Source organism: Streptomyces sp. P6-2-1 (assembly GCF_050613165.1).
In the GTDB taxonomy this organism is placed as follows: domain Bacteria; phylum Actinomycetota; class Actinomycetes; order Streptomycetales; family Streptomycetaceae; genus Streptomyces.
This window is the reverse complement of sequence record NZ_CP192513.1, coordinates 4,816,667-4,872,380: the sequence shown is the minus strand read 5'-3', so window position 1 is coordinate 4,872,380 and position 55,714 is coordinate 4,816,667. Positions and strand designations below refer to the sequence as shown.

Below are 55,714 nucleotides of genomic sequence, written 5' to 3'. Positions count from 1 at the left end.
GCTCACGGAGTCGGCCTTGTATGTCTGGGACATGTCCGACCCGGACCGCCCGCGGCAGGTCGCCCGCGAGGCCGCGGACATGGGCGGCTTCCGCTACTGGGGCTGGAGTCCGGACGGCCGCGCCCTGGCAGTGCCGACCACGCGGGGCCGGGTGCTGCTGTGGGATCTCCGGAAGCCCGCAGAGCCGGCGGTCACCACGCTTCGCGTCGCCGACGAGCGACGGACCGTGTACGCCTCCGTTTTCCAGCCGCACACGTCCGTCCTGGCCGTCTTCACCGACGACGGTGTGCTGCGGCTGTGGGACCTGGCGGAACGCGAGCGGCCACGGCCTCGCGGGACACTGGCCGTGGGAGGGGTGTACGCGGCGGCGTTCCACCCGGCCGGCCGTGCCCTGACCGTCAGCGGCACCGGCAGCAGCTCCGCGAAAGGGAGTCTGTTCACGGTGGACGTATCCGACCCCGATCATCCGACGGCACGGTTCGAACGTGACCCCGACCGCCCCGTGTACACGGATATCGCGTATGCCCCGGACGGGGAGTACCTCGCCACCTCCGCCACCGACGGACGTGCTCGCGTCGTCAGCGTCCCCGGCAGTTCGGGGCCCATGAGCCCACTGGTGACAGGAACGGCGCTGGCTCGCACCCCCGAACTCAGCAGGATCACCTACGGTCCCGACGGGCGCGGCATCGCGAGCGGTGATTTCGGCGGCGGAATCCATGTGTGGGCACCACCCGCTCGCACGGTCAACGGAGGGCTGGCAGGCAGTGGTTCGGCGTCGGGCGGCGCCTTCGAGGGGGACCAGCGCTACGTGGCGACCTACGGCAGTGACCGTGGGCCGGCCACGGTCTGGGAACTGGGTGACCGCCTCGTTCCCCGGGAATCGGCCGCTTTCCCCGCGGCATGGACCTTGCCCCGTTTCCTGCGGGGCCGCGATGTGCTCCTCACACGCCACAAGGAGCGCAACGCGGAGAAGCTGTGGTCCCTGGAGGACGGACGGCTCCGCCCGGGATACGAGTTCCGCTCCGTCACGAAGGAGCCCGCCACGAGCTCCGACGGCAACCTCATGGCGCTCCAGAAGGGCGACCGGGGCCCGCTGACGCTGTGGGACATCCACGACGTACGAAAACCGAAGCGGCTGGGAGACGTACCCGTCGCCAAGGGCGCGAAAGTGACGCCCGCCTTCGTGCGCACCGGCGTCCTGGCGGTCATGCGCGACGACGGTACCGAACTCTGGGACGTCAAGGACCCGCGACAGCCACGGCGCGGACAGTGGGTGGCGGGGAGGCCGGGCGCCCTGAGCCAGGCGCCCGAGGCGCTGCCCGTCCTGCTCGCCTCGCCGGACAAGGAGAACAACGATCCCCTGACACCGGAACGCCTCGTCGTATGGGCCGTGTCCGCGAACGCCACAGCCCACGAACTCGACAACCGCGTCACGGGCCGGCGCCATCAGAGCGGGATGCTCTCCGACCGATTCCTCGCCAATCTGTCCGACTCGGGTCAGCCGACCCTGTGGGACATGGAGAGCCCAGGACGCGCCCTCGCGCTCCCGGGACCCCGCAGCCGGCTGGACGCCCTGCGATCGCACCCGGAGACCGGCCGGCTGGCGGCGTGGCAGACCTCCGCCACCAGCGCCCCCGTCCTCGCGGTATGGCGCCTCGACGGTTCCGATGGCGAGACCGAACTCGTGTATCAGGCGCAGGGACTCCCTGACGGGATTTCCGGCCTCGCGGTGGACGCGTTCAGCCCGCGCGGGGACGTCCTCGCCCTGTCCTCCTCCGCGGACCTCGTCCGAGGGCTGGGGGCCCGCACGCTGCTCCTGGACATGGACCCGGCACGGCTCGCCGACACCCTTTGCGCGGTCCGCACGAAACCCGTTTCCGGCAAGGTGTGGCGCAAGGCCTTCCCCGACCTGGACTACCACGACCCCTGTGCCTGACCTGCCGCTTCCCGGTCCTCGCAGGTCCCTCCCGCGCCCGGCGGAAGCCGCGTCGACGGGCGGCTTCCGCACGCCGGGTGGTCGATGTCGCGGGCGTTCGCGCAAGGCGCGTCCACGGCAGCCGACCTGGCGTCCACGTCGGTCGGCCGGCCGGGCGGGCCGGCGCGTCGTGCCCCGGCGTCCCTCTCTCGGAAGTACGGGGCCAGGTCGGCCACCGGGGTCCCGTCCACCGCGTCGAGATCCGTGACCGTGGGGTCGCGGCCGTCCACCCCGAGCAACCTCGGGCAGCTGACGGCCGGTTGCGTGGGCCGCAGGTGGTCGCGGTGCACGAACGTGCCGGTCGCGCGCGACGCGGGTGCCCGCGGTATCCGGTGGGCGGCTACCGCGCCACCTCGCGTGGTGGGGACGCCTCCGGGGACGGTCGCTCGCGCGGGCGCGGCGGGAGGACGGGGCCGAGGCGGCGGGGTGGTCGCACGGGAGGCGTGCCGGCTCGCCGACCGGCTCGATCCCGAGCCCGGGGCCCGGTGGGCCCGCGCGGGCGCCGTTCACCCGGCGACCGGGCCCGGACCCGATGCTCCGGCCGCCCTGCGGACCTGGGCCGTGGACGCGGAACGGCAGTCGCTCGTACGGGCGTTGCCGCGCCTCCGACAGCCCTTCGCCCTGCGCTTCCCCGACCCCGGGGGTGCCTGGTACGAGCTGGGCGCGGGCCCCGTTCCGGCGTACGCGTCGCGCACGGGGGCCGCCCCGTTGCGAGGTGGCCGGGCACGTCACGCCGTACGCGGCCGGCATGGCGCTGAACGGGACCCGCCCCGTACGCTCGTGCGCTGCGCGCTCGCCCCGCATCTCACGTACGAACACGAGGGGATCGTGCGGGAGCCGCGCGGACCGGGCGGGCACGTAGGGGGCTCGTTCGGGATCGGGGTCCCCGTGTGGCGCCTGCGCGTCGCGGGACCTTGTTCCCGGCAGGCGGGACGCGAGCCCTGCGGTCTTCACGCGGACCACCCGGGCGCTTGCGTCCCCGCCCTCTGAACCACCGGGGAAACGGGGCTTCCTCAGACCCCCGCCTCCTTCGTCACCAGTGCCACCGCCTCGTCCACGTCGTCCGTCAGGTGGAAGAGGTCCAGGTCATCGGGGTTGGCCTTGCCCTCGGCGATGAGGGTGTCGCGGAGCCAGTCCACGAGACCGCCCCAGTAGGCCGTGCCGAAGAGGACGATCGGGAAGCGGGTGACCTTCTTCGTCTGGACGAGGGTCAGGGCCTCGAAGAGTTCGTCCAGGGTGCCGAAACCGCCGGGCAGGACGACGAAGCCGCGCGCGTACTTCACGAACATGATCTTGCGCACGAAGAAGTAGCGGAAGTTCACCGCGATGTCGACGTACTTGTTGAGGCCCTGCTCGAAGGGCAGCTCGATACCGAGGCCGACCGAGGTGCCCTGTGCCTCCCAGGCGCCCTTGTTCGCCGCTTCCATCGCGCCGGGGCCGCCTCCGGTGATCACCGCGTACCCGGCCTCCGTGAGGGCGCGGCCCAGGCGGACCCCGAGCGCGTACTCGGGTGAGTCGGGGTCCGTCCGGGCGGAGCCGAAGACGCTGATGGCCGGGGGGAGTTCGGCGAGCGCGCCGAAGCCGTCGACGAGTTCGGACTGCATCCGCATGACCCGCCAGGGGTCCGTGTGCACCCAGTCCGTGTCACCGCGCGAGTCCAGCAACCGCTGGTCCGTCGTCCCGGGCTGCACCTGGTCGCGCCTGCGTACCACGGGTCCCAGGCGCTGCTCCTCCACCGGGCCGTTCGATTCGAGACTGGCCATCGCGCTCCCCTCTCATTCGTGCGTCCGGACAGCCTAGGACGTCCGGGATGGCCGGGGACGCAAGCGGAGGTGAGCGGGAGGTGGTGGCGGGACCAAGGGCGGGGGAGCACTCAGTTCGTCAGCCAGGCGCGCAGGCGTTCCTCGGCCGCCAGGACGTGGCTGATCTCGACGTTCTCCTCGCGCTTGTGGGCGAGCAGCGGATTTCCCGGACCGTAGTTGACGGCCGGGATGCCGAGGGCGCTGAAGCGGGCCACGTCCGTCCAGCCGAACTTGGGGCGCGCCGTGCCGCCCACCGCTTCGAGGAACGCGGCCGCCGCCGGGTGGGTCAGGCCCGGGAGCGCGGCCGGGCTGTGGTCGTCCACGACGACGTCCGTGACGCCGCAGCCGGCGAAGACCTCCTCGACGTGCGCGAGCGCCTCCGCGTCCGAGAGGTCCGGCGCGTACCGGTAGTTGACGGTGACGACGCACGCGTCCGGGATGACGTTCCCCGCGACGCCGCCCTCGATCCGTACGGCGTTGAGGCCCTCGCGGTACTCCAATCCGTCCACGAGCGGGCGGCGCGGCTCGTACGCGGCGAGCCTGGCCAGGATCGGCGCGGCGGCGTGGATCGCGTTGGCGCCCATCCACGAGCGCGCCGAGTGGGCGCGTTCGCCGCGCGTGTGGAGGTGGACGCGCAGCGTGCCCTGGCAGCCGCCCTCGACCTCGCCGTCCGAGGGTTCGAGCAGGACCGCGAAATCCCCGGCGAGCCAGTCGGGGTGGGCGCTCGCGAGGTGGCCGAGACCGTTGCGGTCGGCGGCGACCTCCTCGTTGTCGTAGAAGACGAAGGTCAGGTCGCGGTTGGGGGCGGGGACGGTCGCGGCGAGGCGCAGCTGCACGGCGACGCCGGCCTTCATGTCGCTCGTGCCGCAGCCCCACAGCAGGCCGTTCTCGTCGAGCCGCGAGGGCACGTTGTCCGCGATCGGGACGGTGTCGATGTGCCCGGCGAGCACGACGCGTTCGGGGCGGCCGAGGTGCGTGCGGGCCACGATGTTGTTGCCGTGGCGGTCCACGGTGAGGTGCGCCAGCGGGCGCAGGGCCGCCTCGATCGCGTCGGCGAGCGCCCCCTCCTCGCCGCTGACGGAGGGCACGTCGACGAGGGCGGCCGTGAGGGCACCGGCGTCGAGCCCGAGGTCGAGCGCGGGCGCGGCGAGCGCGGGCACGGCGGGGCTGGGGGCGGTGGTGTCACGCATGCGGCGAGCCTAACGCGGCGCCCCACGGGGGCACGGGGGCCCTTGCCCGTACAGGCAGCGCGCAGCTCCCGTACAGGCAGCGCGCAGGTCCCCTACAGGCAGCGCGCGGGTCCCGTACGGGCCGCGCACAGGTCCGGGCTCCTCCCCCGGCCCGCCGGTGCGAGACCTCTCTCACAGGCTTCCCGCCGCCCCCGGCGAGGAGGGTGGCCCGGGGCCGCCGAGCCGTTACCTTATGGGCGTGCCCGAGCCTTCGCCCTCCCGTCCCTTGCGCCGTCGCAGGCTGTTCCGTTACGGAGCCGCGCTGACCGTCTCCTGCGCGCTCGCCGGTTACCTCGTGGTGCGCTTCGGGCCCGACGCGCACCACGCGCGGCCCGGTTGCGAGGTCGTCTCGGCCGACGACGACGGGGCCACGTACTTCTTCGGCGCCGATCAGGCGGTGAACGCGGCGACGATCGCCGCCGTCGGCACTTCGCACGGGATGCCCGAAAGGGCCGTGACGATCGCCCTCGCGACCGCGCTCCAGGAGTCGGGGCTGCGCAATCTCGACCACGGCGACCGCGATTCCGTGGGCCTCTTCCAGCAGCGGCCCTCGCAGGGCTGGGGCACGGTCGCGCAGATCATGGACCCCGTCTACAGCGCGGGGAAGTTCTACGAGCGGCTCGGCAAGGTCGACGGCTACGCGAGCCTCCCGCTCACCGTCGCCGCGCAGAAGGTGCAGCGCTCCGCGTTCCCCGACGCCTACGCGAAGCACGAACCGGACGCCGCCCTGCTCGCCGCCGCGCTCACCGGGCGGGCCGAGGCCTCGCTCACGTGCGAGTCCACCGTGCCGGAGGGCCCGGGCGACCCCTCGGCGGTACGGGCCGCGCTCATCAGGGATTTCGGTGCGCGCGTGCTCCCCGGCGCCCCCGAGGCGAAGACCGCGGGGAAGAAGCGGCGGGCCACGAGCGTCGCGGGCTCCGCCTCACCCTCGCCGGTCGCCGGCACGCTCGCCGGGGGCAGGGCCGCCGCGCCCGCGCGGGCCCGCACGGTCGTCGTACCGGTCGCCGAGCCCCGTACCGCCAAGGAGCCGAAGGCCCGGCAGCGCGGCTGGGAACTCGCCCAGTGGGCCGTCGCCCACGCCTCGGTCCTGCGCATCTCCGAGGTCGGCTACGCGGGCCGCGAGTGGCGTGCCTCGGGCACGGGGCACACGTGGCGCGAAGTCGGCGCGGAGCGGGGCGGGTCCGCCGGTGCCAAGAAGGAGGACGGGCCCGAGGGCGTACGGATCGTCACGGCGCCCTGAGCGGAGCCGCGCGGGCTCAGCCGTGCGACACCTCGCCCGCGCGGGGGATCGCGAGGCCCCGTCAGGAGGCGTGTCCTGGGCGCTGAGGCGCAGGTCGGGGGCGGTACGGGCGCTCGCTCCCGCGTCGTACGACGAGGGGCCGACAATACGACGCATTGCCAACTCTTTGCCCTGGCCTCCCGCAACCTTCGCCTCGCTCACGCGGTAGTCACGGCGTCCGGGGCCCCGGTGGGTCCCGAACGCACTCACTGATCCCCCGCGAAGGAGCACCATGTCCAAGCCCCTCACCCGCCGTCTCGCCGGTGCCGCGCTGCTGCTCGCCGCCGGTGCCGCGCCCGTGATCGGCGCGGCCGGCGCCGCGAACGCCGCCGAGCTGCCCTCGACGCAGGGCCTCGGGGTCTCCTCGCTCGACGGCGACGCCCTGGGCTCGACGGTCGACGGTGCCGCCAAGGGTGCCGCGCAGACCCTCGGCGAGACCGGTGGCAAGGCGGTCGGCACGGCGGCGCCCGAGGCCGGGAAGCTCGTCGGCCACGCCGGGCACACCCTCGCCCCCGTCACCGAGCGCGCGGGCGACGGCGACCTGCTCGGCACGGCGGGCAAGACCCTCGGCGGCGCCACCAAGGGCGGCCTCACGAACGGCCTGACGGGCGCCCTGCCCACCAAGGGCCTCCCGCTCGGCTGAGCCGGGACACGCACGCGGCACGAGGGCCGGGGCCCGGGGAGCACGAACTCCCCGGGCCCCGGCCCGTTCCGTACCCGTGGGCGCCCGTGCGTGCCGCCGGGCACCGTCCCGGCCTCAGGCGGAGAGCCGCGCCACCGCAGCGGCGACGCGCTCGTCGCTCGCCGTCAGGCCGACGCGGACGAAGCGCTCGCCCGCGTCCCCGTAGAAGTCGCCGGGCGCCACGAGGATGCCGAGCGAGGCGAGGTGGGCGACCGTGTCCCAGCAGGACTCGCCGCGCGTCGCCCACAGGTAGAGGCTCGCCTCGCTGTGCTCGATGCGGAAGCCGTGGTCGAGCAGGGCGGTGCGCAGCGCGGTGCGGCGGGCCGCGTAGCGCTCGCGCTGCTCGTCGACGTGCTTGTCGTCACCGAGCGCCGCCGCCGTCGCGGCCTGCACGGGCGCGGCCGTCATCATGCCGCCGTGCTTGCGGACCTGGAGGAGCGGGCCGAGCACGTCGGGGTCGCCCACGACGAAGGCGGCGCGGTATCCGGCGAGGTTGGAGCGCTTCGAGAGCGAGTGGACGGCGACGATGCCCTCGTACGAGCCGCCGCACACGTCCGGGTGCAGGACGGAGACCGGGTCGGCCTCCCAGCCGAGTTCGAGGTAGCACTCGTCGCTCAGGACGAGGACGCCGTGCGCGCGCGCCCACGCGACGATCCGGGCCAGCTCGTCCGTGCCGAGCACCCGGCCGGTGGGGTTGGAGGGCGAGTTGAGCCACAGGACGCGCAGGCCCTCGGGGTCGAGCGTCGTCGGGTCGTCGTAGGCCACGTGCTCCGCGCGGGCGAGGCGCGCGCCGACCTCGTACGTGGGGTAGGCGAGGCGCGGGTAGGCGACGCGGTCGCCCGGGCCGATGCCGAGCTGGAGCGGGGCCCAGGCGACGAACTCCTTGGAGCCGACGACGGGCAGGACGTGGTGGTGGCCCAGGCCGCGCGCGCCCAGGCGCCGCTCCGCCCACTCCACGATCGCGTCGCGCAGCGCGGGCGTGCCCCACACGGTCGGGTAGCCGGGCGAGTCGGCGGCCCCGGCGAGCGCCTCCTGAACGAAGGCGGGCACAGGGTCGACGGGGGTGCCGACGGACAGGTCGACGATCCCGTCGGGGTGCGCGGCCGCGGTCTTCTTGTAGGGCTCCAGCTTGTCCCAGGGGAAGCCGGGGAGCAGGTCGTTCAGTGGCCGGGGCAGTGCGGGCACGGGAGGCTCTTTTCAGGGGGGACGGGCGGCGGGTGGCGGCGGGTCATCCGTACGGGAGGAGCGCTCCCGTAGCGGAAAAGCGCAGGTCCCGCCGGTGCGGGTGCACGGGCGGGACCTGAAGTGCGCGGGCGCACCGGGGAAGCGGGGGCGGGCCACAGGGGCCCGCGGCTCACCCGTTCTGCGGCGGAAGGGCGGCGACGAAGGGGTGGTCGCGCTCGATCAGGCCGAGCTTGCTGGCACCGCCGGGCGAGCCCAGCTCGTCGAAGAACTCGACGTTCGCCTTGTAGTAGTCCTTCCACTCCTCCGGGGTGTCGTCCTCGTAGAAGATCGCCTCGACCGGGCAGACCGGCTCGCAGGCACCACAGTCGACGCACTCATCCGGGTGGATGTAGAGGGAACGCTTCCCCTCGTAGATGCAGTCGACCGGGCACTCCTCGATGCAAGCCTTGTCCTTGACGTCGACACAAGGCTGCGCGATGACGTAGGTCACGCTGTCGTTCCTCCTCGATAGGGCGCTGGCGGGCCCGTCCTCTGGGGGTCCCGCCGCCTGGCGCGCGCGGGAGCGGCGTCGTCGATGCCCGGCACCTAGTATCTCCGCTCGGGGTCATGATCCGAACAGGAGGGGCGGTCCACAGCATGGAATTCGCCGCGGGTGCACGCCTTGAAGTCCGTATCAACGCGTCTGACGTGGGCAAACGGGTCACCGTGCGGAGTGTCGCCGAAGCCGCGGCCCCCGGTGCGGTTTTCACGGACACGGTGGGCATTCTCACATCCTGGGATGACGGCGTGCTCCTCGTGACCCGGCGGGACGGGACGCGGGTGCGGCTCGCCGAGGACGCGGTGGTCGCGGCGAAGACGGTTCCCGCGGCCCCGGCGCGCAGGCGCGGCCCCGCAGCGGACTTCGCCGAGCTGGCGGGGGTTCAGGAGCGGGGCTGGCAGGCGGTGGAGCGCGAGTCGCTCGGCGGCTGGCTGCTGCGGGCCTCGCTCGTGGACGGGGCGCGGGGCGGGGGCGGGACGCAGGGAGTGGACGGGACGCGGGGCGGGGGCGGGGCGGCTGCCGGTTTCACGCGGCGCGCCAACTCCGTACTGCCGCTCGGGGACCCGGGAATGCCGCTCGCTCAGGCCCTTGACCAGGTACGGGAGTGGTACGGGGCGCGCGGGCTGCCCGCGTACGCGCAGCTCGCGACGGGTGCGGGGGACACGCAGGAGGTGCTGGCCGCCCAGCTGGAGGAGCACGGGTGGCGGCGCGAGGTCTCGGCGCTCGTGATGGTGGGCGCCCTGGCGCCGCTCGCCGAGCTGGGGCCCGAGCCGACGGGCTCGCTCGCGGTCGCCGCGCCGGTCGCCGAGGGGCCTGAGGCGGTCCATGCGGGGGTGCGGCTCGGCAGGACGCCGGACGAGGCGTGGCTGCGGCGGTACAACCGGGCGGCGGGTGCGCGGCCGGGCGGGGTGCCGCCGGGGGTCCTGGCCGTGCTCGCGAGCGGGCCTTCGCCGTGGTTCGCGCGGATCGACGGGACGGGCGGCGACGCGCGGGGTGGCGACGCGGCGGGCGGGGACGCGGGTGGGGGCGACGCGGGCGGCGACGGGGACTCCGGTCGTAGGGATTTCGTACATACGGACAAGGGGGAGTCCGGGAACGCGGGGGTGCCGGACGCGATCGGGCGGTGTGTCGTCGACGGCCGGTGGGCCGGGTTCGCCGCGGTCGAGGTGGCGCCCGAGCGGCGGCGACGGGGGCTCGCGCAGCGGGTCATGGGGGCGCTCGCGCGGACGGCGCTCGCGGAGGGGGCCTCGGCGGCGTGGCTCCAGGTCGAGCGGGACAACGAGGCGGCGGTCGCGCTGTACACGCGGCTCGGCTTCACGGTCCACCACCACTACCACCACTACCGGGCCCCGGAGGCGGCGTGAACCGCGAGGAGCGCAGGGCCCGGTTCGCCGCCGAGGCGCGCGAGGAGCGGCCCTCGCTCTCGCGCCTGTGCCTGCTGCTCGCCGCCGAGGGCGACGCGACGCTGACCCCCGCGGGCATGGACGCCGCCGAGGCCGAACTCGACCGGCTCGCCGGCGCGCTGCCCTTCCGCCCCGGCGGCCCCGCGGACTGGGCGCGGGCGCTGCGCGAGGTGCTCGGGGCGCGCGAGGGCTTCCACGGGGAGCCGCGGGACTACGCGCGCCTGGAGTCCTCGCTCCTGCACGAGGTGCTGCGGCGCAGGCGGGGGCTGCCGATCCTGCTCTCGGTCGTGTGGATCGAGGTGGCGCGGCGCGCGGGCGCGCCCGTCCACGGGGTCGCGCTGCCCGGGCACTTCGTGGTGGGCCTCGGCGCGCCGGGTGACGTCCTCGTGGACCCCTTCGGCGCGGGCCGCCCCCTGGACCGTACGGAGGCGGCGGACCTCGTGGAGCGCACGACGGGCGGCCCGCTGACGCCGGACCGCCTCGCCCCCTCGGGTCCCCTGGAGATCGTCCGGCGCGTCCTCGGCAACATCGCCGCGTGGGCCGCGGCCCGCCCCGAGCGCACGGACGTCGCCCTCTGGGCCGCCGAACTGGGCCTCCTCCTGCCCTCGCACCCGGCGGAACTGCGCCGCGACCGGGCGCGGCTCCTCGTGAGCCGGGGCGACTACCTGGAGGCGGCCGCCGAGTTCGAGCGGTACGCGGAGGTCGTGGAGGCGGTGTCGGGCGAACTGGCCGACGCGGTACGGGCCGAGGGGCGGGCGGCGCGGGCGCGGCTCAACTGAGGGCGGGGGACGCGCACCACCGGGGTGCCGTCACGGGCCCGGCCTCACAGCCACCCCTTCTCCCGCGCGACGCGCACCGCGTCCGCGCGGTTGCGGGCCGCCAGTTTCTGGATCGCCGTGGAGAGGTAGTTGCGGACGGTGCCCTGCGAGAGGTGGAGCACGGTGGCGAGTTCGGCGTTGCCCGCGCCGCCCGCCGCCGCGCGCAGGACCTCGGCCTCGCGGGCCGTGAGCGGGTTGGCGCCCCCGGCGAGCGCGTCGGCCGCGAGGGCGGGGTCGATGACGCGCTCCCCGGCGAGCACCTTCCGTACGGCGGCGGCGAGCTGGGCCGCGGGGGCGTCCTTGACGAGGAAGGCGCTCGCGCCCGCCTCCATCGCGCGGCGGAGGTAGCCGGGCCTGCCGAAGGTCGTGAGGATGACGACGCGGACGCCGGGGAGCGCGTCGCGCAGCGCCGCGGCCGCGTCGAGCCCCGTCATGCCCGGCATCTCGATGTCGAGCAGCGCGACATCCACGGCGTGCTCCCGCGCGGCGGGCAGCACCTCGTCCCCGCGCGCGACCTGCGCGACCACGGTCATGTCGCCCTCCAGGCCGAGCAGCGCGGCGAGTGCCTCGCGCACCATCGCCTGGTCCTCGGCGAGCAGGAGGCGTACGGGGGGCTGCGTCGTCATGCGGGCAGCTTAGGCGGGTCGCCCGGCCGGGTCGTCGGCCCCCGTGCCGTCCAGCGGTACGTGGGCGCTGAGCGTGAACCCGCCGCGGCGCCCCGCGCGGGCCGGGCCCGTCGTCAGGGTGCCGTCGACGGCGGCGAGGCGTTCCCTCAGGCCCGTGAGCCCGTGCCCGGGTGACGTGCCCGCAGCGCCCTCGCCGTCGTCCTCGACGCGCAGGTCGAGGTAGGGGCCCTGGAGGCTCTGACGGGTCGTGAGGCTCACGCGGCAGGTGCGCGCCCCGCTGTGGCGTACGACGTTGGTGACGGCCTCGCGCAGCACCCAGGCGAGCGCGGCGGCGGGCTCGGGCGGCAGCGCGGGCGCCTCCTCGGGGAGCCGGGCCTCGATACCGGCCGTGGCGAGGGCGATGCGGGCACCGGCGAGTTCGCCGTCGAGCGTCGGCTGCCGGTAGCCGCCGACGGCGGCACGGACGTCGGTGAGGGCCTGGCGGCTGACCTGTTCGATCTCGGTGACCTGACGCGCCGCCTCGGCCGGGCTCGCGGGCAGCATGCGGCCGGCGAGTTCGCTCTTGAGCGTGATGAGCGAGAGCGAGTGGCCGAGCAGGTCGTGCAGGTCGCGGGCGAGGCGCAGCCGCTCCTCGTTCGCGGCGAGTTGCGCCACGGTCGCGCGGGCACGGCGCAACTCGACGGTCGTGCGCACCAGTTCCCGTACCCCCGTCATCGCGAATCCGCCGAGCAGCACGGGGATCACGGTGCCCCACTCCGGCTCGTGGCCGCGCAGCGGTGGCAGGACGAGGAGCAGCGCGGACGAGGCGACGACCGCGTACCGCGCGTACGGCAGCGGGAGCGCGGCGGCGCAGGAGACCGCGAAGTAGACGAGCAGGACGTACCAGGAGTCCCCGAGCCCGAGCGGCAGCGCGACGGCGAGGGCGAGCATGAGGCCGAGCAGGGCGAGGGAGCGGACCGGCGTGTGCGGGCGGGTGACGTCCCGCATGACGAGCGTGAGGTAGCAGGCGACGAACAGGAGCAGCCCCGCCCACCCGGCCACGCGCGCGGGCACCGTGTGCGGGCCGCCGAGAAGGTCGTCGAGCGGGTCGACCAGGAAGACGAGCCAGACCCCGATCCACAGGATCTTCCCGCGCACCTCGTACAGGCTGCGCGGCGGGCTGCCGACGAGCGCGGGGCGGGCGAGCGCGGCGAGGGCGCGGGGGAAGCGGGACGGGGGTTCGCTCGTCGTCATGGGTGTCGTCACGCCTTCAGAGTGTCCCTGCGGTACAGCCGGGCGGCGACCGCGGTGAAGACGAGAAGGTAGCCGAGGACGACGAGTACGTCCTTCGCGTGCGGCGCGCCGCCCGCCTCGACGGCCTGGCCGAGCGCGGCGTAGGCGTGCGTCGGGGTCCAGGAGGCGATGTTCTGGAGCCACTGCGGGAAGTTCGTGCTGGGCAGCCACAGCCCGCCGAGCATCGAGAGACCGAAGTAGATGAGCATCGTGAGCGGGCGGACCGCGTCGCCCGTCGCGAGGTAGCCGAGCGCGACGCCGAGCGCGGCGAAGACGAGGCTGCCCGCCCAGATGAGGCCGAGGAGCGCGAGCCACTGCCAGGCGTCGAGCCGTACGCCCTTGACGGTCGCGCCCACGACGAAGACGACGACGATCGAGGGGAGGCTCACGACGGCGGCCGAGCCGATCTTGCTGAGCACGTAGCCGTGCCCGGGCAGCGGTGTGAGCCGCAACTGCCGCACCCAGCCCTTCTCGCGCTCCTTCGCGATGCGCTCGCTGTTGCCGACGAGTACGGCGGTGAGCGCGCCGAAGGACGCCATCGAGACCATGAAGTACGCGGAGAGCGTCAGGTCGCCGACCGTGGAGTTCCCGTCCTGGCCCGCCGTGATGATGAGGAAGAGACCGGCCGGGTAGAGCACGGAGAAGAAGAGGAACTTGCCGTTGCGCGTGGTCCGCGCGACCTCCAGGCGCAGGAGGGCGAGGGTGCGGGTGAGCGAGGTGCGACGGAGGGGGGCGGCGGGCGTCACGGGGACGGCGGCGGCGCGGAGTTCGTTGCTCATGCGGTCGTGGCCTCCTCGGCCGTCGTGAGGGCGATGAATGCCTGTTCGAGCCCGAGGCCCGTGACTTCGAGGTTGCGCGGGTAGAGGTCGCCGAGGCCGTAGAGGGCGTGCACGGTCGCGTCGGCGTCGCGCGAGGCGAGGCGTACGGAGTGGCCCGAGACGTCGACCTCGGTGAGCCCGGGGAGCGGGCGCAGGCGCTCGGCGAGCCCGGTGGCGGCGGCGGGTTCGAGGTCGAAGGAGATCCGGCGGACGCCCGCGCGTGCCTTGACCTCGGCGGCCGTGCCGTCGGCGAGGAGGCGGCCCTTGTTGAGGACGAGGACGCGGTCGGCGATCGCGTCGGCCTCCTCCAGGTAGTGGGTCGCGAAGAGGACCGTACGGCCGGAAGCGGCCTGTTCGCGCATCGTGGCCCAGAAGGCGTGGCGCGCGGTGACGTCCATGCCGGTGGTCGGCTCGTCGAGCACGATGAGGTCGCAGTCCCCGATGGTGGCGAGCGCGAACCGTACGCGCTGTTCCTGGCCGCCGGAGAGCTTGTTGACCTGTCGCGAGGCGATCCCGGTGAGCCCGGCGACGGCGAGCGTGTCGGCGACCGGGTACGGGCGCGGGTGGAGCCGCGCGGCGAACGTGAGGAGTTCCCGTACCGTCACGTCCTCCATGAGCCCGCCGCTCTGGAGCATCGCCCCGACCCGCCCGGCGGCGATCGCGCGCTCGGGGCTGCCGCCGAAGAGCCGGACGCTTCCGCTGTCGGGGCGGCGCAGGCCGAGGAGGAGGTCGAGCGTGGACGATTTCCCCGCCCCGTTGGGACCGAGCAGCGCGACCGTCTCCCCCGGGCGCAGCACGAGCGACAGCCCGCCCACGGCCCGCACCTCGCCGTAGCTCTTGGTCACGTCGTCGAAGGCGACAACGGGAGACGCCCCCGTCTTTCCGCGTGTATCCGTCATGGGGACGAGGATGTCGCGAGCGGGGGCGAGCGCGGCAGTGCCACGCGTCGTGGACGGGGGATGACAGATGTCATGGTTCCGCGGGAACGCGGCCCCAGCGGCGAGGGAGGAGCGGGGCCGGGGCGGGGCCCAGGAGGCGCGCCGCGCGGAGAGGCCGGACGCATGCGAGGGGGCGGGCCCGCAGAAGCCCGCCCCCCACCGCCGCCGCCTCCGTCAGGAGGGATTCGTCTTGATCTCCACGGTCCGCTCGGCCGGCGTCTTGCCGCGCAGCGCCTCGCGCAAGGCGCCCACGACGTCCTGCGGCGTCACGGCCGTCTTCTCGCCCGTGCCCCGCGTGATGAGGACGCCGTCGAAGGTCGAGCCGTACAGCTCCTCCAGCGCCTTGAGGTCGTACGTGTCGACGAGCTTCCCGCCGACGGCCTTCACGCCGAGGATCTGCGGCAGCGACCGGTCCGGGCCGAACTGGATCGAGGCGGCACCGGCCTTGATCGTCACGAGTCCGGACATGGCCGGTGTGGCGAAGTCCTTCATCATGCGGTCGACCTCGGCGTCGGAGATCGCCGGCTTGTGCTCGGTGAGCGGCAGCGAGACGGGCGTGGTCTTCCCCGCCTGGACCTGGTCGCGGTACGCCTGCGCCACGACGTCCATCGACGTGTCGACGTCGAGCGTGCGGCCCGGCTTGCCGTACACGGGGGTCGCCTTGCCGGGGGAGAACGTGATCGTGCCCTCCTTGAGGCTGCCCGAGGTACCCGCGACGCGGCTCAGCGCGTCGGCGAGCTTCTCCTTGTCGACGGGCATGACCGGGCTGACGACGCGCTCCTTGCCGATGAGCGAGCCGAAGACGGAGACCGGGTTGTAGTCGCTCGTCGCGGCACCCCGCACGGTCGCCTGACTGTCGAGCGAGAGCCCCGACTTGTCCGGCTTGAGGCTCGCCGCCTTGCCGTCCACGGTGAGCGGGAGCGCGGCGAGCGCGCGCTTGCCGAGGGCCGAGTCCAGCTTGTTGACGGCCTCGTCGCGCGTTCCGCCGCCGATGTCCACACCGAGCACGGTGGTGCCCTTGGGCACGTCGGAACGGTTCATCAGGAGACCGGCGCCGTAACCGCCCGCGGCGATGACGACGACCACGCCGACGAGGAGGCCGAGCTTGCTGCGGCCCTTCTTCTTCGGCTTCGCGGCCTTCGCCGCCGGCTTCTCCGGCTCGGCGGGCGGGGGTGTGACCGGCTCGGGGAAGCGCGCGGCGGCCCCGGGCACGGGGAAGGACGGCGAACCCGCGCCGGGGCCCAGCGGGTCCTGGCGCATGGTCACGCGGTCGGCGCCCGCCCCGTTGTTCTCCCACTGCGGCGGGACGACGGGCAGGCCGCCCGTCAGCGTGTCGCCGGAGACCTGCGCCCCGGAGCCGCCGCCGGGACCTGCGCCATCGGCGGGGCCGCGCGGGGTGCGGGGCTGCTGCGGGGTGAGGATCGCGGTGTCGTCGACGGAGGGCCACGGCGAGCGGGAGCCGCCGGGCGCGGGGTGCTGCGCGGTGGTCTCGGACTCGGCGGCACCCGCGGCGGGCCGGGGACCGGCCTGCGGGCCTCGGGCCTGCGGATCACCGGCCTGCGGGCCACCTGGCTGCCGGCCACCGGACGGCGGACCGCCCTGCGGTCCCCCGGGTCCTCCTGCCGGACGCGACCCCTGCGGCGGCGCGTCGGCGAAGGCCTGCGTGACGTCGTAGGCCCCCGTGCTCCGGCCGCCCTGCTGGGCCTGCCGCCCCCCGGCGTTCCCGCCGAGCGGCGTACCGGCGGCGGGCGTCGGCGCACCGTACCCACCGGCACCGGACGCCCCCGCGCCGGGCGCACCCGCACCGGAGACACCCGCGCCGGCCGCGCCCGCACCGCCGCCGGACGCACCGGCCGCACCGCCCGGCGCGCCCCCGGGAGGCGTTCCGCCGCCCGGCAGCCCCGCGCCCTCGGTCCCGCCGCCCTGCGCCGGCGCCGCCGGACTCGGCGTGTTGCCGCCACGGGTCGCGTTCTTGCGCGGCGCGAACCAGTCGCTCGCCGGCTTCTCCTCACGCGGCGCCGTACCGCCCTGCGGCTGCCCGCCGGGACCGGCGGGCCCGGACTGACCGGAGGGACCCGGCTGCTCGCCGGGCCGTGTCCCCTGGCCGCCGTCCTGCGGGCGGGCCGGGGGCGGCACGGGCGCGGGGCGCGCGCGCTCGCGGGCCTGCGGAGCGCCCTGGGTGCCCTGCGGGCCCCCGGCGTCCTCGCCGCGCGCGGCGCGCTCCTCCTTCTCCTTCTCGCTCATCGGCGTGCGCAGCACGACGGGCGGGATGGGCCGCGACCCGGGGATGTTGATCTTGATCCGGGTCGTCATGGTCGTCTCGGTCCTGCGCTCCTCGGAGCGACCCGCGCCGGAGGCCGCGGCGTCCTGGGGGGCGGCTGTGCCGTCCTCGCCCTGCGCCGGGGTGCCGTACGGGGGCGTGCCCGAGGGGTAGGCGGCACCGCCGCCGCTCCCCCGGGGGCCGGAGGACGAACTCTCAGTATCACGACTCAAGGCAGGCTCTCCTGGTTGGCTCCACCGCCCGTCACGACCTCCCGCGAGGGGGCTCCCCTGCCGAAGGTGGGGGGTGGCTCGGCGGCGCGCACCACCATACTGGCCGCCGGACGCGCTCCGTCCGGGCAGCGGGCCGAAGTCGGGGCTTCCGGGGCTTTCGCGTGAATGGTCACGTGCGCGGCCGCACCGTCCCCGTGTCCGGGGGACGCGTAAGGCGACAGGTACCCCGTCAGACGCCCGTACGCACCGCTCCCGGCCCGGCCCAGCCGCCCGGCCGCCCGCCGGTGGCACAGATCACAGCGACGGCCATGCCGCCGAGCAGGAAGCCGTACGAGCCGAGACCGGCGCCGAAGACGTAGTCGCCCTCGGGGCGTGTCGTGGTGAGCAGGACGACGGCGACGAGCCAGCCGAGTGCGGGGATCAGGCCGCCCGCGAGGGTGCGGGCGAGCTGGGCGCCGCCGTAGCAGAGCCCGGCGAGCGCGGCGAGCGCGAGGGCGAGCCCGCCGGGCGGCAGCGCGGCCTGCACGAGCGAGCCCGCGAGGCCCGTGACGAGGCCGAGCACGGCGCCGCCCGTGTACGCGGCGATGCGTGCGGGCTTGGGGGGTGTGGTGAGGAAGTGGCCCTCGGGAGCGGTGCGCTGGGCGGGGACCTTGGGCTTGTTGCTCATGACTGCGGCTCCCTGGAGGAGGAAGAGGGGTGCGGTACGAGCCCGGCGAAGAGCCCCGCTTCGAGGCCGTCCGCGCCCGGCGGGCCCGCCTCGCCCCGTACCAACTCGTAGTACTCGACGCCGAAGACGGGCTGGGCGAGGTCGTTGGAGAGGGCGAAGAGCGGCTCGGCGACGGTGATCTGGGTGGCGTGGGCGCGCATCGCGGCGAGCTTCGCCGCGATGTGGGCGCGGGCGTCGACGGCGGTCGTGACGCGCTCCGCCGCGACGACTCCGGGGAGGTCCTCGACGGCGGCGAGGCGCGCGAAGGGGCTGCCGGGCAGGGCGCGGCGGGCCTCGGCGAAGGCGGCTTCGGCGACGGGGCGCGGGAGGCGGTTCCAGTAGGTCTTGGCGATCGTGTGCGCGGGCCCGGCGGCGGGCAGGTGGCCGGGGTCGGCGGCGAGTTCGGCGGCGCGCGTCGCGACGCGGTGGGCCTGGATGTGGTCGGGGTGGCCGTAGCCCCCGTCGGGGTCGTACGTGACGAGGACGTCGGGCCGTACCTCGCGGATGATCGCGACGAGGTGCCCGGCGGCCTCGTCGAGCGGCGCGGACCAGAAGGAGCCGGGGCGGTCGTTCTGCGGGGCGCCCATCATGCCGGAGTCGCGGTAGCGCCCCGGGCCGCCGAGGAAGCGGTGGTCGCGGACGCCGATGGCCGCCATCGCGGTGGCGAGTTCGCCGATGCGGTACGTGCCGAGCCGGTCGGCGCGGTCGGCGGCGAGGACGGCGAGCGCGGGCGGGATGATCTCGCCCTCCTCGCCGAGGGTGCAGGTCACCAGGGTGACCTCGGCGCCGCTCGCGACAGCGGCGGCCATCGTGGCACCGTTGTTGATCGACTCGTCGTCCGGGTGCGCGTGGACGAGGAGCAGTCGCGGGCGGGCGTTCTCGGTCATGGGCCCAGCCTACGAGCCCCGGCGGGCACGGCGGAGCCGGCGGGCCCCCGTACCCGCCGCGCGCCGCTCGCGTCCGCCCGTACCCGCGCGGCCTCAGAACTTGATGTCGCCCAGCATCCCCGCCACGTTGTTCGTCAGTTCCCTGATCGTGGGGGCGATCGAGGAGCCGGCCAGGAAGAAGCCGAGCAGCACGCAGACGACCGCGTGCCCCGCTTTCAGCCCCGACTTCCTGACGAGCAGGACGACGATGATCAACATCAGGACCACCGCCGAAATCGAGAGCGCCACGGCGGCTCACCTCCCATGCTCGCGAACTGCGGAGAAACTCCCGGCGGTCGGCGCCGGGAGTGCGGCCGCACGGGAACAGCGCTGTCCCCACGCACCCGCTCGCTCGGCGGACCTGCACCCACCTTGCGCTACGGATCATAACTATGAGTGGCTGCGCATGAGTCGTCGCACCGGAGCATGAGGGGCGCACCGTCCGCCAACCGGCCTTCTAGGCTGGGCCCATGACAACGGAGTCCCTGAGTTTCCCCCGCCAGTACGCGCGCAGTCAGCGTTTCACCCTCGGAGCGCCGCGCTCCCTCACCGTCGCCCCGGACGGCTCGCGGATCGTTTTTCTTCGTTCCAGGTCAGGGACTGATCGTTCGCAGATGCTCTGGGTCCTTGATGTGACCGAGGACGGCAAGAGCGCCGAGCGGCTGCTCGCCGATCCGGCGGCGCTGCTCGGCACGGGCGGCGAACGGCTCTCCGCCCGGGAGCGCGCCCGGCGTGAGCGGGCCAGGGAGAGCGCGGCCGGCATCGTCGGGTACGCGAGCGACGCGGCGGTCACGACGGCGGCGTACGCCCTGTCCGGGCGCCTGTGGACGACGGATCTGCGCACCGGGGCGAGCCGTGCGCTCGCCGTGCCCGGGCCCGTCATCGACCCGCGCCTGTCCCCCGACGGGTCGAGGATCGCCTACGTGTCCGAGGGCGCCCTGCGGCTCGTGGAGGCGGACGGGAGCGGGGACCAGGCCCTCGCGGCGCCCGAGGAGGCTCAGGTCACCTACGGCCTCGCCGAGTTCGTCGCCGCCGAGGAGATGGACCGCACGCGCGGCTTCTGGTGGGCGCCCGACAGCGCGCGGCTCCTCGTCGCGCGTGTCGACGAGTCCCCCGTACAGCGCTGGTGGATCGCGGACCCCGCGCACCCGGACCGCGAGCCGGTCTCGGTCGCCTACCCGCAGACCGGCACGGCCAACGCGGACGTGCGGCTCTTCCTGTACGACGTCGAGGGCGGCCGCACCGAGGTCGTGTGGGACCGCGCGCGCTACCCCTACCTCGCGCGCGTGCACTGGACGGCCGCGGGGGCGCCGCTGCTGCTCGTGCAGTCGCGCGACCAGCGCGCCGTGCTCTACCTGGGCGTCGACGAGGAGAGCGGCGCGACCCGGATGGTGCACGCGGACGAGGACCCGGACTGGGTCGAGCTGCGCGAGGGCTCCCCCGCCTGGACCCCGGACGGCAAGCTCGTACGGATCACGGACGAGGGCGGCGCGCGGGTGCTCGCCGTCGGCGACAGGCTCCTGACCGGCGGCACGCTCCAGGTCCGCTCGGTGCTGGACGTGGGCGCCGACGACGTGCTGATCTCGGCCTCGGCGGGCGCGGACGCGGCGGACCGCGAGGTCGGCGAGATCCACGTGCACCGCGTGAGCGCGCTCGGCGTCGAGCGGGTCAGCGAGGGCCGGGGAGTCCACTCGGCCGTGCGCGGCGGCCCGTTGACGGTCCTCACGACCGCGGCCCTGGACGCCTACGGGACGGCGTACCGCGTGCTGCGCGACGGCGAGGAGATCGCCCGCCTCGCCTCGTACGCCGAGACCCCCGGCCTCACGCCGCGCCCGGTGCTCACGACGGGGGGCGCACGGGAGATTCCGTGCGCGGTGCTGCTGCCGTCCTGGTACCGCGAGGAGGAGGGCCCGCTGCCCGTCCTCATGGACCCGTACGGGGGACCGCACGGGCAGCGCGTCGTGGCCGCCCGCAATCCGCACCTGACCTCGCAGTGGTTCGCCGAGCAGGGCTTCGCCGTCGTCGTCGCCGACGGGCGCGGCACGCCCGGGCCCTCGCCCGCGTGGGAGAAGGCGGTCAGCCGCCGCCTGACGCTGAGCCTGGACGACCAGGTGGACGCGCTCCACGGCCTCGCCGACCGCTTCCCGCTCGACCTGACGCGCGTCGCGATCCGCGGCTGGTCCTTCGGCGGCTACCTCGCCGCGCTCGCCGTGCTGCGCCGCCCCGACGTCTTCCACGCGGGCGTCGTCGGCGCCCCCGTGACGGACCTGCGCCTCTACGACACGCACTACCAGGAGCGCTACCTCGGCACCCCGGCCGACGAGCCCGAGGTGTACGCGCACAACTCGCTCGTCACCGACGAAGGGCTCTCCGAGGCGCGCGAGCCGCACCGCCCGCTCATGCTCATCCACGGCCTCGTGGACGACAACGTCCTGGTCGCGCACAGCCTGCGCCTGTCCTCGGCGCTCCTCGCCGCCGGCCGCCCGCACGAGTTCCTGCCGCTGAGTGGCGTGACGCACATGACGCCGCAGGAGGAGGTCGCGGAGAACCTGCTGCTCTTCCAGGTCGACTTCCTGCGCCGCTCGCTGGGGCTCAGCGCGCGCGAGGACTGAGCGGGGCGGGGCCCGTCGCCGGCTCGCGCGCCGGGGTACGCAGGAGCGCGAGCGCGGCGAGCCCCGCGAGGACGTAGGCGAGGGTGCTGGCGAGCGAGAGTTGCAGGCGCGGCGTGCCGCCCAGCGCCCCGTCGAAGCGCTCCTGGCGCAGCGCCACGGAGAGCCTGACGAGCCCCCAGGCGAGGAGCATCGCCCCCGCCGCCGTGCCGAGCGCGCGCCCCGCCCGCGCCCGGGCCGCGCAGGCGATCCCCGCGGCGAGGCCGAGCAGCACGAGCGCGGCGGCCCACCAGGGCTGCGGGGTCGCGAGGAGCGTGAGGGTCGTGCTGCGGTTGCCGAGGAGTGCGCCCCGGTAGGCGGCGGCCCCGTAGTCCTGGACGCGCACGGCCTCCCAGACGGCGAGGAGCCCGGCGGACAGGAGCAGCAGCGCGGCGGCGGTACGGGCCGTGGGGACGGGGGCCGCCACGCGCGGGCGCCGCGTGACGAGGGCGCAGCCGAGCAGGAGCACCCCGAGCAGGAGTCCGGCGAGAGCCGTGAGCCGCGCGAGCGTCCGCAACGGCTCCCCCGCCCACGCCCCGGTCCACGGCTGCGCGAGCAGCCATGAGGACGGCAGGCGCAGGACGAGCGCGCAGGCCCCGACGACGGCCGGGGCGGCGGACCCCGGCGCCCTGAGCACCCGTACGGTCCCCCACACGCCGAGCACGACGAGCAGCCCGTCCGCCAAGGAGGTCCCCTGCACGGAATTCCCGCCCCACGCGGAGGGTGCCCCGGCCCACAGCCACCACACGCGGGTGACGTGCCCCTGGGCGGCGCGGAGATCCCGTACGCACCAGAGCAGGCTGAGCAGCGCGAGTGCCGCGCAGGCGAAGGCGGCGATCCCTCGCGCACGTCCGTTGTCCGTCCTCATGGGGAAAGTGAAGCAGGCGGGGGAATCGGGCCGCCGCGGCGATCGATGAGCGCGGTACGGGCGGAGCCGGGGAAACGACGACCGGCCGGGACGGCTTTCGCCGTTCCGGCCGGTCACACGGCACCCGCACGGCCGTACAAGAAAGAGCTTCCCCCGTCCGTATATCGGAACGACGTCCGCCGAGTTGCCGCCGTGTTAAGCCCTTTCCCGTGCCACTCAGTCCGTCGGGACGATCTGCTTCTCCTCGGCGAAGTGGCAGGCGGAGGGGTGTTCCGCCGGGATGCCGCGCCCCTTGAACCACTCGGGGATCGCGAGCACGGGGTCCTCGACCGCGCACTTCTCCTGCGCCTTGAAGCAGCGCGTCCTGAAGTGGCAGCCGCTCGGCGGATTGGCGGGCGAGGGCACGTCGCCCGTGAGGATGATGCGTTCGCGGTGCTCGCGCTGCGCGGGGTCGGGGACGGGGACGGCGGACAGGAGCGCCTGCGTGTAGGGGTGCGTGGGGTGCTCGTAGATCTGCTCGTCGGTGCCCGTCTCGACGACGCGCCCGAGGTACATGACGGCGACGCGGTCGGAGATGTGCCGGACGATCGAGAGGTCGTGCGCGATGAAGACGTAGGAGAGGTCGAACTCCTGCTGAAGCCGCTCCATCAGGTTGATGACCTGTGCCTGCACCGAGACGTCGAGGGCCGAGACGGGCTCGTCGGCGACGATGATCTCGGGGCGCAGCGCGAGGCCGCGCGCGATGCCGATGCGCTGGCGCTGGCCGCCGGAGAACTGGTGCGGATAGCGGTTGATGTACTCGGGGTTGAGCCCGACGACGTCGAGGAGATCCTGCACGCGCTTGCGGCGGTCCCCCTTCGGCGCGACCTCGGGGTGGATGTCGTAGGGCTCGCCGATGATGTCGCCGACGGTCATCCGGGGGTTGAGCGAGGTGTACGGGTCCTGGAAGACCATCTGGATGTTGCGCCGTACGGCCTTCAGGGCGCGGCCGGAGAGCCGCGCGATGTCCTCGCCCTTGTAGCGGATCGTGCCGCCCGTGGGCTCCTCCAGGTGGACGAGCATCTTGGCGACGGTCGACTTGCCGCAGCCGGACTCGCCGACGATGCCGAGGGTCTCGCCGCGCCGCAGGTCGAAGTCGACGCCGTCGACGGCCTTCACGGCGCCGATCTGGCGCTTGAAGACGATGCCCTGCGTGAGCGGGAAGTGCTTGGCGAGACCGCGCACCTCCAGGATCGGCTCACCCGCCGCGAAGGCGTTCTCCTGGTGGGCCTTGGACATGAGCCGCTGGGCCTCGCGCCCCTCGCGCCTGGCCTCCCTGCGGCTGCCGTGCTCATCGCGATGCATCGAGGGTCTCCTTCCAGTAGTGGCAGGCGCTGGCCCTGGTCGGCGAGACCTCGTAGAGCGGCGGGTCGTCGTGCAGGCAGCGCTCGCGGGCGCGCGGGCAGCGGGGGTTGAACGAGCAGCCGTCGGGGATGTGCAGGAGGTTGGGCGGCAGTCCCCTGATCGCGTACAGCTCGCGGCCCTTCTGGTCCAGGCGCGGGATCGACTGGAGCAGGCCCTCGGTGTACGGGTGGGCCGGGCGCTTGTAGATCTCGTGCACGGGCGCGGTCTCGACGATGCGGCCCGCGTACATGACGGCGATCTTGTCGGCCACGTCCGCGACGACGCCGAGGTCGTGCGTGATGAGGATGAGGCCCATGTGGTACTCGCGCTGGAGTTCCGCGAGCAGGTCCATGACCTGGGCCTGCACGGTGACGTCGAGGGCCGTGGTGGGCTCGTCGGCGATGATCAGTTTCGGTTCGAGCGCGAGCGCCATCGCGATCATGATGCGCTGGCGCATTCCGCCGGAGAACTGGTGCGGGTACTGGCGCACGCGCTCCTTGGCGGCGGGGATGCGGACCCGGTCCATGAGGTCGACGGCCTTGGCGCGGGCGTCCTTGCGGGACATGCCCTGGTGGACGGTGAACATCTCGCCGAGCTGTTCGCCGACGGTGAGGACGGGGTTGAGCGAGGAGAGCGCGTCCTGGAAGATCATCGCGATCTGGGCGCCGCGCACCTTGCGCCGCTTGTCCTCCTTCATGGTGAGGAGGTCCTGGCCGTCGAAGAGGATCTCGCCGGAGGGGATACGTCCTGGCGGCATGTCGAGGATGCCCATGATCGCCTGGGCGGTGACGGACTTCCCCGAGCCCGATTCGCCGAGCACGGCGAGGGTCTCGCCCGCGTCGACGTCGTAGCTGACGCCGTTGACGGCCTTGACGACGCCGTCCCTGGTCGCGAACTCGACGTGCAGGTCTCGCACTTCCAGCAGCATGGCGGGCTCCTCAGCGCAGCTTGGGGTCGAGGGCGTCGCGCACCGCGTCGCCGAGCATGATGAAGGCGAGCACGGTGATCGCCAGGGCCCCGGAGGGCCACAGGAGCATGTGCGGGGCGTTGCGCACGTTCCCCGAGGCGTCCGAGATGTCGATGCCCCAGGAGACCGTCGGGGGCCGGAGCCCGACGCCGAGGAAGGACAGGGTGGCTTCGAGTGCCACGTACGTGCCGAGCGCGATCGTCGCGACGACGATGACGGGCGCGACGGCGTTCGGCGCGATGTGGCGGAGCAGCATCCGGGTGTTGGAGGCGCCGAGGGCGCGCGCGGCCTCCACGTAGTCGTTCTGTTTCGTCGTGATGACGGAGCCGCGGGCGATACGGGCGATCTGCGGCCAGCCGAGGAGCACGATGAAGCCGACGACGGGCCAGACCGTGTTGGAGGTGACGACGGAGAGCAGGACGAGGCCGCCGAGCACGACGGGGATCGCGAAGAAGATGTCGGTGAGCCGGGACAGGATCGAGTCCCAGAAGCCGCCGAAGAACCCGGCGAGCCCGCCGAGCACCGAGCCGAGGATCGCGACGCCGAGGGTCGCGCAGACGCCGACGGTCACCGAGGCGCGGGCGCCGTGCACGGTGCGCGTGTAGACGTCGCAGCCCTGGTTGGTGAAGCCGAAGGGGTGCCCGGAGCGGGCGCCCTTCTGCGCGTCGGAGAGGTCGCACTTGAGCGGGTTGCCCGAGGCGATCAGGGAGGGCCAGATCGAGATCACGATCAGAAAGAGAATGATCAACGCGGAGATGATGAAGACCGGGTTGCGGCGCAGGTCGCGCCAGGCGTCGGACCACAGGCTGCGGGGCTTCTCGCGCGGGTCGCCGCCCTCCGGCTCCTCGCCGACCAGGCTGCCGCCCTCACCGGTCGCGAGGGCCGTCGCGCCGCCCTGGCCGACGGAACCGACCGCCTCGTCGGCGGGCGGGAGGTGGTTCTCCGGCTCCGGCTCGGACTCCGGAGTGGGCTCGGGCTCACGCATAGCGAATCCTCGGGTCGAGAACGGCGTAGAGAAGGTCGACGAGGAGGTTGGCGATCAGGAAGACCAGGACGAGTACGGTCACGAAGCCGACCACCGTCTGCGTGTTCTGCCGCAGGATGCCCTGGTAGAGCTGGTAGCCGACGCCGTGGATGTTGAAGATGCGTTCGGTGACGATCGCGCCGCCCATGAGGGCGCCGATGTCGGTGCCGATGAAGGTGACGACGGGGATGAGCGAGTTGCGCAGCAGGTGCCGCATGATCACGCGGTGGCGCGGCAGTCCCTTGGCGATGGCGGTGCGCACGTAGTCGGCGCGGCGGTTCTCGGCGATCGAGGTCCGGGTGAGCCGGGTGACGTACGCGAGCGAGACCGAGGCGAGGACCAGGCCGGGCAGGATCAGCTCGTCGAAGGGGGCCTCGGCGGACACGGCCGGTTTGATCCAGCCCCACTTCACGCCGAAGAGCAGCTGGAGCAGCAGCCCGGTGACGAAGGTCGGCACCGAGATGACCACGAGCGTGAGGACGAGGACGCCGGTGTCGTCGGGCTTGCCGCGCCGCAGACCGGTGAGGACGCCGAGGCTGATGCCGATGACGATCTCGAAGATGATCGCGATGATCGTGAGCCGGATCGTGACGGGGAAGGCGTCGCCCATCAGGTCGAGGACGGACTCGCCGTTGAAGGCGGTGCCGAAATCCCCGGTGAAGAGGTTGCCCATGTAGGTGAGGTATTGCTGCCACACGGGCTTGTCGAGGCCGAGGTCGTGGCGGAGCTGAGTGGCGGTGGCCGGGTCGCACTGGCGGTCGCCGCACAGGCCCGCGATGGGATCGCCCATCACGTTCACCATCAGGAAGATCAGCAGCGTGGCGCCGATGAAGACCGGGATCATCTGGAGCAGACGCCGGATCACATAACGTCCCATAGGGGCAGCTCCGGGGTTGGGGGCACGGGCCCTGGCGGTGGGGGCGGCGGCAGCGGGGGGCAGGGGCCGTGCGGGCCGTACGGGCACAAGCCGACGCCCGGCGCACGGGGGGTGCGCCGGGCCGACGGGAAACCCTTCAACGGCCGGGGCCCTCCCGCCGTCAGCTGACCTTGATCTCGTTGTAGACCGGGACGCTGAAGGGGTTCAGGGCCACGTTCGAGAGGCGCTCGGAGTAGCCGGCGCTGCCGTTCTGGTACCAGAGCGGGATCGCGCCCATGTCGTCGCGCAGGACCTTCTCGGCGTCCTGGAAGGTCGTGATGGCCTTCTTCGTGTCGGTCTCGCCGTTGGCCTCGTTGATGAGGTTGTCGAATTTCTTGGAGCTGTACTGGCCGTCGTTGGACGAGGCGTCCGTGAAGTACAGCGGCTCCAGGAAGTTCTGGATCAGCGGGTAGTCCATCTGCCAGCCGGCGCGGAAGGGCCCGGGCATCTTGTGCTGGCCGATCTTGTTGCGGAAGTCGGCGAAGGTGCCCGTCGGGTCGCCGACGCACGCCTTGTCGTTGCCCAGGGCGTTGTTGATGCTGTTGCAGACCGCGTCGACCCAGTCCTTGTGCGAGCCCGTGTCGGCGTTGTAGCCGATCTTGACCTGCCCGTTCGGGAGGCCGCCCGCCCCCTCGATGAGCTTCTTGGCCTCCGCGGGCTTGTAGTCGCAGGCCTCGCCGCACAGGCCCGGCTTGTACCCGCCGTCCTCGCCGAGCACGGGCGAGGTCCAGTCGGTGGCGGGGGTGCGGGTCTTCTGGAAGATCGTCTCGGTGATCTGCTTGCGGTTGATCGCCATCGACAGGCCCTTGCGCAGGTCCGCGTGGTCCGCGCCGCCCCAGGCGTCGTCGTAGAAGGGGAAGGCGAGGGTCTGGATGATCCCGGCGGGCTGGTTGATGTAGCGGTCGCCGAGGTCGCTCTTGACGTTCCGCAGCTGCGAGGCCGGGATGTCGTCGGCGAGGTCGAGGTTGCCCGCGGTCAGGTCGGTGTAGGCGGTGTTGGCGTCGGTGTAGACCTTGAGGTCCACGCCGCCGTTCTGCGCCTTGTCGTCCCCGGGGTAGTCGTCCCACTTGCGGAGCTGCATCTGCGAGCCGCGCGAGTACGAGTTGATGGTGTACGGGCCGTTGCCGATGGGCTTCTTGAGCCACTGCGCGTGGTTGTCGAAGAAGGCCCGGGGCAGCGGCGCGAAGGCCGCGTAGCCGAGGGTCTCGGGCCAGGTGGAGAACTTCTGGCTGAGCTTGACCGAGAAGGTGCGGTCGCCGGTGACCTTGAGCCCGGAGAGCGTCTGGGCGGTCTGCTGCCCCTCGGAGGGGTGCACCTTGTCGTAGCCGTCGATGTACCCGAAGAAGTAGGCGTTCTTCTGGTTGTTCTTCAGGCTCGCGCCGTAGTTCCAGGCGTCGACGAAGGACTTCGCGGTGACCTTCTCGCCGTTCGAGAACGTCCAGCCGCTCTTGACGGTGACGTCGAAGTTCTGCGAGTCCTTCGTGTCGATCTTCTCGGCGAGCATGTCCTCGGCCTTGCCCGTCTTCGGGTTGTACCGCTTGAGCCCGCGGAAGATCAGGTCGAGCACCTTGCCGCCCTGCACCTCGTTCGTGTTCGAGGGCTCCAGGGGGTTCTGCGGGTCCCCCCAGGAAGAGCGCACGACGCCGCCACCGTTGCCGCCACCGCCACCGCCACCGCCCCCGCCTCCGTCGTCATCGCCGCCGCAGCCCGTCGCTGCCAGGGCGACGACGACCGCACCCGCGACCCATTTCGCGTGCGTGGCTCCTCGCATCGGTGCCTCCTCGTGAGCGTCACATCGCACTTAGCGCCCATACCATCCCATAGGGCACAAGTCCGCACGGCGAGCTGAGCCGCACGAGTCACCCGAAGAGGGCGGGCCTCCCGAGAACCGGGTACGGCGAAGGCCCCGTCACCACTGGGGTGACGGGGCCTTTCGGGGGCCTTGCGGGGCCTGTCGGCGCCTTGCGGGGCCGGGAGGAACGCCTCAGGCGGCGTTGACGATGTCCTTCTCCTCGGCGAAGTGGCACGCCGACTCGTGCGCGGCCGGGATGTCCTTCGTACGGAAGACCTCCGGCACCGCGAGGAGGGGGGTCTCCTGCGCGCACTTGTCCTGGGCCTTCCAGCAGCGGGTGCGGAAGGAGCAGCCCGACGGCGGGTTGGCCGGCGAGGGCACATCACCCGAGAGGATGATCCGCTCGCGGTGGTCGCGCGCGTCGGGGTCGGGGACCGGGACGGCGGAGAGCAGCGCCTGCGTGTAGGGGTGCGTGGGGTGCTCGTAGATCTGCTCGTCGGTGCCGATCTCCGCCATCTTGCCGAGGTACATGACCCCGACCCGGTCCGAGATGTGGCGGACGATCGACAGGTCGTGCGCGATGAAGATGTAGGACAGGTTGAACTCGTCCTGAAGTCGCTCCATCAGGTTGATGACCTGCGCCTGCACGGAGACGTCGAGCGCGGAGACCGGCTCGTCGCAGATGATCACCTCGGGGTTGAGCGCGAGGCCGCGGGCGATACCGATGCGCTGGCGCTGACCGCCGGAGAACTGGTGCGGGTACCTGCTGATGTACTCCGGGTTGAGCCCCACGACGTCGAGGAGGTCCTGCACGCGCTTGCGCCGGTCCCCCTTCGGCGCGACCTCCGGGTGGATGTCGAAGGGCTCGCCGATGATGTCGCCGACCGTCATGCGCGGGTTCAGCGAGGTGTACGGGTCCTGGAAGACCATCTGGATGTTGCGCCGCACGGCCTTCAGGGCGCGCCCGGACAGCTTGGTGATGTCCTGGCCCTTGTAGAAGACCTCGCCCGCGGTCGCCGTCTCCAGCGTCATGAGCAGCTTGGCGACGGTGGACTTGCCACAGCCGGACTCGCCCACGATGCCGAGGGTCTCCCCCTGGTAGAGGTCGAAGGAGACCCCGTCCACCGCCTTGACCGCGCCGATCTGGCGCTTGAAGACGATGCCCTGCGTGAGCGGGAAGTGCTTCTTCAGGTTGCGGACCTGGAGGATCGGCTCCCCGCGCCCGACGTTCGCGTCGAGCGCCGCGACGGCCTCGTCCTCGGTGCTCGCCTCGACCGTCTCCACGGCGGAGACGTTGGGGGCGGCGTCAGCCTTCTTCTGCTCCGGCTTCTCAGCCATTGACCGTCTCCTTCCAGAAGTGGCAGGCGCTGCGGCGGCCCGCGAGGGGTTCGCCGTCCGGGCCGAGCACGTCCACCAGCGGCGGGCGCTCCGTACGGCAGATGTCCTGCGCCATCGAGCAGCGCGGGTTGAAGGCGCAGCCCTGCGGGATGCGCAGCAGGTTGGGCGGCAGGCCCTTGATCGCGAAGAGTTCCTGCCCCTTCATGTCCAGGCGCGGGATCGACTGGAGCAGGCCCTTGGTGTAGGGGTGGGCCGGCTTCTTGTAGATGTCGTGCACGGGCGCGGTCTCGACGATGCGGCCCGCGTACATGACGGCGATCTTGTCGGCCACGTCCGCGACGACACCCAGGTCGTGCGTGATGAGGATCAGGCCCATGTTGTACTCGCGCTGAAGCTCCGCGAGCAGGTCCATGACCTGCGCCTGCACCGTCACGTCGAGGGCCGTGGTCGGCTCGTCGGCGATGACCAGGTCGGGCTCCAGGCACAGCGCCATCGCGATCATGATGCGCTGGCGCATACCGCCCGAGAACTGGTGCGGGTAGTCGTTGACCCGCTCCTTGGCCGCCGGGATCTTGACCTTTTCCATCATCTCGATGGCCTTGGCCTTGGCGTCCTTGCGGGACAGTCCCTGGTGGACCCGGAACATCTCGCCGAGCTGGTAGCCGACGGTGAGCACGGGGTTGAGCGAGGAGAGCGCGTCCTGGAAGATCATCGCGATCTTCTGGCCGCGTATCTTCCTGGCCTCCTCGCGGGACATCTTGAGCATGTCCTTGCCGCGGAAGAGGATCTCGCCCTGCGGAATCCTGGCGGGGGGCATGTCGAGGATGCCCATGATCGCCTGGGCGGTGACGGACTTGCCGGAGCCGGACTCGCCGAGCACCGCGAGGGTCTCGCCGGGCGCGACCGTGTAGTTGACACCGTTGACCGCCCTGACCACGCCCTCGCGGGTGTGGAACTCGACGTGCAGGTCGCGCACGTCCAGGAGCGGGCCGCCCTCTGCGCCGGATTCGCGCGGCGAGGGAACGGTGTCCGGAGTGGAATCGATGATGGTCACGAGCGTCTCCCTCAGCGGAGCTTCGGGTCGAGGGCGTTGCGGACGGCTTCGCCGAGCATGATGAAGGCGAAAACGGTGAGCGTCAGCATGATCGAGGGGTACAGCAGGACGTGCTGGGCCACCCGGATCTGGTTGAGGCCGTCGGAGATGTCCGCGCCCCAGGAGACGGCCGGGGCGGAGAGACCGAGGCCGAGGAAGGAGAGCGTGGCCTCCGCACCGATGTACGTACCGAGCGCGATGGTCGAGACGACGATCACCGGGGCCATCGCGTTCGGCAGGATGTGCCGGATCATGATCCGCGAGGTGCTCGCGCCGAGGGCCTTCGCGGCCTGGACGTAGTCGGACTGCTTGACGGTGATCACGGAGCCGCGCATGACGCGGGTGATCTGCGTCCAGCCGAGGATGCCGAGCGCCGCCGCGACGAGCCACCACTTGCGGTCGGTGAAGGCGTTCATGGCGAGCATGGCGCCCAGCAGGAACGGGATGCCGAAGAAGATGTCGGTGACCCGGGACAGGATCGCGTCGAGCCAGCCGCCGAAGTAACCGGCGATCATCCCGACGAAGCTGCCGAGCAGCGTCACGATGACGGTCGCCCCGAAGCCCACCAGGACCGAGTTGCGGGTGCCGTGGACGAGGCGCGAGTAGACGGAGCGCCCCTGCAAGTCGTAGCCGAGCCAGTCGGCCTGGAAGACGTGCCCCAGCTTCGGCTTGCTCAGGAAGTGGTTCTGGAGGTCCGTGGCCGTCGGGTCGGTGCTGCTGAACAGGCCGGGCCACGCCGACATGACGATGAGCAGCAGGATGATCAGCGCCGAGATGATGAACATCGGCCGGCGGCGCAGGTCCACCCAGGCGTCGCCCCACAGGCTGCGGGTCTTGTTCTCGGCGGCCTTCTCGACGACGGCGGTGCCGGTCGCGGGGGCCGGTTCCCCGAGCGGGTGCTGCGCGGCTTCGTCCGCGGCTTCCTTGGTGATGTCAGGCATAGCGAATCCTCGGGTCCAGGACCGCGTAGAGCAGGTCGACGAGCAGGCTGCACAGCAGGTAGACGAGGACGAGGATCGTCACGAGTCCCACCAGCGTGGTGCCCTCACGGCGCGTGATGGATTCGGCGATGGTGCCGCCGACGCCCTTGATGTTGAAGGCGGCCTCGGTGACGATCGCGCCGCCCATGAGGGCGCCGAGGTCGGTCCCGAGGAAGGTGACCACGGGGATCAGCGAGTTGCGCATGAGGTGGACGCCGATGACGCGGCGCCGGGGCAGGCCCTTGGCGACGGCGGTGCGCATGTAGTCGGCGCGGCGGTTCTCGACGAGCGTGCCCCGGGTCAGGCGGGCGACGTAGGCGAGGGACGCTGTCGCCAGCACCGCCGCGGGCGCGATCATCTGCCCGATGTTGTTGTCGTTGTTGACATTTGGCGGCAAGCCCGCCGGTATCAGGATCGCGGTCTTGATGAGGAACGCGAGGACGAACACCGGGATGGCGATGAAGAGCAGCGTCAGCACCAGGATCGCCTGGTCGAGGAACTTGCCCGCGAACATGCCGGAGATGACGCCGAGGGAGATGCCGAAGACGATCTCCAGGACGAGCGCGAGGATCGCGAGCCTGATGGTCACCGGGAAGGCGTCACCGAGGATGTCGGTCACCGGACGTCCGCTCGCGATCTGCGTGCCGAAGTCGAAGTGGGCCACCATGTTCCACATATAGGTGCCGTACTGCACGAATATGTTCCGGTCGAGACCGTATTCGTGCCGGAGCGAGGCGAGCTGCGCTCCGGTGGGGGGTTTGTCCCCGAAGAGACCTCGCACGGGGTCCCCCGGTAGGAGGTAAACCGCGAGAAAGATCAGCAGAGTGGTCCCGATGAACACCGGGATCATCTGGAGCAGGCGTCGTATGACGTAGCGCCCCATCGTGCCTCCATATAGTCACAGCTGGCAGCCAACGGGCCCTCCCCCGACGTCCGGTGCGTCCGTCGGAAAAGGGCCCCCAGCTGCGGCTTTGCGCCCGGCCGGCGGTGTTCACACCGGCCGGGTCGCAACGAGCCTGGATTCTTTTGTTACTTCTTGACCTGGATCTGCGTCAGAATCGGGTCGCCGTTCTGCGCGTAGTCCACGTTCTGGACCTTCTCCGAGTAGCCGGCGTTGACCTTGTAGTACCAGAGCGGGATGGCCGGCATGGTCTCGACCAGCTTCTTCTCGACCTGCTGGTACTCGGCGACGGACTCGTCGAGCGTCTTGGCGGTGTCCGCCTTGGCGATCAGCTCGTCGATCTCCTTGTTGGAGAAGCCGCTCTGGTTGCCGTCCGACTTCGTGCCGTAGAGGTCACGGATGAAGTTGGCGTTGACCGGGTAGTCCAGCACCCAGCCACTGCGGTAGAAGGACTTGACCTCGTGGGCGTCACGGGCGTTCAGGTCGGCCTGGAAGTCGGCCTTCGAGTCGCCGACGCACTTGACGCCGATCGCCTTGGTGATGGAACCGCAGACGGCCTCCACCCACTCCTTGTGGCCACCGTCGGCGTTGTACTGGATCGAGATCTTGTTGCCGGGGATGCCACCGCCCTCGGCGATGAGCTTCTTCGCCTTGGCCGGGTCGTACTTGGTGACGTCACCGGCGACGTTCGGCTGGTAGCCCTTGACGCCCTTGGCGACGAACCCGGTCGCGGGCTCGCGGGTGCCCTGGAGCACGGTCTTGGTGATCGTGTCGCGGTCGATCGCCATCGACAGGCCCTGGATGACCTTGGGGTCGACGTCCTTGAACTGCTTGCCGTAGAAGGCGGGGACGATCGACTGGATCGCGGAGTACGCCTTGTCGACGGCGCGGTCGCCGAGGTCGCTCTTGTAGACCGGGAGGTCCTTGGCGCCGATCTGGCGGAGCACGTCGACGTTGCCCGACGTCAGGTCCTCGTAGGCGGTGTCGAGGCTGGAGTAGTTCTTGAAGATCACCCCGCCGTTCTGCGCCTTGTCGGGACCCTGGTAGCCGTCGTACTTGACGACCTTGATCTGCTTCTTGTGGTCCCAGCTCGCGAACTTGTACGGGCCGTTGCCGATCGGCTTCTCACCGGCCGCCTTCGGGTCCTTGTAGAAGGACTCGGGGAGCGGCGAGAAGACCTCGTAGCCCAGCTTGTACTCGAAGTACGGGAGCGGGTTCTTCAGCTCGATCGTGAAGGTGTTGTCGTCGACGATCTTCAGGCCGGACATGTCCTCGGCCTTGGGCTTGCCCTTGGCCGGGGCGACGTCGTCGAAGCCCTTGATGTCGGAGAACCAGAAGGCGTTCTGCTGCTTGTTGGCCGGGCGGGCCGCCCAGTTCCACGCCTTGACGTACGACTCGGCGGTGACCGTGGTGCCGTCGTGGAACTTCCAGCCGGGCTTGAGCTTGACCGTGTAGGTCTTGCTGTCCTTGGTGTCCACCGACTGGGCGTTCACCATCGTGATGTTGCCCTTGGCGTCGTAGTCCACGAGCTGCGAGAAGAGCGCGCGGGTGACGATGCTGCCGTTGGACTCCATCGTGTTCGCCGGCTGGAGCGGGTTCTGCGGCTCGCCGACCTCGACGGAGAAGATCCCCTTGGCGTTCACCGCGCCCGCTGCGGGCTTCTTGCTGCTGTTGTCGCTGCCGCCGTCGTCGCTGCCGCAGGCGGTGGCCGCCAGGGCAATGATCGCCGCGCCCGCAACCCACTTGGCGCTTGTCGCACCACGCATGGGGTTCCTCCTCATGAGTCCACTTGTCCACTGCAAAGAGAGGGGCGCACGACACATGCCGACGACGGTGCCTTCATGGAGTGCTGCGCCTCAGTGTGCTCGTGAGTCGGCGCGACAGCGCGTGACCCATTGACCCGAGCTCTACGGCGAACACTATTCGTCATTTGAACGACGACTGACCACACCCTTTTGGTCTCGGTTCGGTCACACCTGTTCCAGTCGGCTCTTAAAATCCGGACAAATAGAGGCGAAGCAGATGGGTGCGAAACGGACTCGTTACACAGTTATCGGTCAGGGTGTTCCGCTATTCGGACACTTCTGAAAGAAAAAAGGGTTGCAGAGAGTGGCCTTCCGGACCCTCCCGCACGGGGATGACCCTCCGTGGTCGACGCGCGTCGACTCCGGCGAACAGGGCGCGGCCCCGGGGGCGTTGAGGCGGGTCCTGAAGCGCTTGCCGCACCAGAGTGCCACGCGGGCGGGGCGGAGGGGAGAGCGCCTTCGGAAAATGGGCCCGGCCGCCCCGTACAGGCCCGCGCACCGCCCCCGTACCGGCCCCCGCGCCGCCCCGCTCCGTACCGCCGCTCCCGACCTTCGGCCGTTCCCCCGTGGCCTCTTGACAGGCCGTCAGGGGCGCTTGTTCCACGATCACCGGGCGGGTGCTCCCGGGGCCGGGCGTGCCGAGGGCCCGGCGCTCCCGCGAGGGGGCGCCGGGCCCTCGGCGTACGGCGGGAACAGCCGTGCCGCTCGGGTCAGTTGTGCTTGGCGCGGGAGGCCGAGCGGGCGCGCTCGCGGCCGTCGAGCACGACCTTGCGGATGCGGACGGTCTCCGGGGTGACCTCGACGCACTCGTCGTCGCGGCAGAACTCCAGGGACTGCTCCAGCGAGAGCTTCCGCGGCGGCACCAGGGACTCGGTGACATCGGCCGTGGAGGAGCGCATGTTGGTGAGCTTCTTCTCCTTGGTGATGTTCACGTCCATGTCGTCGGCGCGCGAGTTCTCGCCCACGATCATGCCCTCGTACACCTCGGTGCCGGGCTCGACGAAGAGGACGCCGCGCTCCTGGAGGTTCGTCATCGCGAAGGCGGTGACGGAGCCGGAGCGGTCGGCGACGAGCGAGCCCGAGGAGCGCGTGCGCAGCTCGCCGAACCACGGCTCGTGGCCCTCGAAGATCGAGTGCGCGATACCCGTGCCGCGCGTCTGCGTGAGGAACTCCGTACGGAAGCCGATGAGGCCGCGCGCCGGGACGACGAACTCCATGCGGACCCAGCCGGAGCCGTGGTTCGTCATCGTCTCCATGCGGCCCTTGCGGACGCCCATGAGCTGCGTGACCGCGCCCATGTGCTCCTCGGGGACGTCGACCGTCATGCGCTCGACGGGCTCGTGGAGCTTGCCGTCGATCTCCTTGGTGACGACCTGCGGCTTGCCCGCCGTCAGCTCGAAGCCCTCGCGGCGCATCTGCTCGATGAGGATGGCGAGCGCCAGCTCACCGCGGCCCTGCACCTCCCAGGCGTCGGGGCGCTCGGTGGGCAGTACGCGCAGCGAGACGTTGCCGATCATCTCGCGGTCCAGGCGGTCCTTGACGAGGCGGGCGGTGACCTTGCGGTCCTTGACCGCCGACTTGTCGGCGCCCTTGCCGCCGGGGCCCCGGCCGACGAGCGGCGAGGTGTTGGTGCCGAGCGTCATCGAGATGGCGGGCTCGTCGACCGTGATGAGCGGCAGCGCGATCGGGTTCTCGGGGTCGGCGAGGGTCTCGCCGATGGTGATCTCGGGGATGCCCGCGACGGCGCAGATGTCGCCGGGGCCCGCCTTCTCGGCCGGCTTGCGCGTGAGCGCCTCGGTCATAAGCAGCTCGGTGATGCGCACGTTCTGGATCGAGCCGTCGCGCTTGATCCACGCGACCGTCTGGCCCTTGCGCAGCTCGCCCTGCTCGACACGGCACAGCGCGATACGGCCGAGGAAGTTGTCGGCGTCGAGGTTGGTGACGTGGGCCTGGAGGGGCGCGGCCTCGTCGTACTCGGGGGCGGGGACGGTGTCCAGGAGGGTGGAGAAGAACGGCTCCAGGTTGGTGGAGTCGCTCGGGACGGTGCCGTCGTCGGGCTTGGTGAGCGAGGCCACTCCGTCACGCGCGCAGGCGTAGACGATCGGGAACTCGATCTGCTCCTCGTCCGCTTCGAGGTCGAGGAAGAGGTCGTACGTCTCGTCGATGACCTCGGCGATACGCGCGTCGGGGCGGTCCGTCTTGTTGATGCAGAGGATGACGGGCAGCCGTGCGGCGAGGGCCTTGCGGAGCACGAAGCGGGTCTGCGGGAGCGGACCCTCGGAGGCGTCGACCAGGAGCACCACCGCGTCCACCATCGACAGGCCGCGCTCGACCTCACCGCCGAAGTCGGCGTGGCCGGGGGTGTCGATGATGTTGATGGTGATGGGCTCGCCCCCGTCCTTGGGGTGGTACTTCACGGCCGTGTTCTTGGCCAGGATCGTGATGCCCTTCTCACGTTCCAGGTCGTTGGAGTCCATCATGCGGTCGTCCAGGTGCTCCGCCGCGTGAGCGGCGAAGGCCCCGGCCTGCTTCAGCATGGCGTCGACCAGCGTCGTCTTCCCGTGGTCGACGTGGGCGACGATGGCGACGTTACGGATGTCATGGCGCGTGGGCACTTGCGGCGATTCTCCCGAGTCGTGGATGGCTGCGCGTCCGGTCTCGTACGCGCGCCCTGCCGGGCGGAACATGCCACGGCCTCACCCCATCGTACGGGGCCCGTACCGGGTGGCGCGGTACGGGCCCCGTGGGCGGGCTCAGGAGGAGACGCGGGTCACTCGGCGGCGGGTGCCTCCGTGTTGATCACGGGCTTCCCGGCCGGTGCCTTCGTCCCCTTGGCGCCCTTCGCGCCCTTCGCCGCGAAGCCGATGTTCTCCCAGTCCGGGGTCGCGAAGCCGAAGGCCCCGGCGTTGAGGAGGTCGGAGCGGGCCGCGACGAGTTCGGGGCGCTGGTAGAGCGGGATGGAGCCGGCCGCCGCCCAGATGCGGGCGTCGGCCTTCTTCACGAGCTGCCCGGCCTCCTTGGCGTCGAGTGTCCCCGCCGCCTGGTCGAGGAGCTGGTCGATGCGGTCGGTCCCGACGCGCGTGTAGTTCTGGTCGACGTTGAGCGAGCCGTCGGCCGCCGGGACGGGCTTGCCGTAGACGGGGCGCGCGTCGGTGGCGGGGAAGGCGGTGCCCGGCCAGGACCACAGCGCCATGTCGTAGTCGCCCGTCGCGATGTGGTCCTTGAAGTAGGAGGCGTCGGGGACCTTCTGCACCTGGGTGCGGATGCCGATCTTCTCGACCATGTCCGCGATCTTCTCGCCGACCTCGCGCAGCTGCGCGGAGCCCGCGCCCGAGGGGACGACGAAGCGGAGCGTGAGGGGCTTGCCGTCCTTGCCGAGCACGGCGGGGACCCCGGCGGGTCCGGCCTTGGGCGCGGCCTCCTCCCTGGGCGGCGCCGGGGTGCCCTTCGGGGCGTAGGCCCCCGCGGCCCCCGCGGCCTTCGCGGGGCGCTCGGCCATCGCGTACGCCTGGTGCAGGAGGACGGACTGCGGGGGTACGGGGGCGGGGGCGAGCGGGGCGGCGGCGTCCTCCACCTTCTTCCCTGCCCCGGCCTTCTCGCCCGCCTGCGCCTTCTTCCCTGCCCCGGCCTTCTTCTCGGCTGCCGCCTGCTCCGCCTCGGCCTTCTGTGCCTCCGTCGCCTTCCCGGCCTGCTCCGCGGTGGCACCGGCCTTCTCGCCCTGGGCGCGGGACTCGTCGTCGGGGGCCTTGCCGTCGGTTCGGGGTGCCTTGCCGTCGGAGTCCGCTCCTGCCTTGCCCCGGGCGGCCTCGTCCTTCTTCTCGCCGCCCGCCAACGGGGCCTGCTGGTAGCCCGCGTCGGAGAGGAGGGCCTGCGCCTCGGCGGCGTCCTGGCGGCCCAGCGCTCCGCTGCTGTCGGCGTAGGCGTCCTGCCCGGCGAGGGCGAGGTGGCTGCCGACGGGGTCGGCGGGCAGGCCGAGCGGCTTGAGCACGAGCTGCGCGAGTGCCCTGCGGTCCAGGGCGCGGGCCACGGCACGGCGCACGCGCTCGTCGGCGAGGGGGCCCGACTCGCCGTTGAGCGCGAGCTGCGTGTAGGCGGGTTCGAGGCTCTTGCGCAGGCGGTAGCGGCCGAGTGCCTTCTGCTGGGCCTCCTCGACGGCGCGGGCCTCGGCGAGGTCGGCGCGGTTCTGCCGGTCGAGGCGGTTGACCTGCTCGGGCTTGCCCTGCGCGAAGGCGCGCGAGTAGACGTCCTGGGCGACGGCGCCGGCCGCGTTGGGGCCGTTCTGCGTCGCGAGCGGCCCGCCGCCGCCCTTGCCCGCGCGGGCGATGCGCGCGGCCTCGTCGGGCTCCACGGGGGCGAGGTCGACGCGCCCGTCGAGCATCGCCTTGACCCGGGTGCCTGCGGGGACCGCGCGCAGGACGAGGGCGTCGAGCTTGGCACGGTCGCCCCACCAGCGGGTGTCGCGCTCCAGCGTGAGGTCACCGGTCTTGCGGTCCTGCTTGCCGACGCGGAAGGGGCCCGCGCTCACGGCGAGCCCGGTGCGGGCGCCGTCGTTGAAGGTCTCGGGGCTGCCCATGACCTCCTTGGGGTACAGCGGCGAGAAGAGGGCGCGCCAGTCCGCGTACGGCTTGGCGAAGGTGACCCGTACCTCCTGCGCGTTGGCGCCGCGCTCGACCTTCGCGATGCGGTCGTACCCGGCGTTGCGCGCGGTCCAGTACTTGCTGTCGGAGCCGCGCAGGGCCTGCCACTGGGCCGCGAAGTCGTCGGCGCCGATCTCGCGGCCGTTGTTCCAGGCCGCCTTGGGGTCGAGGTGGTAGACGACGACCTGGCGGGGCTCGGTGGTCTCGACCTTGGCGTCGCGCAGGTAGGCGGCGGAGCGGGCCGGGCGGCCCTGCTTGTCGAGGTGGAACATCGAGGGCAGCGTGGCCGAGGCGACGCGCGCGGTGGTGGTGTCGGCGTCGGCCTGGAAGGTGTTGAGGGTGCTGGGGAGCCGGTCGACGGCCCAGTGCAGGGTGCTGCCCTCGGCGACGCGGTCGCGTGCGGCCTGGTGGACGTCGGGCGCGACGACGCGCCCGGCGTGCGGGGCGCTGTCGCCCGAGCAGGAGGTGAGGGCGGGCACGGCGAGCACGCCTGCCACAAGGAACACGGCGGAACGCAGTCTCGGGCCGCTGTACGACGACATCGTGCTGGTACCTCCGTGGCGTGACGCCTTGTCCGACTGTCTGCTTACTGTCCGATCACATCTATTGCCCTCGAAGCGCGGGACGCGGACCGGCGCACCCGGTTGGCCCACGGAAGTCCCCCGGTGGAAGCAGCGGAGGAGGGGAGCGGGCGCGGCGGGGGTAGCCCTCGCCCATGACCCGCATCGTCGCCGACATCTCCGTCTCGCTCGACGGCTTCGTCACCGGACCGGACCCCGGGCCGCTCAACGGGCTCGGGGACGGCGGTGAGGCGCTGCACACCTGGGCGTTCTCGGACGATCCCGGGGACCGGCGGGTGCTGGGCGAGGGGACGGCGCGCTCGGGGGCCGTCGTGATGGGGCGGCGGCTCTTCGACGTCGTGGACGGGCCCGGCGGGTGGGACGAGGAGGTGGGGTACGGGGCGGGGCGGGCCGCGCGGCCCGCCTTCTTCGTCGTGACGGGTGCGCGGCCGGGGTCGGTACGGCTCGACGCGCTCGACTGGACCTTCGTCACGAACGGGCTGCCCGCCGCCGTGGCCGCCGCGCGCGAGCGCGCCGGGGCCGCGTCCGCCGCGGCGGGGCGGGAACTCGACGTCGTCCTCATGGGCGGGGGCGCGCTGATCCGCTCGGCCTTCGCGGCGGGGCTCGTCGACGTCCTCTCGCTGCACCTGTCCCCCGTCCTGCTCGGCGCGGGCACCCCGCTCTTCACCGGCGGTACGGCGCGCACGCTCGTGCGGCGGGACGTGCGCGTGACGTCGACGGCGACGCACCTCACGTACGACGTGGTGTGAGGACGTACGCGCGCGCGGCGCGCGGAGCGGGGCGGGAGGCGCGGCACGGGCAGGCGGGCGGGGCGTACGCCGGAGGGGCGGCCACCGTGTCGGTGACCGCCCCTCCCGTGCGATGCCCCGGCTCAGCCGATGAGCTTGGTGATCTCCTCGGTCGTGCCGGTCTCGCCGAGGCGCGGGAAGATGCGCTCGACGCTGTTGGCGTGCGCCTCGGCGCTCATGTCGGACACGGCGTCCGTCACGACGGTGACGTTGTAGCCGTACTCCTGCGCGAAGCGCGCCGTGGACTCGACGCCGATGCTCGTGGCGATGCCGGTCAGGACGACCTGCGTGATGCCCCTGCGGCGCAGCTGCGAGTCGAGGTCGGTGCCGTAGAAGGCGCCCCACGTCTGCTTCGTGACGCGGATGTCGGAGTCCTGCGCGTCCAGCTCGGCGACGAGGTCGGCCCAGTCGGCCGGGGGCTGCCCGCCCTGGCCCTGGGCCTCGTTGCGGCCGGGGGCGCCGCCCGTCACGTTGACGAGCACGACGGGCAGGCCCTTGGCGCGGAAGGCGGCGGCCAGTCCCGCGGAGCGCGCGATGACGTCCTGCGCGGGCACGGGCGCGACCGGCATACCGGCGATGCCCTTCTGGAGGTCGACGACGATCAGCGCGGTGCGGGGGTCGAGGGTCGTGGCGGTCATGGTGGTGCTCCTTCGTATCGGGGGAAAAGGGGGGGCCGCTCAGGCGCGGGGGCGCAGGGAGCGGTCCAGGAGGGTGAGGACGAGGACGGCCGCGCCGAGCACGGCCGAGACGAGCGCCATGAGGTGCATACCGCCGTCGGACGCGCGCTGCCCGTAGGCGAGCGCGATGAGACTCGAAGCGGTGACGGCGCCGATGTACTGGGCGGTGCGCTGGAGCCCGGCGGCCGAGCCGATCGCGTCGGCGGGGGCGTGCTGCTGGATGGCGGCCTGGTTGCTCGTACCGAGGAGGCCCTGCGGGATGCCGAAGCAGGCGGCGACGAGGAGCAGCACGGCGAGCGGCGTGCGGCCCGTGACGCCCGCGAGGACCCCGGCGCCGAGTGTGAGTAGCGCGGCGCCGAGCGAGAGCGGGGCGCGGATGCCCTTCGTGCGGGCCGCCGTGAGCGAGCAGACGAGGGCACACAGCGACATCGGCAGCATGACGAGCCCGCTCTGCGTGGACGAGTAGCCGTGCGCCTCCTCCAGCCACTGCGTGAAGCCGTACATGACGCAGTAGATCTGGAGGTAGCTCAGCCCGTGGCGCAGGTAGGTGCGGGCGAGGGGGCCGTTGCGGGCGATCAGGCGCAGGTCGAGGAAGGGGCGCGGGGTGCGCAGCTGCCAGCCGGTCAGGAGCGCGGCGCACACGGCGAACGGGGCGAGGAGCCACCAGTCGGGGTGCGCGAGGTCGAGGAGGAAGACGCAGAGGAGGGTGAGCGCGGCGGCGAAGAGGCCGATGCCGAGCGGGTCGATGCCGAGCGCGCGGGGCTTCTCGCCCGCGGCGGTACGGGCCCGGGGCGGGTCGGCGGGGACCCACACGAGCGCGAGCGCGAAGGCGGCGAGCGCCATCGGCACGTTGACGAGGAAGATCGCCCGCCAGCCGAAGGCTCCGACGAGCAGGCCGCCGAGCGTGGGCCCGACGGCGGTGGAGCCGAGTCCGGCGAAGGAGAGCCGGGCGAGTACGGGGCGCGGGGTCGGCCTGCCGACGCGGCGCGACTCGTCCCGCAGCACCGCCATCGCGGCCGGGTACGCGGCGGAGGTGCCGATGCCGAGCAGGAGCCGCGAGACGAGCAGCCAGCCGAAGCCGGGCCCGAAGGCGCCGACGAGCCCCGAGGCCACGACGACGAGCAGACCGCCGAGGAAGACCCGGCGCGGCCCGATCGTGTCGGCGAGCTTGCCGAGCACGGGCTGCGCGACGGCGCTCGCGAGGTAGAGCACGGAGATGAGCCAGGCGGTGTCGGCGGCCCCGATGCCGAGGTCGTGCCCGATCGCGACCAGGGCGGTCGAGATCATCGTGGTGTTGAGCGGGTTGAGCACCGAGCCGAGCAGGAGGGGCGCGGTGAGCCGCGCGGCGAACCCGCGCCCGCCAGGGGCGGGAGCGGGGGCCGTGGCGCGATCGGCTCCCGGGCGGGCGGGGCCGCCGGGTATCCGGACGGGGGTGTCGGGTGCCCCGGCGGGGGTGTCGGCGAGGGCGGCGCGGGAGCGGGGGGCTCCCGGGGTGCCGGGGGCCGCTGCGGGTCCCCCGGCCTCGCCGGTGGGCCCGGTCACCCCTCCACCACCTTGGCCAGGAGCGTCACGGCCTCGGCGACCAGTGCGCGCTCCTCGGGGCCGAGCCGCGTGTCGAGTGCGTGGGTGAGCCAGGTGCGTTTGGCGGCCCGGACCTCCGCGAGAACGGCGTGGCCGCGCTCGGCGACGGAGACGACGGACTGGCGGCCGTCCCCGGGGTCGGGGGTACGGGCGACGAGGCCCTGTTCGTGCAGGTGGCCGAGCGTGGCGCGCATCGACTGGGGGCGTACGTGCTCGGCACGGGCGAGTGCCGCCGTGGTCATCGGGCCCTCGCGGTCGAGCCGGGCGAGCGCGGAGCGCTGGGTGGGGCTGAGGAGGCTGCGCGCGGAGTGCGTCCGCAGGCGCCGCATGAGCAGCCCCGCCACCGAACCCAGTTCGTCGGCGAGCCGCGCGCTGTCCGGGTGCGGGCCGCCGGGGGCGGGCCGCGCGGGGGTGGCTGCGGGCTCGGTCATGACGGCCACCGTACGAGTTCGGCAGGGAAACTTGCAAACTTACTTGTCGATCACGGCTGCGGACAGGCTCTCCCCCCCGGGGGGGCGTGAGGACTGGCTCACCCTGCGGACCCTTGCCCCCGCACCCTCGCGCTACCTAGAATGAATGCGCTTTCATCGAGGGCGAACCCATTCATGGCGAACAGAACAGGCGAAGGTGCTGCTGTGAGCGACACCCCCACGGTCTACGACGTGGCCGAGCAGTCGGGCGTGTCCATCGCCACCGTCTCCCGCGTCTACCGCAGCCCCGACTCCGTGCGACCCGCGACGCGCGAGAAGGTGCTCGCCGCGGCCCGCGCCCTCGGCTACGTGCCGAGCGGCAGCGCGCGCGGGCTCGCGAGCCGTACGACGGGGATCATCGGCCTGTGCTTCCCCGACTACGCCGACCCGGACGCGGATTCCGGGGCGGGCGAGCGCGACGAGGAGGCCGGGACGCTCTACTCGGACCAGATCATCAGGGGCATGGAGCGCGCGGCCCGCCGCCACGGCTACGCGCTGCTCATCGCCGCCTCGCTCGCCGGGGGTCCCGAGAGCCTGGTGGCGAAGGTCGCCGGGCGCGTGGACGGGTTCGCCGTGCTCGCCCGTACGGTGCCGACCGAGGACCTGGAGGTCATCTCGCGGCGCGTGCCCGTCGTGATGCTCGCTGGGCCGCGCGAGATAGACCACATGGACCACATCGAGGTCGCCAACCGGGACGGCGAGTACCAGCTCACGCGCCACCTCATCGACGACCACGGCCTGCGCCGCCTCGCCTTCGTCGGCAGCGCCGACGAGTCGCCCGACGTCGGCGCCCGCTTCGACGGCTACCGCGACGCGCTGCGCGAGGCGGGCCTGCCCGTACCCGGTGAGCCGGACCTGCGCGCCCCGCTGATGACCCGCGCCGAGGGCTCCCGCGCGACGCGCGCCCTGCTCGACCGGCCGGGGCCGCGCCCCGAGGCGCTCGTCTTCGCGAACGACCAGATGGCGGTCGGCGCCCTGCACACGCTGGAGGAGGCAGGCGTACGGGTCCCCGAGGACCTCGCCGTCACCGGCTTCGACGGCATCCCGCTGAGCCGAGTCGTCCGGCCCCCGCTCACCACCGTCCGCCAGCCGATGCGCCGCATGGGCGAGGAGGCCGCCGAACTCCTCATCCAGCGCGTCACGGAGCCGGAGCGGACGCCGCCTGTCTCGCGCGTGCTGCCGGTGGAGGTCACCCGCAGGGGAAGCTGCGGCTGCGGGGGCGGCACGGCGGAGGGCTGAGCCCGTACGGGCCGAAAGGGCCCCGTACGAACGGAACCGCCGGGAGGGCTGAGCCCGTACGGGGGGCGAAGCGGTCCCCGTAAGGAACCGAGCGGCAGAGCGGCGGCGGAGGCCGCTCCCTCATACGAGCGGCGCGCTCGTGAGCGCGGCCGAGACCGTCCACAGGCGCTCGGCGCGCACCGGGTCGAGCGCCCATTCCTTGACGCCGTGCGGATGCTCGGCGAGCGCGGCGTCATCCGGCACCGTGTACGCCTCCTGGCAGTCGTCGAGGTAGTGGCCCCCCGAGCGCGCGAGCGCGGGGTGGACGGCGGCGACCATCGTGGTCGCCGCACCCTGACCCACCGTCTTGTACGTGAAGACCCCCGCCGCCTCCGCCGCGTCGAGCGAACGGCGTTGCGCCTCGGTGAAGTGCCGTTGCAGCCCGGTGGCGACGCCGCCCGGGTTGACGGTGTTGGCGACGATCCCGTCCCGGGCCCAGTGCCGCGTCGCCGCGACGGCGAAGAGCGAGTTCGCCGTCTTCGCGCGCGCGTAGGCCACTTGCGGATCGTAGGCGCGGTGCGCGAAGTGGAGATCGCCGAAATCGACCCCGGCCCGCATGTGGGCCGTCGAGCTGACCGCGACGACGCGGGCGCCGCCGCGCTCGGCCGCTCCCCGGGCCAGGGCCTCGCGCAGGCCCGTGGCGAGCGCGAAGTGACCGAGGTGATGGGTCGCGAACTGCCACTCCCAGCCCTCGCGGGTGCGCGCGAGGCCGCCCGTGACGACGCCCGCGTTGTTGACCAGGAGGTGCAGCGGTGCCCGCCAGGCCGCGAGGAACCGCGCGATCGAGGCCCGGTCGGCGAGGTCGAGCGGCGCGACGTCCGGGCGGGCCCGCCCGCTGGAGCGGGCTATCGCGTCGGCGACCGCGCTCCCCGCGTCCGTGTTCCGCACGGCGAGCGTGACGCGCGCCCCCGCCGCCGTCAGGGCACGGGCCGTCTCGGCCCCGATGCCGGAGGAAGCCCCCGTCACGAGCGCGCGGACGCCGTCGAGGTCGTGCCCTCGCAGCACGTCGTCCGCCGTACTGGAGGCGGTGAAGGGTGTCACGAGCCATGTGCGCTCAGCCATGCCCGGGAACTTTACACATCACACTGCATTTGTATAGTGCGTCTCCCTCTCGTACGCTCCTCGCATGAGCCGCGAGACCGACGCACGGGACGAGGCCGGTCCCGGCCGGCGGGGTGCCGTACTGGAGGCCGCGATGGCCACGTTCGCGCGGTACGGGTACCGGAGGACGTCGATGGCGGAGGTGGCCCGCGCGGCGGACATCTCGCGGCCGGGTCTCTACTTCCTCTTCTCCTCGAAGGAACTCCTGTTCCGCGCGGCGGTCGAACAGCTCCTGGAGCGCGATCTCGCGGCGGTGGAACGGGCGCTCTCCGACACCGGCCGTCCGCTGCCCGAGCGTCTCGCCGACGCCTTCGACCGGTGGGCGGGGCGCTACACGGAGCCACCTGCGCGCGACATCCCGGAGGTCGTCGAGGCCAACCCCGGCCTGCTCGGGGAGTGCGCGGAACGGGCGCCGCGCCGCTTCGAGGAACGGGTCACGGCGGCGCTGGCGGAGGAACCCGGCGTACCGGCGCGGGACGCGGCGGGCATCGCGCGGACGCTCATCAGCACCTCGGTCGGCCTCAAGCACCAGGCCCCGTCACGCGCCTTCTACACCGGCCGCCTCGCCCTCGCGATCCGCCTCCTGGTCCGCTGAGCGCCCACGGGCGACGGACGGCGGGCGCCGCTCCCGCCCGGCCCCCTCACCGCCCCGTCGCGAAGCGGCCCCGGGCGAACCTGCCCGGTGTCGTGCCCAGGAAGCGGCGGAAGTGGCGGGTCAGGTGCGGCTGGTCGTAGAAGCCGGACTCCGTGGCGGCACGGGCGGCGGGGAGCCCTGCGACGAGGAGGTGGCGGGCGCGGTCGACGCGGCGGGCGGTCACGTACTGGTGCGGGGCGATGCCGAAGGCGCGCGTGAAGGCGCGGACGAGGTGGGTCTCGTCGGCGTGCAGGACGCGGGCCGCCTCGGCGAGGCTCAGGGACCCGGGGAGACGGGCGTCGAGCAGGTCGCGCAGGTCGTGCGGCAAGGAGCGTGCGGGGGGCGCCTGGGCGGCGGGCGGGCGCAGGTGGCGGCGCAGGCGGTCCAGGACCAGGGCGAGCCTGCTCTCCGCCTCCAGTGCGTCGCCCGGGTGCGTCAGCACGGAATGCAGGCGGCCGACGCGGTCGCGGAGCAGCGGGTCGCTGAGGTCGGGGGTGTCGGCGGCCGGGCCGGTCAAGTCCGCGCCCAGGCGTGTGAGATCGAGGTACAGGACGCGTTTGCGGAAGCCGCCGGGGCTCGCGGCCGAGCCGTTGTGCGGGACGTACGGCGGCAGCAGCGAGACCGTGTCGCGCGGGGTGCCGTGCGGGTGCCTGCCCAGGTCGTAGCGGACCGCGCCGTCGTCCACGATGAGGAGCGTCCAGGCCTCGTGCACGTGCATCGGGTACGCGTGGTCCGTGAAGCGCGCGTGCAGCACCTCCGTCACCCCGGGGACCGCAGGCCGCCACGCCGAGATCTCGTGCCGGGTCGCCATGCGTCGAACGTACGCCAGGAACGTACAAGAACGCGCCCCGCCTCCCCCGCGAGGCTGATCCCATGACCAGCACCGAAGCCCCCGTGGCCCCCGAGGCTCCCGGCACCCCCGACGCTTCCGTCGCCCCCGCCGCTGCCGCTCCCGTCGCCCCCGACGCTCCCGTCCGCTTCGACACCAAGATCGCCGTCCTGCTCCGCGACGACCTCGCCCCCTGGCAGCGGCTCAACGTGACCGCCTTCCTCGTCAGCGGCCTCGGGACCCAGGTGCCCGAGGTGATCGGCGAACCGTACGCGGACGCCGACGGCACCCCGTACCTGCCGATGTTCCGCCAGCCCGTCCTCGTCTTCGAGGGGCCCGCGAGCCTCCTCACGACGGCCCACGCCCGCACCCTCTCGCGCGCCCTGCCGCGCGCCGTCTTCACCGCCGGCCTCTTCGCGACGGGCCATGACGCGGCCAACCGCGCGGCGGTGCGCGCGGTCCCCGGGGCCGCGCTCGACCTCGTGGGGCTCGCGGTGTACGGACCGAGGAACGCGGTGGACAAGACGCTGAAGGGGGCGCGGATGCACCCGTAGGGCCGGGCCGCGGTGCCGGGCGCTCAGCGCCGGTAGCCCGGGCGCACCCCGGCGTGAGTCGTGAGTCCCTCCGCCTCGGCCAGGCTCGTCAACAGCGCGGTGAGCGTGGCTCGTTGAGCGTCGTCCAGCGGCTGGAGCAGCGCCTCCTCATGGGCACAGGCCGCCTCCCGTACGCGCTGGAGCAGTTCCTCGCCCCGCGCCGACAGGCGCAGCTCGTGCTGCCGGCGGTCGCGGGCGCTGCGGTGGCGTTCGACCAGGCCCAGGCCGTCCAGGCGGTCCACGAGGGTCACGACCCGGCTCGGGACCACGCCGAGCGTGTTCGCCAGGTCCCGCGGGCTGCTCGCCTCGGCGGCGCTCGCCGCCTCCGGGCTGCTGACCTGGACGCTCGGGCAGCCCGCCGCGCTCGGCACGCCCGGCGTGGCCCGTACGCTCCAGTACCTCGCCTTCGCGAGCGGCGGGCCCGGGCACGTCGTACCGTTCGGGCTGCTGCTCGCCGGGGTCGCCGTGCCCGCGCCGCTCGCCGGTCTGCTGCCGCGCCCGCTCGCGTGGGCGGGGCTCGTCCTGGCGGGGCTCGCCGAGCTGTCCGTCCTGGCCCTGCTCGCCGAACCGCTCGCCCCACTGCTCCCCGTGGCCCGCTTCGGCGGCCTCGCCTGGCTCATCGCGGCGGGGTTCCTGCTGCCGCGCACACGGACGCGGGGCCGTAACGGTGGGCTCGGTGAGGGTGGTTGAGTGGTTCGTGACGTACGGCGGCGGGCGGCGGCGCGAGCTGGACGCCGCCCGCCGACCGCCGTACCGTCGTTGACCACCTCTCCCCGCCACCGCCGTACGCGCGTAAAGCAGTTGAGCCGGCGGCCTCAGCTGTGTCACAGTGAGCCGCCTTTCCCGCACCGTGGTGGGCAGTCCGTCCCGGTGCACCGCGCCGTGGCGAACAGCGCCCGGGGCGAAAGCAGTTCGAGCTATCGAGGGAATGAAGTCCATGAGCACGGCGTCCGTCAGCGACCGCCGCGCACTCTGAGGAGGGCCTCGCGGCCTTCCCGCGGTGGTCCCACGTCCGGCCGCTCACGACGGCCGCGTTCCGTACCGCCCGCACGCGATTCCGCGTGTCCGCACGCGATTCCGTGTGCCCGGGCGCCCGTGTGACTCCCTCGAAGGACTTCGCAGATGACTTCCGTGGACCCCTCCACGTCCCCCGCCTCCCCCTCCCCCTCCCCCGGACTGCTCGTGCAGGCCGCGACCGCCGAGCAACTGCGGCGCAGGCCACGGGTGGTGGAGACACCCGGCTTCGTCGCCGGGTTCCAGGACGGCGATCCGAACCCGTACCTGAACTACGCGACCCCGCTGCCCGGCGCCGAGCCCTCGGCCGACGACGTCGCCGCGCTCGTCCACGCCTTCCGCACGCGGGAGTTGCTGCCCCGGCTCGAATTCGTCCCGGCGGCGGCACCCGCCGTCGCGCCCGCGCTCCTCGCCGCCGGGTTCACGGTGGAGGCCGAGCACGACTTCCTGGTGTGCACACCGGACACGTACGCACCCGACCGGAGCGGCCCGCCCACTCATGTCCCCGGCACGGACGAGGAGTTCGCCGCCGTCGACGCCGCCCTGAGCGAGTCCTTCGGCGGCCCGGGGACCGCGAGCCCCGAGGGGGTCGCGCGTTTGCGGCGTACGTGCGAGGGCGGGGGCGCGGTCCGCTCCGTGCGTGCCGCGGACGGGAGCTGCGCGGGCGGGGCGAGCTGCACGGCGCCCGCGCTCGGGACGGCCGAGCTAGCGGGCGTCGGCACGCGGCCCGCGCACCGGCGCAGGGGCGTCGCCGCCGCCGTCGTCTCGGCACTCACGGCCGACATGTTCGCGCGCGGCGCCGCCTCCGTGTGGCTGGAGTTCTCCGGCGACGACTCGCGCCGCGTCTACGAACGTCTCGGCTACCGCCCGCTCGGAACCCGCCTGTATCTGCGGCTCGCCGACTGACCCCCGCCCGTACCGCGCCCCCGCCGGGCAGGGCGCCGCCCCCGCTCGCCCGCTATCCCGGCATGGTGGCCGCGAAGAAGTCCGTGCGGGCCTGGGCGAGCGCGGTGCGGTCGGTCGTCTCCTCCGCGTACGGGTGGTGGCCCGCGCGCAGCAGGAAGGGGTCACCCGCCGCGGGGAGCGCGTTGTGCACGGCGAACTGGCCGGGCGGGGGCACGGCGGGGTCGTAGAGCGCGGCGGCGACGAGGGTCGGGACCCGGATCAGCGTCGCCGCCGTCGCCGCGTCGAAGTACGTGAGGACGTCGGTGACTTCGGGGTGCTCCGCGTGGTACCCGCGTACCGACTCGCCGCTGCCGAGGCTCGGGAGCGTGAGCCGCAGCGGGTGGTTGCCGAAGGTCGGCACGGTGAGCTGCGCGGCGACGAACCGCTCGTCCCACGGCAGCGCGAGCGCGCCGAGGCCGCCGCCGAGGCTCTCGCCGAGGTAGCCGAGGCGCGGCCCGGCGAGCGCGGGCACCAGCTCGACGAGCGCGCTCGCCGCGCACCACAGGTCGGCGACGCACTCCCCGAGCACGGACGTCTCGCGGCTCCCGATGCCGTGCAGCACGTGGGCGTCCGGCTCGGCGGGGACGCCGTCGACGAGCCCGCGCGCGGGCAGTCCGCGCACGCAGGGCAGGATCGCCGCCGACTGCCCGAGCGGCAGCGGCAGATCCGGCCCGGGCCGGTCCCTGCCCCCGTAGCCGTGCCCGATCACGAAGCCGTGCCGCACGGGCCCTTCCGCGGGCATCGCGAACCACCCGCCGAGCCGCACTCCGCCGAGCGAGGTGTACGAGACGGAACGGATCACGAGCCCGTCGCGCTCGTCCTCGACGGGGCCGGGTTCCGGCTCCGTCGCGACCGCGCGCGCCCGCCCCCGCAGCCGCCCCCAGAACTCGCCGAAGTCGTCGGGCGCGGGGGGCGCGGGAACAGCGAGCAGGGCGGGAAGCTCGTAGCCGTACGTGGGATCGAAGCCGTACGGGCTGTAGCCCGCGCCGGGCGGCTGCGGAGCCGCGCCGGGTCCCTCCTGCGGCGTGCCCGGTCCCTGCGGCGGCGTGTCGTCTGCGTGCACCATGAGTCCCGACCCTACGGCCTCCCACCAGCCCCAACGACTCGGTGGCGGCCCCACGGGTCACCCCGGTGACCTCCCGCGCGCCTCCCTCCGCCCGCTCCGCGCCCCGCGTCCCGGCCCGCGAGGGCGAGCGCGCGGGGTCACCGCCGCGCGTCGGCCTCCGTCGGGGCCCGGTGCGCCGCCCGTGTCGGTGCCGGGCGGCAGGACGGCCGTGCGGTGCCTCCCCGCGTGCGCGGCGGGGAGCGCGAGCGGGTGCGGGGTACGGGGGTGCCGGAGCCCTCGGTGTCCGTGCCCTCGGTGTCCGTGTCCTCGGTGTCCGTGCCGCGGCCGTGCGCGAGGGATCGCGTGCGGGCAGGCGGCTCCGTTCACCTCGTGCGGCCGCCCGGCGACCAGTGCGGGGCCGCGTGCGCGAGCGCCCGGCCTTCGAGGAGCGCCACCAGCCGCTCGAAGAGGCGCACGGCCTCGGGGCCCGCCCAGTCGTCGGCCAGGACCTCGGGCGGCAGTCCGGGGTCGCGGAAGGGCAGTTTGCGCCAGTGGTCGAGCACGGACAGGTACGTGACGAAGGCGTGCCCGCCCCCGACGGACGCGGTCGCCGCGAGCTGCTCCGCCTCGGGCCCGTACCGCACGGCGAACTCCCGGTAGCGGCCGTCGATCCCGTCGAGGTCCCAGCCGCTGCGGGACAATTCATATGATGTAAGCGCAAGCCACGCCACCACCCCCACCCCATTCACCCCACACCCCCTCCCCAGAACATCCACGAAGTGTGACGTAGACCCCCCTTGCGCCCGCCCCACCCCTCGCGCCACAGTGATGTATGCGCTTACAGACAGCGCATACATTCCCTGCCGTCGGACCGGCGAGGAACCCGCTCAAGGAGGAGCACGTCATGAACCGCCCCGCGAGACTCCGCACCCGGAAGACCGTGCGGAACACCACGGTCGCCGCTGCCTCGATCGCCGCGATGGTCGTCATCGCCGCCTGCGGCGGCTCCGGAAGCGGCGGTGTCTCCGCCGACAAGAAGCAGACACTCACGGTCTGGGGCATGGGCGCCGAGGGCGAGAAGCTCGCCGACGTCGCCAAGACCTACGAGAAGTCGCACCCGAACATCACCATCAAGGTGACCCCGGTCGGCTGGGACGTCGCGCACCAGAAGCTCGTCTCCGCGGCGGCGGCGAGCAAGCTCCCCGACATCGCGCAGATGGGCGGGAGCTACATGGGCGAGTTCTCCGAGCTGGGTGTCCTGGAGCCGGTCGACACGAAGACCTTCCACGAGAAGGACTTCTTCCCGGCCTCCTGGAAGCAGGGCGTCGTGGACGACACCGCGTACGGCGTGCCGTGGTACGTGGACACGCGCGTCGTCTACTACCGCACCGACCTCGCCAAGAAGGCCGGGATCACCGAGGCGCCGAAGACGTGGAAGGACATGAAGGCCCTCGCCACCGCGTACCAGAAGCAGGCCGGTACGCAGTGGGGCCTGTCCATCCAGCCCTCCGGCACCGACACGGTGCAGAGCTTCTACCCCTTCCTGTACTCGGCGGGCGGGCAGATCGTGAGCGACGACGGCAAGAAGGCCGTCGTCAACAGCCCCGAGGCGGTCCGCGCGCTCACGGAGTACGGCTCGTACTTCGACAAGGGCCTCGCGAAGAAGAGCGTCACGCCCGGCTACGACGTCCTGAAGGACTTCGACAGCGGCTCCGTGCCGATGTTCTTCTCCGGCCCCTGGCAGATCAGCTCGATCAACCAGACGCACCCGAACCTCAAGGGCAAGTGGGGCATCACGACGGTGCCGCGCGACGCGTCGGCGACCTCGATGGCCGGCGGCTCCTCGCTCGTGATCTCCAAGGACAGCGACCACAAGGCCGCCGCCACGGACTTCGTGAAGTACCTCACCAGCGCCAAGGGGCAGACCGAGTTCTACAAGGCGAGCGGTGACCTCCCCGCCCGTACCTCCGCGTGGGACAGCGGCGACCTCGCCACCGACAAGAACCTCCAGATCTTCCGCACGCAGGTCGAGAACTCGAAGACCTCGCCCGCGCTCGCGAAGTGGTCGGAGATCTCCTCGAAGGTCGACGACGCGATCGAGCAGGTGACCCAGGGCAAGGCGAACGCCAAGTCGGCCCTGGACAAGGCCCAGTCCGAGATCGAAAGCCTCCTGGGGTAAGCGGTCATGAGCAGCACGGCAGACACGGCCGCCCCGGCGGCCACGCAGGGCCCGCCCGCCCCCGCCTCGCGCGGGGGCCGGGGGGCCGGGCCCGCCCGCCGGGGCGGTTCGGTGCGCACGCACCACCTGGCGGGCTGGCTCTTCTCCACCCCCTTCCTCGTCCTCTTCGCCGTCTTCATGGCGCTGCCGATCGTCGCGACGCTCCTCATGAGCTTCACCGACTTCGGCCTCGCCAACGTGACGCACCCCTTCGACGCGAAGTTCATCGGCCTCGACAACTACGTCAACCTCTTCCAGGACGACAAGTTCCTGAAGTCCCTGTTCAACACGGGGTACTTCGTGGTCGTCGGGGTGCCGGTCACGATCATCGCCGGGCTGCTCGTCGCGGTCCTGCTCAACAACGGCATCGACCGCGCGCGGACCTTCTTCCGGGTCGGTTTCTACGCGCCCGTCGTGACCACGATCGTCGCGGTCGCCGTCGTGTGGCGCTTCGTGCTCGACCCGGGCGACGGGCTCGTGGCCGGGCTCTTCGACGCGGTCGGGCTCACCTCGCCCGACTTCCTCGGCAACGAGCACCTCGCGATGCCGTCCATGATCGCGATGGCGGTGTGGCGCAACCTCGGCAACGTCATGGTCCTGCTCATCGCGGGCCTCCAGGCGATCCCGCAGGAAGTGCGCGAGGCCGCCAAGCTCGACGGCGCCGGCGCCTTCCAGGAGCTGCGCAGGATCACGGTCCCGCTCCTTCGCCCGACGCTGCTCTACTCGACCGTCATCACCACGATCGGCTTCCTCAACGTCTTCGAGGAACCCTTCGTGATGACGCAGGGCGGCCCCAACAACAGCACCCTCACCGTGTCGCTGGACATGTACAAGGAAGGCTTCAACTTCTTCCACATGGGCTACGCGAGCGCGATGGCGTACGTCCTCTTCATTGTGATCATGGCCATCACGGTGCTCCAGCTCCGACTGCTGAAGGACAACACGAAGTGAGCGCCACGACACCGGCCCCGCGCCGTACCCCCGGCGAGCAGGGCAGCGAGCGACCCGGCCGCCCCGGGACGCACTCCACGAAGGCCCCCGGCCACGACCCCGGTCACGACGCGGGCCAGGACCCGGGACGCCCGGCCGCGCCCAGGCGCCCGCTGAGCGAACGCCTCCGCCAGCCCCTCACGTACGTGGCCCTCTCCGTCGGCCTGCTCATCATGGCGGCGCCGTTCCTGTGGATGGCGCTCTCGGCCTTCAAGACCGACGAGGAGCTGGGCGGTGCCACGACCGTCTGGATTCCCTCGGAGTGGACCCTCGACCAGTTCCGCGCGCTGCTCGACAAGCTCGACCTGCCGCTGTACTTCATGAACTCCGTGATCGTCGCGGTGCTCGTGACCGTCTGCAACCTGGTCTTCTGCTCGATGCTGGGCTACGCGCTCGCGAAGCTCGACTTCTTCGGCCGCAACAAGGTCTTCGCGCTCGTGCTCGCCGCGCTCATGGTGCCGGGCAACCTGATGCTGCTGCCGATGTACGTGCTGATGAACAAGCTGAACCTGCTCGACAGCTACGCGGGTCTGGTGCTGCCGTTCGCGGCCGGTGCCTTCGGCGTCTTCCTCATGCGGCAGTTCATGCAGTCGATCCCCGACGAGCTGCTCGAAGCGGCCCGGATGGACGGCGCGAGCGAGTGGTACATCTTCTGGCGGATCGTGATGCCGCTGGTCAAGCCCGCCCTCGCGACGCTCGGCATCCTGACGTTCCTCGGCTCGTGGAACAACTTCGTGTGGCCGCTGATCGCGACCAACGACCCGGACAAGTACACGCTGCCCGTGGCCCTCGCGACGTTCGCGAACGACCCCAACAAGGTCGCGGGCTCGAACGGTGTCCTGATGGCGGGCTCGCTCCTCGTCGTCCTGCCCGTCCTGCTCGTGTTCATCGTGCTCCAGCGGCACTTCAAGCCGGATCTCGCGACGGCCGGGCTCAAGTAGCCGCGCCGCCCCGCGCGATCCCGGTACGGGGACGGGGCACACCAGCCCCCGCGGCCCCGTCCCCGTACCCCCCTGTCTTCTCTCCCCCCTCAGCAAAGGTTCGTTCCGTCATGCCCGAAAACACCGCAGCGCCGGAGAAGTCCGCAGCCCGCTCCGACTGGGAGCAGCGCATCGGCAAGCCCAGCGACACCCGGCTCACCGGCACCGCGGCCGTCCCCGCCCCCGCCGGGCTGCGCGCCGAGGACGGCACCGGGCTCGTACGGCTCGACTGGCAGCCCGTCGACGGCGCGCTCGGCTACCTCGTGCACCGCGCCGATGCCCCCGAAGGCCCCTTCACGCCGCTCGACCACCTCGGCGGCGACGTCCTCGCCGTACCGCACCCGCCGTACGCGGACACGCTCGTGGAGCCGGGCCGCGCCTACTACTACAAGATCGCGAGCTGGACGGACGACGGCGCCGGCCCGCTGAGCGCCGAGGCCGTGCCCGGCTGCCCGAAGGCCCCGGGCGCCGCGCCCGCGGCCGTCGATGTCGCGGTCGACGCCGCCGCGCCCACGAGCCCGCTCCCCCGCGTGTGGAACAGGATCATCGGCGCCGAACACCTCTCGCTCCTGCTGTGGGACAAGCCGGGCCCCGGCGGCTCGGACACCGCCGCCGAGTACCACGAGGCGCTGGAGAAGGTACGGGACGAACTCGGCGTCCGCGCCGTGCGCGCCCACGGCACCTTCCTCCCCGAGACCGTCTCGGTCCGCGCGGACGGCACCTTCGACTTCTCCGGCCTCGACGAGGTCTACGACCGCTTCCTCGCCACCGGTCTCAAGCCCGTCGTCGAACTCTCCTTCCTGCCGAAGGAGCTGGCGAACGACCCCGCGTACACCGTCTTCGACTACAAGGCCCTCGTCTCGACGCCCCGTTCGTGGGAGCGCTGGGGCGAGCTGTGCCACGCGCTCGTCCTCCACCTCCAGGAGCGCTACGGCCGCGACGAGGTGG

The 55,714-nt window shown here is 72.7% G+C and carries 49 protein-coding genes and 1 pseudogene (2 of these 50 cut by a window edge); 16 read left to right on the top strand and 34 right to left on the bottom strand.

All coding sequences use genetic code 11. The annotated features are described in order from the left end of the window. A protein-coding gene (locus ACQYWQ_RS20915; RefSeq protein WP_431036579.1) for a caspase, EACC1-associated type crosses the window boundary here: on the top strand, positions 1-1,936 show its final stretch. 2,552 nt of this gene lie to the left of the window's left edge; 1,936 of the gene's 4,488 nt are visible here — the last part of the coding sequence; its start codon lies off the left edge, out of view; the stop codon is at positions 1,934-1,936. Between the two features lie 141 nt (positions 1,937-2,077). On the opposite strand, the pseudogene ACQYWQ_RS20910 reads toward ACQYWQ_RS20915, so the two are convergent. The 3 genes and pseudogenes from ACQYWQ_RS20910 to dapE form a co-directional block, all read right to left on the bottom strand. Then, a pseudogene (locus ACQYWQ_RS20910) lies at positions 2,078-2,307 on the bottom strand (TrmO family methyltransferase domain-containing protein); the annotation flags it as partial. Between the two features lie 681 nt (positions 2,308-2,988). Next, positions 2,989-3,738: a TIGR00730 family Rossman fold protein gene (locus ACQYWQ_RS20905; protein WP_431036577.1), complete on the bottom strand. Its 750-nt coding sequence runs from the start codon at positions 3,736-3,738 to the stop codon at positions 2,989-2,991. A gap of 110 nt (positions 3,739-3,848) precedes the next feature. Then, the gene (gene dapE / locus ACQYWQ_RS20900; protein ID WP_431036576.1) at positions 3,849-4,967 is read right to left on the bottom strand and encodes a succinyl-diaminopimelate desuccinylase; all 1,119 of its coding nucleotides are present in this window, start codon (positions 4,965-4,967) and stop codon (positions 3,849-3,851) included. A 232-nt stretch (positions 4,968-5,199) separates the two neighbouring features. Between dapE and ACQYWQ_RS20895 the strand changes: the two genes are divergently transcribed. Continuing rightward, positions 5,200-6,246, top strand: a complete 1,047-nt coding sequence (locus ACQYWQ_RS20895) for a hypothetical protein (protein ID WP_431036574.1) — start codon at positions 5,200-5,202, stop codon at positions 6,244-6,246. Between the two features lie 271 nt (positions 6,247-6,517). Then, a complete protein-coding gene (locus ACQYWQ_RS20890; protein ID WP_431036573.1) occupies positions 6,518-6,928 on the top strand; it encodes a hypothetical protein in 411 nt (136 codons plus the stop codon). A 114-nt stretch (positions 6,929-7,042) separates the two neighbouring features. Here the strand turns inward: ACQYWQ_RS20890 and dapC are convergent, their stop codons facing one another. Continuing rightward, complete coding sequence (dapC, locus tag ACQYWQ_RS20885; RefSeq protein WP_431036572.1) at positions 7,043-8,152, bottom strand: succinyldiaminopimelate transaminase; 1,110 nt, start codon at positions 8,150-8,152, stop codon at positions 7,043-7,045. 169 nt (positions 8,153-8,321) lie between these two features. Then, a complete protein-coding gene (fdxA, locus tag ACQYWQ_RS20880; RefSeq protein ID WP_010267089.1) occupies positions 8,322-8,642 on the bottom strand; it encodes a ferredoxin in 321 nt (106 codons plus the stop codon). A gap of 146 nt (positions 8,643-8,788) precedes the next feature. On the opposite strand from fdxA, the gene ACQYWQ_RS20875 reads away from it, so the two are divergent. Together ACQYWQ_RS20875 and ACQYWQ_RS20870 are read left to right on the top strand one after the other, a co-directional pair. Continuing rightward, positions 8,789-10,054: a GNAT family N-acetyltransferase gene (locus ACQYWQ_RS20875; RefSeq protein ID WP_431039274.1), complete on the top strand. Its 1,266-nt coding sequence runs from the start codon at positions 8,789-8,791 to the stop codon at positions 10,052-10,054. Beyond that, positions 10,051-10,872, top strand: a complete 822-nt coding sequence (locus tag ACQYWQ_RS20870; RefSeq protein WP_431036571.1) for a tetratricopeptide repeat protein — start codon at positions 10,051-10,053, stop codon at positions 10,870-10,872. Before ACQYWQ_RS20875 ends, ACQYWQ_RS20870 begins: the two co-directional genes overlap by 4 nt. A 44-nt stretch (positions 10,873-10,916) precedes the next feature. Here ACQYWQ_RS20870 and ACQYWQ_RS20865 read toward each other — a convergent pair whose 3' ends face one another. The 8 genes from ACQYWQ_RS20865 to ACQYWQ_RS20830 form a co-directional block, all read right to left on the bottom strand. Continuing rightward, positions 10,917-11,537 (bottom strand): response regulator transcription factor, encoded by a 621-nt coding sequence (locus tag ACQYWQ_RS20865; RefSeq protein ID WP_431036569.1) that lies wholly within the window; start codon positions 11,535-11,537, stop codon positions 10,917-10,919. Positions 11,538-11,546: 9 nt separating this feature from the next. After that, positions 11,547-12,770, bottom strand: coding sequence for a sensor histidine kinase (locus tag ACQYWQ_RS20860; RefSeq protein ID WP_431039273.1), 1,224 nt, complete (start codon positions 12,768-12,770; stop codon positions 11,547-11,549). Between the two features lie 8 nt (positions 12,771-12,778). Beyond that, on the bottom strand, positions 12,779-13,588 hold the full coding sequence (locus ACQYWQ_RS20855) for an ABC transporter permease (protein ID WP_431036567.1): 810 nt from the start codon (positions 13,586-13,588) through the stop codon (positions 12,779-12,781). Then, complete coding sequence (locus tag ACQYWQ_RS20850) at positions 13,585-14,526, bottom strand: ABC transporter ATP-binding protein (RefSeq protein ID WP_431036566.1); 942 nt, start codon at positions 14,524-14,526, stop codon at positions 13,585-13,587. The genes ACQYWQ_RS20855 and ACQYWQ_RS20850 overlap by 4 nt, the downstream gene beginning before the upstream one ends. A gap of 213 nt (positions 14,527-14,739) precedes the next feature. Beyond that, complete coding sequence (locus ACQYWQ_RS20845; protein WP_431036565.1) at positions 14,740-17,058, bottom strand: hypothetical protein; 2,319 nt, start codon at positions 17,056-17,058, stop codon at positions 14,740-14,742. 229 nt (positions 17,059-17,287) lie between these two features. Next, positions 17,288-17,725, bottom strand: a complete 438-nt coding sequence (locus ACQYWQ_RS20840; protein ID WP_431036563.1) for a DUF6113 family protein — start codon at positions 17,723-17,725, stop codon at positions 17,288-17,290. Continuing rightward, positions 17,722-18,651 carry an N-acetyl-1-D-myo-inositol-2-amino-2-deoxy-alpha-D-glucopyranoside deacetylase gene (mshB, locus tag ACQYWQ_RS20835; protein WP_431036561.1) on the bottom strand — a complete coding sequence of 310 codons (930 nt, stop codon included), beginning with the start codon at positions 18,649-18,651 and terminating at the stop codon, positions 17,722-17,724. Before mshB ends, ACQYWQ_RS20840 begins: the two co-directional genes overlap by 4 nt. Positions 18,652-18,744: 93 nt before the next feature. Beyond that, a complete protein-coding gene (locus ACQYWQ_RS20830) occupies positions 18,745-18,939 on the bottom strand; it encodes a DUF2304 family protein (RefSeq protein ID WP_007822441.1) in 195 nt (64 codons plus the stop codon). Between the two features lie 221 nt (positions 18,940-19,160). Here ACQYWQ_RS20830 and ACQYWQ_RS20825 point away from each other — a divergent pair, with 221 nt between their 5' ends. Continuing rightward, on the top strand, positions 19,161-21,302 hold the full coding sequence (locus ACQYWQ_RS20825; protein WP_431036560.1) for a DPP IV N-terminal domain-containing protein: 2,142 nt from the start codon (positions 19,161-19,163) through the stop codon (positions 21,300-21,302). On the opposite strand, the gene ACQYWQ_RS20820 is transcribed toward ACQYWQ_RS20825, so the two are convergent. The 13 genes from ACQYWQ_RS20820 to ACQYWQ_RS20760 form a co-directional block, all read right to left on the bottom strand. After that, the gene (locus ACQYWQ_RS20820; RefSeq protein WP_431036558.1) at positions 21,283-22,206 is read right to left on the bottom strand and encodes a hypothetical protein; all 924 of its coding nucleotides are present in this window, start codon (positions 22,204-22,206) and stop codon (positions 21,283-21,285) included. The genes ACQYWQ_RS20825 and ACQYWQ_RS20820 overlap by 20 nt on opposite strands. 216 nt (positions 22,207-22,422) lie before the next feature. Beyond that, positions 22,423-23,550, bottom strand: a complete 1,128-nt coding sequence (locus ACQYWQ_RS20815; protein ID WP_431036557.1) for an ABC transporter ATP-binding protein — start codon at positions 23,548-23,550, stop codon at positions 22,423-22,425. Next, on the bottom strand, positions 23,537-24,517 hold the full coding sequence (locus ACQYWQ_RS20810) for an ABC transporter ATP-binding protein (protein ID WP_431036556.1): 981 nt from the start codon (positions 24,515-24,517) through the stop codon (positions 23,537-23,539). Before ACQYWQ_RS20810 ends, ACQYWQ_RS20815 begins: the two co-directional genes overlap by 14 nt. Positions 24,518-24,527: 10 nt before the next feature. Then, positions 24,528-25,541 (bottom strand): ABC transporter permease, encoded by a 1,014-nt coding sequence (locus ACQYWQ_RS20805; RefSeq protein WP_431036555.1) that lies wholly within the window; start codon positions 25,539-25,541, stop codon positions 24,528-24,530. Continuing rightward, positions 25,534-26,457, bottom strand: a complete 924-nt coding sequence (locus ACQYWQ_RS20800) for an ABC transporter permease (protein WP_431036553.1) — start codon at positions 26,455-26,457, stop codon at positions 25,534-25,536. The genes ACQYWQ_RS20805 and ACQYWQ_RS20800 overlap by 8 nt, the downstream gene beginning before the upstream one ends. Positions 26,458-26,617: 160 nt before the next feature. After that, positions 26,618-28,267 (bottom strand): peptide ABC transporter substrate-binding protein, encoded by a 1,650-nt coding sequence (locus ACQYWQ_RS20795; protein ID WP_431036552.1) that lies wholly within the window; start codon positions 28,265-28,267, stop codon positions 26,618-26,620. A 213-nt stretch (positions 28,268-28,480) separates the two neighbouring features. Next, positions 28,481-29,626, bottom strand: coding sequence for an ABC transporter ATP-binding protein (locus tag ACQYWQ_RS20790; RefSeq protein ID WP_431036551.1), 1,146 nt, complete (start codon positions 29,624-29,626; stop codon positions 28,481-28,483). After that, positions 29,619-30,680 (bottom strand): ABC transporter ATP-binding protein, encoded by a 1,062-nt coding sequence (locus ACQYWQ_RS20785; RefSeq protein ID WP_431036550.1) that lies wholly within the window; start codon positions 30,678-30,680, stop codon positions 29,619-29,621. The genes ACQYWQ_RS20790 and ACQYWQ_RS20785 overlap by 8 nt, the downstream gene beginning before the upstream one ends. 11 nt (positions 30,681-30,691) lie before the next feature. After that, positions 30,692-31,660 (bottom strand): ABC transporter permease, encoded by a 969-nt coding sequence (locus ACQYWQ_RS20780; protein ID WP_431036549.1) that lies wholly within the window; start codon positions 31,658-31,660, stop codon positions 30,692-30,694. Continuing rightward, on the bottom strand, positions 31,653-32,582 hold the full coding sequence (locus ACQYWQ_RS20775) for an ABC transporter permease (RefSeq protein ID WP_431036548.1): 930 nt from the start codon (positions 32,580-32,582) through the stop codon (positions 31,653-31,655). Before ACQYWQ_RS20775 ends, ACQYWQ_RS20780 begins: the two co-directional genes overlap by 8 nt. Before the next feature lie 146 nt (positions 32,583-32,728). Further along, positions 32,729-34,366, bottom strand: a complete 1,638-nt coding sequence (locus tag ACQYWQ_RS20770; RefSeq protein WP_431036546.1) for a peptide ABC transporter substrate-binding protein — start codon at positions 34,364-34,366, stop codon at positions 32,729-32,731. A gap of 749 nt (positions 34,367-35,115) precedes the next feature. After that, positions 35,116-37,020: a translational GTPase TypA gene (gene typA, locus ACQYWQ_RS20765; RefSeq protein ID WP_431036544.1), complete on the bottom strand. Its 1,905-nt coding sequence runs from the start codon at positions 37,018-37,020 to the stop codon at positions 35,116-35,118. Positions 37,021-37,175: 155 nt separating this feature from the next. Beyond that, positions 37,176-39,584: an ABC transporter family substrate-binding protein gene (locus ACQYWQ_RS20760; protein WP_431036543.1), complete on the bottom strand. Its 2,409-nt coding sequence runs from the start codon at positions 39,582-39,584 to the stop codon at positions 37,176-37,178. A gap of 173 nt (positions 39,585-39,757) precedes the next feature. Between ACQYWQ_RS20760 and ACQYWQ_RS20755 the strand changes: the two genes are divergently transcribed. After that, a complete protein-coding gene (locus ACQYWQ_RS20755) occupies positions 39,758-40,372 on the top strand; it encodes a dihydrofolate reductase family protein (protein WP_431036541.1) in 615 nt (204 codons plus the stop codon). A gap of 122 nt (positions 40,373-40,494) precedes the next feature. Here ACQYWQ_RS20755 and ACQYWQ_RS20750 read toward each other — a convergent pair whose 3' ends face one another. The 3 genes from ACQYWQ_RS20750 to ACQYWQ_RS20740 form a co-directional block, all read right to left on the bottom strand. Continuing rightward, on the bottom strand, positions 40,495-41,049 hold the full coding sequence (locus ACQYWQ_RS20750; RefSeq protein ID WP_431036539.1) for an isochorismatase family protein: 555 nt from the start codon (positions 41,047-41,049) through the stop codon (positions 40,495-40,497). Positions 41,050-41,088: 39 nt separating this feature from the next. Beyond that, positions 41,089-42,375 (bottom strand): MFS transporter, encoded by a 1,287-nt coding sequence (locus ACQYWQ_RS20745; RefSeq protein ID WP_431039272.1) that lies wholly within the window; start codon positions 42,373-42,375, stop codon positions 41,089-41,091. A gap of 251 nt (positions 42,376-42,626) precedes the next feature. Beyond that, positions 42,627-43,109, bottom strand: coding sequence for a MarR family winged helix-turn-helix transcriptional regulator (locus tag ACQYWQ_RS20740; protein WP_431036537.1), 483 nt, complete (start codon positions 43,107-43,109; stop codon positions 42,627-42,629). 165 nt (positions 43,110-43,274) lie between these two features. Here ACQYWQ_RS20740 and ACQYWQ_RS20735 point away from each other — a divergent pair, with 165 nt between their 5' ends. Next, positions 43,275-44,378 (top strand): LacI family DNA-binding transcriptional regulator, encoded by a 1,104-nt coding sequence (locus ACQYWQ_RS20735; protein WP_431036535.1) that lies wholly within the window; start codon positions 43,275-43,277, stop codon positions 44,376-44,378. A 120-nt stretch (positions 44,379-44,498) separates the two neighbouring features. On the opposite strand, the gene ACQYWQ_RS20730 is transcribed toward ACQYWQ_RS20735, so the two are convergent. Beyond that, complete coding sequence (locus tag ACQYWQ_RS20730; protein WP_431036534.1) at positions 44,499-45,479, bottom strand: SDR family NAD(P)-dependent oxidoreductase; 981 nt, start codon at positions 45,477-45,479, stop codon at positions 44,499-44,501. Positions 45,480-45,543: 64 nt separating this feature from the next. Between ACQYWQ_RS20730 and ACQYWQ_RS20725 the strand changes: the two genes are divergently transcribed. Then, positions 45,544-46,113, top strand: coding sequence for a TetR/AcrR family transcriptional regulator (locus ACQYWQ_RS20725; RefSeq protein ID WP_431036532.1), 570 nt, complete (start codon positions 45,544-45,546; stop codon positions 46,111-46,113). 46 nt (positions 46,114-46,159) lie between these two features. On the opposite strand, the gene ACQYWQ_RS20720 is transcribed toward ACQYWQ_RS20725, so the two are convergent. Beyond that, complete coding sequence (locus ACQYWQ_RS20720) at positions 46,160-46,963, bottom strand: AraC family transcriptional regulator (RefSeq protein ID WP_431036530.1); 804 nt, start codon at positions 46,961-46,963, stop codon at positions 46,160-46,162. 62 nt (positions 46,964-47,025) lie between these two features. Here ACQYWQ_RS20720 and ACQYWQ_RS20715 point away from each other — a divergent pair, with 62 nt between their 5' ends. Next, positions 47,026-47,535, top strand: coding sequence for a DUF2000 family protein (locus tag ACQYWQ_RS20715; protein WP_431036529.1), 510 nt, complete (start codon positions 47,026-47,028; stop codon positions 47,533-47,535). Positions 47,536-47,558: 23 nt separating this feature from the next. Here ACQYWQ_RS20715 and ACQYWQ_RS20710 read toward each other — a convergent pair whose 3' ends face one another. After that, on the bottom strand, positions 47,559-47,843 hold the full coding sequence (locus tag ACQYWQ_RS20710; protein ID WP_431036527.1) for a MarR family winged helix-turn-helix transcriptional regulator: 285 nt from the start codon (positions 47,841-47,843) through the stop codon (positions 47,559-47,561). Positions 47,844-47,850: 7 nt separating this feature from the next. Here ACQYWQ_RS20710 and ACQYWQ_RS20705 point away from each other — a divergent pair, with 7 nt between their 5' ends. Next, positions 47,851-48,264 (top strand): hypothetical protein, encoded by a 414-nt coding sequence (locus ACQYWQ_RS20705; protein WP_431036526.1) that lies wholly within the window; start codon positions 47,851-47,853, stop codon positions 48,262-48,264. Positions 48,265-48,696: 432 nt separating this feature from the next. Next, complete coding sequence (locus tag ACQYWQ_RS20700; protein ID WP_431036525.1) at positions 48,697-49,494, top strand: GNAT family N-acetyltransferase; 798 nt, start codon at positions 48,697-48,699, stop codon at positions 49,492-49,494. A 52-nt stretch (positions 49,495-49,546) separates the two neighbouring features. Here ACQYWQ_RS20700 and ACQYWQ_RS20695 read toward each other — a convergent pair whose 3' ends face one another. Both ACQYWQ_RS20695 and ACQYWQ_RS20690 read right to left on the bottom strand, forming a co-directional pair. Next, positions 49,547-50,599 carry an acetylxylan esterase gene (locus ACQYWQ_RS20695; protein WP_431036524.1) on the bottom strand — a complete coding sequence of 351 codons (1,053 nt, stop codon included), beginning with the start codon at positions 50,597-50,599 and terminating at the stop codon, positions 49,547-49,549. A gap of 362 nt (positions 50,600-50,961) precedes the next feature. Continuing rightward, positions 50,962-51,279: a PaaX family transcriptional regulator C-terminal domain-containing protein gene (locus tag ACQYWQ_RS20690; protein ID WP_431036523.1), complete on the bottom strand. Its 318-nt coding sequence runs from the start codon at positions 51,277-51,279 to the stop codon at positions 50,962-50,964. 203 nt (positions 51,280-51,482) lie between these two features. Here ACQYWQ_RS20690 and ACQYWQ_RS20685 point away from each other — a divergent pair, with 203 nt between their 5' ends. From ACQYWQ_RS20685 to ACQYWQ_RS20670, 4 genes are all read left to right on the top strand, one after another. After that, positions 51,483-52,757, top strand: a complete 1,275-nt coding sequence (locus ACQYWQ_RS20685) for a sugar ABC transporter substrate-binding protein (RefSeq protein ID WP_431036522.1) — start codon at positions 51,483-51,485, stop codon at positions 52,755-52,757. Between the two features lie 6 nt (positions 52,758-52,763). Next, positions 52,764-53,747 (top strand): carbohydrate ABC transporter permease, encoded by a 984-nt coding sequence (locus ACQYWQ_RS20680; RefSeq protein ID WP_431036520.1) that lies wholly within the window; start codon positions 52,764-52,766, stop codon positions 53,745-53,747. 152 nt (positions 53,748-53,899) lie between these two features. Next, positions 53,900-54,727, top strand: a complete 828-nt coding sequence (locus ACQYWQ_RS20675) for a carbohydrate ABC transporter permease (protein WP_431039271.1) — start codon at positions 53,900-53,902, stop codon at positions 54,725-54,727. 110 nt (positions 54,728-54,837) lie between these two features. Next, positions 54,838-55,714 carry the 5' portion of a GH39 family glycosyl hydrolase gene (locus tag ACQYWQ_RS20670; RefSeq protein ID WP_431036518.1) on the top strand. Its footprint extends 992 nt past the window's final position, so the window shows 877 of its 1,869 coding nt (coding positions 1-877); its start codon is at positions 54,838-54,840; the stop codon falls past the right edge of the window.

Excerpts from the sequence above, each read along its gene's own strand:
- ACQYWQ_RS20755 (WP_431036541.1), top strand. The coding sequence starts at position 39,758 with ATGACCCGCATCGTCGCCGACATCTCCGTCTCGCTCGACGGCTTCGTC.
- ACQYWQ_RS20695 (WP_431036524.1), bottom strand. The coding sequence starts at position 50,599 with ATGGTGCACGCAGACGACACGCCGCCGCAGGGACCGGGCACGCCGCAG.
- dapE (WP_431036576.1), bottom strand. The coding sequence starts at position 4,967 with ATGCGTGACACCACCGCCCCCAGCCCCGCCGTGCCCGCGCTCGCCGCG.
- ACQYWQ_RS20890 (WP_431036573.1), top strand. The coding sequence starts at position 6,518 with ATGTCCAAGCCCCTCACCCGCCGTCTCGCCGGTGCCGCGCTGCTGCTC.
- ACQYWQ_RS20855 (WP_431036567.1), bottom strand. The coding sequence starts at position 13,588 with ATGAGCAACGAACTCCGCGCCGCCGCCGTCCCCGTGACGCCCGCCGCC.
- ACQYWQ_RS20800 (WP_431036553.1), bottom strand. The coding sequence starts at position 26,457 with ATGGGACGTTATGTGATCCGGCGTCTGCTCCAGATGATCCCGGTCTTC.
- ACQYWQ_RS20770 (WP_431036546.1), bottom strand. The coding sequence starts at position 34,366 with ATGCGTGGTGCGACAAGCGCCAAGTGGGTTGCGGGCGCGGCGATCATT.
- ACQYWQ_RS20750 (WP_431036539.1), bottom strand. The coding sequence starts at position 41,049 with ATGACCGCCACGACCCTCGACCCCCGCACCGCGCTGATCGTCGTCGAC.
- ACQYWQ_RS20730 (WP_431036534.1), bottom strand. The coding sequence starts at position 45,479 with ATGGCTGAGCGCACATGGCTCGTGACACCCTTCACCGCCTCCAGTACG.
- ACQYWQ_RS20760 (WP_431036543.1), bottom strand. The coding sequence starts at position 39,584 with ATGTCGTCGTACAGCGGCCCGAGACTGCGTTCCGCCGTGTTCCTTGTG.
- ACQYWQ_RS20860 (WP_431039273.1), bottom strand. The coding sequence starts at position 12,770 with ATGACGACGAGCGAACCCCCGTCCCGCTTCCCCCGCGCCCTCGCCGCG.
- ACQYWQ_RS20820 (WP_431036558.1), bottom strand. The coding sequence starts at position 22,206 with ATGAGGACGGACAACGGACGTGCGCGAGGGATCGCCGCCTTCGCCTGC.
- ACQYWQ_RS20805 (WP_431036555.1), bottom strand. The coding sequence starts at position 25,541 with ATGCGTGAGCCCGAGCCCACTCCGGAGTCCGAGCCGGAGCCGGAGAAC.
- ACQYWQ_RS20745 (WP_431039272.1), bottom strand. The coding sequence starts at position 42,375 with ATGATCTCGACCGCCCTGGTCGCGATCGGGCACGACCTCGGCATCGGG.
- ACQYWQ_RS20715 (WP_431036529.1), top strand. The coding sequence starts at position 47,026 with ATGACCAGCACCGAAGCCCCCGTGGCCCCCGAGGCTCCCGGCACCCCC.
- ACQYWQ_RS20895 (WP_431036574.1), top strand. The coding sequence starts at position 5,200 with ATGGGCGTGCCCGAGCCTTCGCCCTCCCGTCCCTTGCGCCGTCGCAGG.
- ACQYWQ_RS20775 (WP_431036548.1), bottom strand. The coding sequence starts at position 32,582 with ATGGGGCGCTACGTCATACGACGCCTGCTCCAGATGATCCCGGTGTTC.
- ACQYWQ_RS20865 (WP_431036569.1), bottom strand. The coding sequence starts at position 11,537 with ATGACGACGCAGCCCCCCGTACGCCTCCTGCTCGCCGAGGACCAGGCG.
- ACQYWQ_RS20725 (WP_431036532.1), top strand. The coding sequence starts at position 45,544 with ATGAGCCGCGAGACCGACGCACGGGACGAGGCCGGTCCCGGCCGGCGG.
- ACQYWQ_RS20790 (WP_431036551.1), bottom strand. The coding sequence starts at position 29,626 with ATGGCTGAGAAGCCGGAGCAGAAGAAGGCTGACGCCGCCCCCAACGTC.
- ACQYWQ_RS20810 (WP_431036556.1), bottom strand. The coding sequence starts at position 24,517 with ATGCTGCTGGAAGTGCGAGACCTGCACGTCGAGTTCGCGACCAGGGAC.
- ACQYWQ_RS20875 (WP_431039274.1), top strand. The coding sequence starts at position 8,789 with ATGGAATTCGCCGCGGGTGCACGCCTTGAAGTCCGTATCAACGCGTCT.
- ACQYWQ_RS20905 (WP_431036577.1), bottom strand. The coding sequence starts at position 3,738 with ATGGCCAGTCTCGAATCGAACGGCCCGGTGGAGGAGCAGCGCCTGGGA.
- mshB (WP_431036561.1), bottom strand. The coding sequence starts at position 18,651 with ATGACCGAGAACGCCCGCCCGCGACTGCTCCTCGTCCACGCGCACCCG.
- ACQYWQ_RS20735 (WP_431036535.1), top strand. The coding sequence starts at position 43,275 with ATGGCGAACAGAACAGGCGAAGGTGCTGCTGTGAGCGACACCCCCACG.
- ACQYWQ_RS20680 (WP_431036520.1), top strand. The coding sequence starts at position 52,764 with ATGAGCAGCACGGCAGACACGGCCGCCCCGGCGGCCACGCAGGGCCCG.
- ACQYWQ_RS20825 (WP_431036560.1), top strand. The coding sequence starts at position 19,161 with ATGACAACGGAGTCCCTGAGTTTCCCCCGCCAGTACGCGCGCAGTCAG.
- ACQYWQ_RS20780 (WP_431036549.1), bottom strand. The coding sequence starts at position 31,660 with ATGCCTGACATCACCAAGGAAGCCGCGGACGAAGCCGCGCAGCACCCG.
- ACQYWQ_RS20840 (WP_431036563.1), bottom strand. The coding sequence starts at position 17,725 with ATGAGCAACAAGCCCAAGGTCCCCGCCCAGCGCACCGCTCCCGAGGGC.
- ACQYWQ_RS20815 (WP_431036557.1), bottom strand. The coding sequence starts at position 23,550 with ATGCATCGCGATGAGCACGGCAGCCGCAGGGAGGCCAGGCGCGAGGGG.
- ACQYWQ_RS20685 (WP_431036522.1), top strand. The coding sequence starts at position 51,483 with ATGAACCGCCCCGCGAGACTCCGCACCCGGAAGACCGTGCGGAACACC.
- ACQYWQ_RS20850 (WP_431036566.1), bottom strand. The coding sequence starts at position 14,526 with ATGACGGATACACGCGGAAAGACGGGGGCGTCTCCCGTTGTCGCCTTC.
- ACQYWQ_RS20795 (WP_431036552.1), bottom strand. The coding sequence starts at position 28,267 with ATGCGAGGAGCCACGCACGCGAAATGGGTCGCGGGTGCGGTCGTCGTC.
- ACQYWQ_RS20720 (WP_431036530.1), bottom strand. The coding sequence starts at position 46,963 with ATGGCGACCCGGCACGAGATCTCGGCGTGGCGGCCTGCGGTCCCCGGG.
- ACQYWQ_RS20700 (WP_431036525.1), top strand. The coding sequence starts at position 48,697 with ATGACTTCCGTGGACCCCTCCACGTCCCCCGCCTCCCCCTCCCCCTCC.